Annotated in this window: 50 protein-coding genes and 2 pseudogenes (2 of these 52 cut by a window edge); 22 read left to right on the top strand and 30 right to left on the bottom strand. The window is 62.2% G+C overall.

Annotation, left to right across the window (positions count from 1 at the left end; all coding sequences use genetic code 11):
- Positions 1 to 1,949 carry the 3' portion of a TonB-dependent siderophore receptor gene (locus GOB90_RS08075; protein WP_146891819.1) on the top strand. The gene continues 328 nt to the left of window position 1, outside the view, so only the last 1,949 of its 2,277 coding nucleotides appear in the window; its start codon lies beyond the left edge, outside the window; its stop codon occupies positions 1,947 to 1,949.
- Positions 1,950 to 2,171: 222 nt separating this feature from the next.
- Here GOB90_RS08075 and GOB90_RS08070 read toward each other — a convergent pair whose 3' ends face one another.
- The 8 genes from GOB90_RS08070 to GOB90_RS08035 form a co-directional block, all read right to left on the bottom strand.
- Positions 2,172 to 3,392, bottom strand: a complete 1,221-nt coding sequence (locus GOB90_RS08070; protein WP_373322071.1) for a tol-pal system YbgF family protein — start codon at positions 3,390 to 3,392, stop codon at positions 2,172 to 2,174.
- A gap of 25 nt (positions 3,393 to 3,417) precedes the next feature.
- Positions 3,418 to 3,855 carry an ExbD/TolR family protein gene (locus GOB90_RS08065; protein WP_146891825.1) on the bottom strand — a complete coding sequence of 146 codons (438 nt, stop codon included), beginning with the start codon at positions 3,853 to 3,855 and terminating at the stop codon, positions 3,418 to 3,420.
- A gap of 126 nt (positions 3,856 to 3,981) precedes the next feature.
- On the bottom strand, positions 3,982 to 4,404 hold the full coding sequence (locus GOB90_RS08060; RefSeq protein WP_146891828.1) for an ExbD/TolR family protein: 423 nt from the start codon (positions 4,402 to 4,404) through the stop codon (positions 3,982 to 3,984).
- A gap of 2 nt (positions 4,405 to 4,406) precedes the next feature.
- The gene (locus GOB90_RS08055) at positions 4,407 to 5,435 is read right to left on the bottom strand and encodes a MotA/TolQ/ExbB proton channel family protein (RefSeq protein ID WP_173571995.1); all 1,029 of its coding nucleotides are present in this window, start codon (positions 5,433 to 5,435) and stop codon (positions 4,407 to 4,409) included.
- A gap of 86 nt (positions 5,436 to 5,521) precedes the next feature.
- Complete coding sequence (locus tag GOB90_RS08050) at positions 5,522 to 6,184, bottom strand: energy transducer TonB (protein WP_173571994.1); 663 nt, start codon at positions 6,182 to 6,184, stop codon at positions 5,522 to 5,524.
- An 871-nt stretch (positions 6,185 to 7,055) separates the two neighbouring features.
- A protein-coding gene (gene prfB, locus GOB90_RS08045; protein WP_146893086.1) for a peptide chain release factor 2 occupies positions 7,056 to 8,187 on the bottom strand; the annotation gives its coding sequence in 2 pieces (ribosomal slippage) (positions 7,056 to 8,117 and positions 8,119 to 8,187; 1,131 coding nt in all).
- Positions 8,188 to 8,291: 104 nt separating this feature from the next.
- Positions 8,292 to 11,219: a penicillin-binding protein 1A gene (locus GOB90_RS08040; RefSeq protein WP_375790358.1), complete on the bottom strand. Its 2,928-nt coding sequence runs from the start codon at positions 11,217 to 11,219 to the stop codon at positions 8,292 to 8,294.
- Between the two features lie 240 nt (positions 11,220 to 11,459).
- Complete coding sequence (locus GOB90_RS08035; RefSeq protein WP_146887119.1) at positions 11,460 to 11,942, bottom strand: glutathione peroxidase; 483 nt, start codon at positions 11,940 to 11,942, stop codon at positions 11,460 to 11,462.
- Between GOB90_RS08035 and GOB90_RS18965 the strand changes: the two genes are divergently transcribed.
- The 3 genes from GOB90_RS18965 to GOB90_RS08025 all read left to right on the top strand — a co-directional run bounded on the left by GOB90_RS18965 (position 11,941) and on the right by GOB90_RS08025 (position 14,266).
- The gene (locus tag GOB90_RS18965; RefSeq protein WP_206752471.1) at positions 11,941 to 12,084 is read left to right on the top strand and encodes a hypothetical protein; all 144 of its coding nucleotides are present in this window, start codon (positions 11,941 to 11,943) and stop codon (positions 12,082 to 12,084) included. The genes GOB90_RS08035 and GOB90_RS18965 overlap by 2 nt on opposite strands.
- Positions 12,085 to 12,118: 34 nt before the next feature.
- Positions 12,119 to 13,399 (top strand): NupC/NupG family nucleoside CNT transporter, encoded by a 1,281-nt coding sequence (locus GOB90_RS08030; RefSeq protein WP_146887121.1) that lies wholly within the window; start codon positions 12,119 to 12,121, stop codon positions 13,397 to 13,399.
- Between the two features lie 339 nt (positions 13,400 to 13,738).
- Positions 13,739 to 14,266 (top strand): hypothetical protein, encoded by a 528-nt coding sequence (locus tag GOB90_RS08025; RefSeq protein WP_146887123.1) that lies wholly within the window; start codon positions 13,739 to 13,741, stop codon positions 14,264 to 14,266.
- 70 nt (positions 14,267 to 14,336) lie between these two features.
- Here GOB90_RS08025 and GOB90_RS08020 read toward each other — a convergent pair whose 3' ends face one another.
- From GOB90_RS08020 to GOB90_RS08005, 4 genes are all read right to left on the bottom strand, one after another.
- Entirely contained in the window at positions 14,337 to 15,137 is an 801-nt protein-coding gene (locus tag GOB90_RS08020; protein WP_146887125.1) for an SDR family NAD(P)-dependent oxidoreductase, read from the bottom strand.
- Between the two features lie 62 nt (positions 15,138 to 15,199).
- Positions 15,200 to 15,880, bottom strand: a complete 681-nt coding sequence (locus GOB90_RS08015) for an EAL domain-containing protein (protein ID WP_173571993.1) — start codon at positions 15,878 to 15,880, stop codon at positions 15,200 to 15,202.
- Positions 15,772 to 16,887, bottom strand: a complete 1,116-nt coding sequence (locus tag GOB90_RS08010; protein ID WP_146887130.1) for a GAF domain-containing protein — start codon at positions 16,885 to 16,887, stop codon at positions 15,772 to 15,774. The genes GOB90_RS08015 and GOB90_RS08010 overlap by 109 nt, the downstream gene beginning before the upstream one ends.
- 50 nt (positions 16,888 to 16,937) lie before the next feature.
- Positions 16,938 to 17,732, bottom strand: coding sequence for an SPFH domain-containing protein (locus GOB90_RS08005; RefSeq protein ID WP_146887132.1), 795 nt, complete (start codon positions 17,730 to 17,732; stop codon positions 16,938 to 16,940).
- 157 nt (positions 17,733 to 17,889) lie between these two features.
- Between GOB90_RS08005 and GOB90_RS08000 the strand changes: the two genes are divergently transcribed.
- On the top strand, positions 17,890 to 18,171 hold the full coding sequence (locus tag GOB90_RS08000; RefSeq protein WP_146887134.1) for a hypothetical protein: 282 nt from the start codon (positions 17,890 to 17,892) through the stop codon (positions 18,169 to 18,171).
- 83 nt (positions 18,172 to 18,254) lie between these two features.
- On the opposite strand, the gene GOB90_RS07995 is transcribed toward GOB90_RS08000, so the two are convergent.
- From GOB90_RS07995 to tcuC, 3 genes are read right to left on the bottom strand one after another with little or no spacing between them, the layout of a single operon-like run.
- Entirely contained in the window at positions 18,255 to 19,511 is a 1,257-nt protein-coding gene (locus GOB90_RS07995; protein ID WP_146887136.1) for an exo-beta-N-acetylmuramidase NamZ family protein, read from the bottom strand.
- A gap of 17 nt (positions 19,512 to 19,528) precedes the next feature.
- Complete coding sequence (locus GOB90_RS07990) at positions 19,529 to 21,289, bottom strand: OprO/OprP family phosphate-selective porin (protein WP_146887138.1); 1,761 nt, start codon at positions 21,287 to 21,289, stop codon at positions 19,529 to 19,531.
- Complete coding sequence (gene tcuC, locus GOB90_RS07985; RefSeq protein WP_146887140.1) at positions 21,286 to 22,557, bottom strand: MFS transporter; 1,272 nt, start codon at positions 22,555 to 22,557, stop codon at positions 21,286 to 21,288. Before tcuC ends, GOB90_RS07990 begins: the two co-directional genes overlap by 4 nt.
- A 249-nt stretch (positions 22,558 to 22,806) precedes the next feature.
- On the opposite strand from tcuC, the gene lpxB reads away from it, so the two are divergent.
- Positions 22,807 to 23,976: a lipid-A-disaccharide synthase gene (gene lpxB, locus GOB90_RS07980; RefSeq protein WP_146887142.1), complete on the top strand. Its 1,170-nt coding sequence runs from the start codon at positions 22,807 to 22,809 to the stop codon at positions 23,974 to 23,976.
- Positions 23,977 to 24,067: 91 nt separating this feature from the next.
- Here lpxB and GOB90_RS07975 read toward each other — a convergent pair whose 3' ends face one another.
- Together GOB90_RS07975 and GOB90_RS07970 are read right to left on the bottom strand one after the other, a co-directional pair.
- Complete coding sequence (locus GOB90_RS07975) at positions 24,068 to 24,736, bottom strand: HAD family hydrolase (RefSeq protein ID WP_146887144.1); 669 nt, start codon at positions 24,734 to 24,736, stop codon at positions 24,068 to 24,070.
- A gap of 19 nt (positions 24,737 to 24,755) precedes the next feature.
- Positions 24,756 to 25,751, bottom strand: a complete 996-nt coding sequence (locus tag GOB90_RS07970; RefSeq protein WP_198912624.1) for a UbiA family prenyltransferase — start codon at positions 25,749 to 25,751, stop codon at positions 24,756 to 24,758.
- A 506-nt stretch (positions 25,752 to 26,257) separates the two neighbouring features.
- Here GOB90_RS07970 and GOB90_RS07965 point away from each other — a divergent pair.
- Positions 26,258 to 27,796, top strand: coding sequence for a hypothetical protein (locus tag GOB90_RS07965; protein WP_146887146.1), 1,539 nt, complete (start codon positions 26,258 to 26,260; stop codon positions 27,794 to 27,796).
- 250 nt (positions 27,797 to 28,046) lie between these two features.
- On the opposite strand, the pseudogene GOB90_RS19775 reads toward GOB90_RS07965, so the two are convergent.
- The 3 genes and pseudogenes from GOB90_RS19775 to GOB90_RS07955 form a co-directional block, all read right to left on the bottom strand.
- A pseudogene (locus tag GOB90_RS19775) lies at positions 28,047 to 28,139 on the bottom strand (IS5/IS1182 family transposase); the annotation flags it as partial.
- Positions 28,140 to 28,264: 125 nt separating this feature from the next.
- A pseudogene (locus GOB90_RS19650) lies at positions 28,265 to 28,414 on the bottom strand (IS5/IS1182 family transposase); the annotation flags it as partial.
- An 81-nt stretch (positions 28,415 to 28,495) separates the two neighbouring features.
- The gene (locus GOB90_RS07955) at positions 28,496 to 29,128 is read right to left on the bottom strand and encodes a copper chaperone PCu(A)C (protein WP_146887152.1); all 633 of its coding nucleotides are present in this window, start codon (positions 29,126 to 29,128) and stop codon (positions 28,496 to 28,498) included.
- Between the two features lie 243 nt (positions 29,129 to 29,371).
- Between GOB90_RS07955 and nrdR the strand changes: the two genes are divergently transcribed.
- The 6 genes from nrdR to GOB90_RS07925 all read left to right on the top strand — a co-directional run bounded on the left by nrdR (position 29,372) and on the right by GOB90_RS07925 (position 34,226).
- Positions 29,372 to 29,839 carry a transcriptional regulator NrdR gene (nrdR, locus tag GOB90_RS07950; protein WP_146887154.1) on the top strand — a complete coding sequence of 156 codons (468 nt, stop codon included), beginning with the start codon at positions 29,372 to 29,374 and terminating at the stop codon, positions 29,837 to 29,839.
- A gap of 106 nt (positions 29,840 to 29,945) precedes the next feature.
- Positions 29,946 to 30,521: a transcription antitermination factor NusB gene (nusB, locus tag GOB90_RS07945; RefSeq protein WP_146887156.1), complete on the top strand. Its 576-nt coding sequence runs from the start codon at positions 29,946 to 29,948 to the stop codon at positions 30,519 to 30,521.
- The gene (gene thiL, locus GOB90_RS07940) at positions 30,505 to 31,530 is read left to right on the top strand and encodes a thiamine-phosphate kinase (RefSeq protein WP_146887158.1); all 1,026 of its coding nucleotides are present in this window, start codon (positions 30,505 to 30,507) and stop codon (positions 31,528 to 31,530) included. The genes nusB and thiL overlap by 17 nt, the downstream gene beginning before the upstream one ends.
- Before the next feature lie 328 nt (positions 31,531 to 31,858).
- Positions 31,859 to 33,118 (top strand): polysaccharide polymerase, encoded by a 1,260-nt coding sequence (locus GOB90_RS07935; protein WP_173571992.1) that lies wholly within the window; start codon positions 31,859 to 31,861, stop codon positions 33,116 to 33,118.
- Positions 33,119 to 33,223: 105 nt separating this feature from the next.
- The gene (locus GOB90_RS07930) at positions 33,224 to 33,922 is read left to right on the top strand and encodes a dienelactone hydrolase family protein (protein ID WP_173571991.1); all 699 of its coding nucleotides are present in this window, start codon (positions 33,224 to 33,226) and stop codon (positions 33,920 to 33,922) included.
- Positions 33,923 to 34,031: 109 nt separating this feature from the next.
- Positions 34,032 to 34,226, top strand: coding sequence for a hypothetical protein (locus GOB90_RS07925; RefSeq protein WP_146887162.1), 195 nt, complete (start codon positions 34,032 to 34,034; stop codon positions 34,224 to 34,226).
- 183 nt (positions 34,227 to 34,409) lie between these two features.
- Here GOB90_RS07925 and trpE read toward each other — a convergent pair whose 3' ends face one another.
- Complete coding sequence (gene trpE / locus GOB90_RS07920; protein WP_146887199.1) at positions 34,410 to 35,945, bottom strand: anthranilate synthase component I; 1,536 nt, start codon at positions 35,943 to 35,945, stop codon at positions 34,410 to 34,412.
- Entirely contained in the window at positions 35,945 to 37,891 is a 1,947-nt protein-coding gene (locus GOB90_RS07915) for a peptidylprolyl isomerase (RefSeq protein WP_146887164.1), read from the bottom strand. Before GOB90_RS07915 ends, trpE begins: the two co-directional genes overlap by 1 nt.
- A gap of 377 nt (positions 37,892 to 38,268) precedes the next feature.
- Here GOB90_RS07915 and tpiA point away from each other — a divergent pair, with 377 nt between their 5' ends.
- The 4 genes from tpiA to kdsA all read left to right on the top strand — a co-directional run bounded on the left by tpiA (position 38,269) and on the right by kdsA (position 42,075).
- Entirely contained in the window at positions 38,269 to 39,018 is a 750-nt protein-coding gene (tpiA, locus tag GOB90_RS07910; protein WP_146887166.1) for a triose-phosphate isomerase, read from the top strand.
- Positions 39,019 to 39,059: 41 nt separating this feature from the next.
- Positions 39,060 to 39,401 (top strand): preprotein translocase subunit SecG, encoded by a 342-nt coding sequence (secG, locus tag GOB90_RS07905; RefSeq protein WP_146887168.1) that lies wholly within the window; start codon positions 39,060 to 39,062, stop codon positions 39,399 to 39,401.
- Between the two features lie 203 nt (positions 39,402 to 39,604).
- Positions 39,605 to 41,251 (top strand): CTP synthase, encoded by a 1,647-nt coding sequence (locus GOB90_RS07900; protein WP_146887170.1) that lies wholly within the window; start codon positions 39,605 to 39,607, stop codon positions 41,249 to 41,251.
- On the top strand, positions 41,248 to 42,075 hold the full coding sequence (kdsA, locus tag GOB90_RS07895; protein ID WP_146887173.1) for a 3-deoxy-8-phosphooctulonate synthase: 828 nt from the start codon (positions 41,248 to 41,250) through the stop codon (positions 42,073 to 42,075). The genes GOB90_RS07900 and kdsA overlap by 4 nt, the downstream gene beginning before the upstream one ends.
- A 177-nt stretch (positions 42,076 to 42,252) precedes the next feature.
- On the opposite strand, the gene GOB90_RS07890 is transcribed toward kdsA, so the two are convergent.
- Complete coding sequence (locus GOB90_RS07890; RefSeq protein WP_146887175.1) at positions 42,253 to 42,726, bottom strand: nuclear transport factor 2 family protein; 474 nt, start codon at positions 42,724 to 42,726, stop codon at positions 42,253 to 42,255.
- A gap of 295 nt (positions 42,727 to 43,021) precedes the next feature.
- Here GOB90_RS07890 and GOB90_RS07885 point away from each other — a divergent pair, with 295 nt between their 5' ends.
- The gene (locus tag GOB90_RS07885) at positions 43,022 to 44,095 is read left to right on the top strand and encodes a nucleoside hydrolase (RefSeq protein WP_242011878.1); all 1,074 of its coding nucleotides are present in this window, start codon (positions 43,022 to 43,024) and stop codon (positions 44,093 to 44,095) included.
- 20 nt (positions 44,096 to 44,115) lie between these two features.
- Here the strand turns inward: GOB90_RS07885 and GOB90_RS07880 are convergent, their stop codons facing one another.
- Positions 44,116 to 44,283, bottom strand: coding sequence for a hypothetical protein (locus GOB90_RS07880; protein ID WP_173571990.1), 168 nt, complete (start codon positions 44,281 to 44,283; stop codon positions 44,116 to 44,118).
- A gap of 272 nt (positions 44,284 to 44,555) precedes the next feature.
- On the opposite strand from GOB90_RS07880, the gene GOB90_RS07875 reads away from it, so the two are divergent.
- The 3 genes from GOB90_RS07875 (at position 44,556) to GOB90_RS07865 (ending at position 46,623) form a co-directional block, all read left to right on the top strand.
- Positions 44,556 to 45,314, top strand: coding sequence for an SDR family NAD(P)-dependent oxidoreductase (locus tag GOB90_RS07875; RefSeq protein ID WP_146887177.1), 759 nt, complete (start codon positions 44,556 to 44,558; stop codon positions 45,312 to 45,314).
- A 476-nt stretch (positions 45,315 to 45,790) separates the two neighbouring features.
- Entirely contained in the window at positions 45,791 to 46,072 is a 282-nt protein-coding gene (locus GOB90_RS07870; protein ID WP_146887179.1) for a hypothetical protein, read from the top strand.
- Positions 46,069 to 46,623, top strand: coding sequence for an EF-hand domain-containing protein (locus tag GOB90_RS07865; RefSeq protein WP_242011877.1), 555 nt, complete (start codon positions 46,069 to 46,071; stop codon positions 46,621 to 46,623). The genes GOB90_RS07870 and GOB90_RS07865 overlap by 4 nt, the downstream gene beginning before the upstream one ends.
- Before the next feature lie 350 nt (positions 46,624 to 46,973).
- Here the strand turns inward: GOB90_RS07865 and hmpA are convergent, their stop codons facing one another.
- Entirely contained in the window at positions 46,974 to 48,185 is a 1,212-nt protein-coding gene (gene hmpA, locus GOB90_RS07860; protein ID WP_146887181.1) for an NO-inducible flavohemoprotein, read from the bottom strand.
- A gap of 79 nt (positions 48,186 to 48,264) precedes the next feature.
- Between hmpA and GOB90_RS07855 the strand changes: the two genes are divergently transcribed.
- A complete protein-coding gene (locus GOB90_RS07855; RefSeq protein WP_146887184.1) occupies positions 48,265 to 48,756 on the top strand; it encodes an Rrf2 family transcriptional regulator in 492 nt (163 codons plus the stop codon).
- 144 nt (positions 48,757 to 48,900) lie between these two features.
- Here GOB90_RS07855 and GOB90_RS07850 read toward each other — a convergent pair whose 3' ends face one another.
- From GOB90_RS07850 to GOB90_RS07830, 5 genes are all read right to left on the bottom strand, one after another.
- On the bottom strand, positions 48,901 to 50,229 hold the full coding sequence (locus GOB90_RS07850; protein ID WP_146887205.1) for a purine-cytosine permease family protein: 1,329 nt from the start codon (positions 50,227 to 50,229) through the stop codon (positions 48,901 to 48,903).
- Positions 50,230 to 50,672: 443 nt separating this feature from the next.
- The gene (locus GOB90_RS07845) at positions 50,673 to 51,101 is read right to left on the bottom strand and encodes a hypothetical protein (protein WP_146887186.1); all 429 of its coding nucleotides are present in this window, start codon (positions 51,099 to 51,101) and stop codon (positions 50,673 to 50,675) included.
- Between the two features lie 251 nt (positions 51,102 to 51,352).
- Positions 51,353 to 52,474 carry a P1 family peptidase gene (locus GOB90_RS07840; RefSeq protein ID WP_146887188.1) on the bottom strand — a complete coding sequence of 374 codons (1,122 nt, stop codon included), beginning with the start codon at positions 52,472 to 52,474 and terminating at the stop codon, positions 51,353 to 51,355.
- 42 nt (positions 52,475 to 52,516) lie between these two features.
- The gene (locus GOB90_RS07835; RefSeq protein WP_146887190.1) at positions 52,517 to 55,108 is read right to left on the bottom strand and encodes a TonB-dependent receptor; all 2,592 of its coding nucleotides are present in this window, start codon (positions 55,106 to 55,108) and stop codon (positions 52,517 to 52,519) included.
- A 234-nt stretch (positions 55,109 to 55,342) separates the two neighbouring features.
- A protein-coding gene (locus GOB90_RS07830) for a sodium:solute symporter family protein (protein WP_146887192.1) crosses the window boundary here: on the bottom strand, positions 55,343 to 56,460 show its 3' portion. Its footprint extends 259 nt past the window's final position; the window shows 1,118 of its 1,377 coding nt (coding positions 260–1,377); its start codon lies off the right edge, out of view; the stop codon is at positions 55,343 to 55,345.

Here is a 56,460-nt window from a genome sequence, read left to right as displayed (position 1 = left end):
TTACCCGCGATGAAATGGATGTGCGTGGTGTACTGACACTCAACCAGGCTGTGCGTTATGCGGCGGGCATTACCGCTGATACGCGTGGCGGGGAAGGCACGCGTTATGATCTGTATGATCTGCGTGGTTTTACTGTGCCGACCTTTCTTGACGGGCTGAAGTTTCAGGACAGTCCCACAGGTTTCGCGGTGGCCCAGACCGATACGTCCCGTCTTGATCGCATTGAGGTTCTCAAGGGTCCGGCTTCGGCGCTTTACGGGCAGTCCAGCCCGGGTGGTCTGACGGCGCTGTTCAGTAAGCTGCCGACCGATCAGCGGTCTTACGGTGGTGTGACGACGACGGGCGGGATGTTCGATCTTTACCGTGTGGATGCCGATGTTGGTGGTTTTGCCACGGATGATGGTCTTGTCCGCTACCGGATTTACGGGACGGTGAACGGGCAGCACACCCAGCTCAGCAAGACGGGCAGCCGGCGCTTCAGCATAAGCCCTTCCTTTACGTTCGGGGGGGATGGTCCGACCACGCTCACGCTGCTGGGCAATTACCAGTACGATCCGGAGAGTGGTTCCTATGGTGGTGTGCCGCTGGTCGGCTCGCTCAGGCGGGCGTCATATGGCTATCTGCCCCGGGATTTCTATGATGGCGACGCGTCTTTTGAGAAATTTAATCGCAGGCAGGGGGCGATCACCTATATCTTCAATCATCGGTTTAACGATGACTGGAGCTTCAGCACGCGCGGTCGGTATGACGATATCAGAACCATTTATCGCAGTGTCTATGACAACGGTTATTATGACAGCACTGATGGCACCAGCGGCAATCTGCTGTCCCGTTCTGCTTATGGCACGCAGGAGCACACCTACAATCTGGCTTTTGACAGCCAGTTTAAGGGTCATGTCCGCACCGGGCCGCTGAGCCATGCGCTGATGTTCGGGTTCGATTACATGCAGCAGAAAGCGGATGACATGGAGGCTTATGGCGATGCGCCCGATCTGGATGTGTTACATCCTGACTATCACATGGCTATTCCGGCTCTGACGCCCTATCTGAACTATGTGACGGATTCTCATCAGATCGGTGCGTATGGCCAGGATGAGATTCGCTGGAAGCGTCTGATTCTGACGGGGAGTATTCGGAACGACTGGTACCGGTCCCGTCAGATCGAGCATTTTTCCCAGACTGACACCCGCCAGAATGCGAGCCAGATCACATGGCGTGCTTCGGGTCTTTATCATTTTGATTTCGGGCTGGCGCCTTATATCAGCTACTCGACTTCTTTCCAGCCGCAATCAGGCACTGTTTCAAATGATGGTGGCTCCACGCTGCATCAGGCGAGTCCTTCCCTTGGCAAACAGCTTGAGGGCGGGCTGAAATATCAGCTTCCGGGGACATCTCTTCTGCTCACCGCGGCGGGCTTCCATATCGAGCAGAGCAATGTTCTCGTTTCCGTTGCCAACACCGGTTACAGTGTTCAGAGCGGGCTGGTTCATTCGGACGGATTTGAGTTTGAGGCCCATGCCGAGCCGTTTCACAATCTTATGTTGACGGCGGCGATCAGTGTTCAGAACGTGAAGGATGACTCGACCGGCAAGCCGCTGATTCAGTCGGGCAAGGGCAATGCGTCTCTGTTCGCTTTTTACACGATGCCTTCGGGGCTGTTTAAGGGGTTCGGCTTTGGCGGTGGTATGCGCTACTCGGCGAAGGCTTATGGCGGGGAAGCGACTTACGGCAGCGCATGGGTTCCGCAATATGCTCTGTTCGACGGTTCCGTGAGTTACGATCTCTCGAATCTGTCCCGCTCGCTCCACGGGTGGAATGCGGCGGCCAGTGTTCGTAATCTTTTCGACAAGCACTATATCGCCAACTGCTTTGCTTACGGCTCCGACGGGGAATACTGCTATTACGGAGAGCGGCGTAATGCCCAGGCCAGCATCGGATACAGATGGTAAGGGTCTGACGGGAGACGGTCATCTTTCTTCAGGCAGTTTGACCGGGGCTCTGCTGACCCTGGCAGGGGTTGCGGGGTCCTTCGTCCCTCTGGGGCTCGGGGCAATGTTCCGGGAAAATGTCATTCCGGTTTCGTAGATGATTGCAGATGATCCGGTCATCAAAAGAAAAGGCCGGGATCTTTCGATCCCGACCTTCACGGCGCACCGGTATGAACGTCGTGTTTACTTTTTCGCAGCGGATTTGAGCTTGAGAGCCCAGAGCTGTGCGATGTCTTTCGCGCCGTTATCGCCGTCTACGGTGTCGAAGGTGGCGATGGCGTCGGCGGAGCGGCCGGCATCCATCTGAGCTTCGCCGAGGCGGAGTTTCGCGACATTGATATCGAACGGGCCTTTGGCGATGCCCTGTCTGATCAGGTCGAGGCCTTTATCGACCTGGCCGAAGGTGACGACGTTATAGCCTGCGGTGATCAGGGCGTTGCCAGTCGGGGCGTTGACGGCGGCGGCGGCGTCTGCATCGGCGGAGGCTTTTTTGTCTTCGACGGTTTTGACGACGAGGGCTTTCAGCTTCGCTTCGCGGGCGGCGCCTGCGTCTTTACCGAGCGCGCCGGCGGTATAGCCCTGGTTCATGATGTTGAGGGCGACCTGCGGCAGGCCCATCTGCATGGCGATTTCGGTGGCATCCATGAAATCGCCTGTGGATGTCAGGTTTCCGGCGGCGAGGCGGATGCGGTAAACATCAAGTTGCAGCGCCGGGGGAAGTTTCGGGTTCGTGACGAGGCCGTGCAGAAGCAGCGCCCAGTATTCCGGCTTCGGGTAATAGGTTGCGAGAAGGACATAGGTGTGGGTCATCCCGCCTGTGTCTTTCATCTGCGACTGGCAGGTGGCGAGAAGCTGAAGCTGGTTTTCGGACGGGACCTTCTTTGCTTTCAGGGTCTCGTCGATCATCGTCTGCTGGACGCGGGCGGCGTTTTTGAAATCGTTCTGCAGGTAGTAGGACTGGACGAGCAGGGTTTCCATCTGCGCGTTCGGGCCGACCTGCTTCAGGTAACGCTCGATGGCGGGGACGGCGTGCGCGTAGTCCTTGGCGGTATAGGCCATGGTTGCTTCGGCCATCAGCATCTGGGCTTTGGCGTCTTTTGGCGTGCGCGACGAGGCGATGAGTTTGTCGTAGGCGGCGGTGGCGCCGGCGACGTCTCCGGACTGGGCGGCGACGGCGGCGCGCATCTGGTCGATGGTGTAGGACTCGTAGTCGTTTTTACCTTTGACTGCGTCGGCTTCGTTCACCGCCGCCATGGCTTTGCTGTAATTATGTCCGGCGAGAGCGGTCTGAGCGGCCTGCAGGGGTTTGCCTACCGCGGGGCTCAGAGTGTCTGCCGCCTGAGCGGAAGACAGGCCGGAAACTGACAGAGGCAAACAAAACATAGCGCTGGCGAGAAGCGCCATGCGCGACAAACGAAACGACATCAGGTCATTGTCCTTCCATGAACTGATCCTGACCTACGATACCCAGCTTTGTGATGCCAAGTCTCTGGGCATCGGCAAGAACGTGGGCGACGGTCCTGTAATCAGCCAGGCGATTTGGGTGGATGTGCATCTCCGGCTGCACAGGCTCGGCGGCGGCCTGCTGAAAGCGCGACTGGAGTTCACCTTCACTGGTGACGGGGGTTCCGTTCCAGGAGACCGTGTTATCGAAATCGATTGCCACGGTGACCACTTTCGGGTCCGGAGCGGACGACGGTGGCGGGTTACCCTGGGGCAGATCCATCGAAACGGAGTGGGTCTGGAGCGGAATGGTGATGATGAGCATGATCAGCAACACCAGCATCACGTCGATCAGCGGCGTGGTGTTGATATCGACAATGCCTTCGTCTTCCGTCGTGCTATCGGATCCGACATTCATGCCCATAGTGGCATCACTCTCTCACATTGATCCTGCGGCGTCACGTCACGGTATGAAGATTCGGTGACGCCCGGGACCGGGTTCGGGCTGTCGTGCCTGCCACGCGGGGTGACAGGCACGGCTCTGGTTTCTTTACGAGTGTGGCTGCTCGGTAATGAAGTCGACGTGATAGATGCCCGCTTCCTGACAGATCGCGACCAGCTTTCCCACCGCCTCATACTTGGCGCTCGCATCGCCGCGGATCATGATCTGCGGCTGAGGTTTCAGAACGGCCACCTTCTCGAGCCGCGCCAGAAGATCGGCGCTGCCCTTGATGGGTGTTTCGTTCCAGTACGCCGTCCCGTCCGCCGTGACGGCCAGGGTAATGTTCCCTGGCCTGATCTTGCTTGGGGTATCGGCGTCTTTCGGGAGCTGCACCTTCACTGAATGGGTCGCCACCGGAATGGTGATCAGGAAGATGATGAGCAGCACCAGCATGACGTCGACGAGGGGCGTCGTGTTGATCGCGGATACGACCTCGTCTTCGTCACCACCGCCTCCGACGGACATTCCCATGATCAGGCCACCCGGTCGGAGACAGTTGATGTGGTCGGGGAGTTGTCAGCGCGGACCACGATGGTTTCGTGAGCGGCGCCGTGACGGAAGCCACCGATCAGGATGGACTGGAGATCGGATGCGAAGTTACGGACCTTATCCATGGCGCCCTTGTTACGACGAACGAGGAGGTTGTAACCGAGCACGGCCGGGACGGCGGTTCCGAGACCGATGGCGGTCATGATCAGGGATTCACCGACCGGGCCGGCGACTTTGTCGATCGAGGCCTGGCCTGCGATGCCGATGGCGGTCAGGGCGTGGTAGATACCCCAGACGGTTCCGAACAGACCGACGAACGGTGAGGTCGAGCCGACGGTTCCGAGGAAGGCGAGGCCGCCCTGGAGGTTGCTCTGCACGGAGTCAACGGCGCGCTGGATCTGCGACGAGGTCCAGTCGGACAGGTCGATGGATTCCTGCATCGTGCCTTCGTGGTGTTCGGCGGAAACGATACCGGTATCGGCGATGTAGCGGAACGGCGAGTTTGCCTTCAGGGAAGACGCGCCTTCCTGCATGGAGGGCTTGGACCAGAAGTTTTTGGCGGCTTCTTTTGCGGCGCCGAACAGTTTGGCCTGCTCGAAGAACTTCGTGATCATGATGTACCATGTGCCGACGGACATGATGACCATGATGACCAGAACGCCGCGGGAGATGATGTCGCCGTTTGCCCAGAGCGCGCCGAGGCCGTACGGGTTGCCCTGAGGCGCGGCCGGGGGCGGCGGTGTTGCATCGGCTGCTGCCGGAGCGGGCGCATCGGCTGCGGGAGCCGGAGCGGCGGCATCCGGGGCCGGCGCCGGAGCGGAGGCATCGGGAGCAGGTGCCGGAGCGGAAGCGTCGGGGGCCGGAGCGGGAGCGGCGGCGTCCGGGGCCGGGGCTGCTGCCGGAGCCTGAGCGTCCTGAGCGAACGCGACAACCGGAGCGGCTGTGCTCAGCAGCACCGCGAGAGCGGGAACAGCCATGCCGGGAAGCGAGAAGCGGCGAAGCAGTCTTGTCATTATATTCCTGGTCCTCGTCATGAGCAGCTGTCGTGATCTTTTGTGACAGCTGCTGGTGAGATCGATACTACACTGTGTGGCGAAGATTACTCGTCGCTCAGGCTGAAGGTAATCGTATAGGCGTGGTGGAACTCCTTGATCGGCACACCGTTGGCTGTTGCCGGCTGGTATCTGGCCTTGCGGACGTAATCGAGTGCTGCCCGGGCAAAGTCCTGACCGCCGGAGACGCTTGTGACCTTACAGTTGCTTGTCTCGCCGCTTGGCTCCACGTCGCAGACCACTGTTGCCTTGCCTTCGCGTCCTTCGTCCTGCGCTTCCGACGGGTAGTCGAGCTGGACGTGGTTGACCGGACGTGATCCGGCGAGGTGATCCGGAACGGGCGGGCCGACCGGGGCTGCCGGGGACGGCGGGGCTGAGACTGTTGCCGGCGGCATGGCTTTCGGCGGCGGTGTGTGAGTCACATGCTGGATGACCTGCTGCGGCGGCGGCTGCACCTGAATTTTAGGTGGCGGGATATACGGCGGCGGCGGCGTGGTCATCTGCGGTGGTGGTGGAGGTGGCGGTGGTGGCGGCGGTGGCTTCACCTCCTTGATCACCTCGGTCTTGATGGGTGCGTGCGACTCACTTTTCGGCGGCTTATCGACCCACGTATAGTAGATCACGCCCATGACCAGGGCGAGAAAGGCAACACCTCCGATACCGATGGCTTTCTGCATCGGATTTCGTTGCTGTTGCGCGTAGTCCATCATACTGGAAACCTCCTCGACTTCGTCACCTGACTGCGCCGGCGAACTGGCTGATTCGCTGACGCACAGCCGGATTCTCTGAACCGCTGACCATGCAGCCCTGTGACACTCCCCCGCCCCTCCTGTCGTCTGGACAAGGGCGACAGGCAGGACGGATCGAGCCTCTGGCCTCTCGATTGGGCTATCGACGGCGGATGATGTCAAGAAAGATATTAACCGAAACGAAAACGTTTGCGTCCGGAGCAGGAAGCCTAAAAATTACGCAGTTTTCATTTCTCTGTTAGAACGGCGGCTGACCGCCACATGGCTGCATCGACGCTCCTGCATGGTCAAAAAACTGCCTGATAAACAGGCGTCATTTTTTATAGTCATTTTTATGACAAACGCTGTCACAGGCACTGAAACCGCCTGGAGAGACGATTTTACGAGCCGAAACAGACATAAAGTTACGTTCGCGGTCATGTTTCGCGACCCCGGGGCTGATTCCAGGGCGTTCATGCCCTGTTTTAAGGGGTCCGGGGGCATTTCCGACTGCTTCCGTAACGTCTTCCGGCGAGGTTCGTTTCGGTCGGGCGAAGAAAATTGTGGCGGATCGGGGTCGGAGCACTCCACGCGTCGCAGAAATGGAAATTATCTTATTCGTTTTTTAGATATAAATATTGTCAGCGGCGGACTGCATGTTTACGCGCAACATCATGGCGTTCAGGTGAATTGTTTAGCGGCAGGCGGTGGAAAAAACGGGCGGATATGCCTGTTTTGCGTGCAGAAAGCAGGCCGGCGGCAGTTTCTTCGGGCCGGCCGGCTTTCTGTTCCCGATTCGTAACAGCGCTTTACAGACTGTGCTTTGACTGACTGCGCTTTGCCGGACGGCGCCTTACTGGGCGGACGCGCTGGCTTCCGAGCGGGTTGCGCCCACGCGGGCGGCGAGGGAGGCGGCCATGAAATCGTCCAGGTCGCCGTCGAGCACGGCGTCGGGGTTGCCTTTCTCGACGTTGGTGCGGAGATCCTTGACCATCTGGTAAGGCGCGAGGACGTAGGAGCGGATCTGGTGGCCCCAGCCGATATCCGTTTTGGCGGCTTCGGTCTGGGCGGCGGCGGCTTCCCGCTTTTGCAGTTCGGCTTCGTACATCCGGGCACGGAGCATATCCATGGCGGTGGCGCGGTTGCGGTGCTGCGACCGGTCGGTCTGGCAGGCGACGACGATGCCGCTCGGGATATGGGTGATGCGGATGGCGGATTCGGTTTTGTTAACGTGCTGCCCGCCGGCGCCTGAGGCGCGGAAGGTATCGATCCTGAGATCGGCTTCGTTGATGTCGATCTCGATCGTGTCATCGACGACGGGGAAGACCCAGACGGACGCGAAGGAGGTCTGACGCCGGGCGGCGGAATCGAAGGGCGAGATGCGCACGAGGCGATGCACGCCGGCTTCGGTTTTCAGCCAGCCGTAGGCGTTCGGGCCGGAGACTTGGATCGTGACGGATTTGATCCCGGCCTGCTCGCCTTCCGAACATTCTATCAGGGTGGTTTTATAGCCGTGGGCTTCGGCCCAGCGGGTGTACATCCGCAGCAGCATTTCGGCCCAGTCCTGGGCTTCCGTGCCGCCCGCGCCGGCGTTGACTTCCAGATAGCAGTCGTTGGAATCGGCCTCGCCGGAAAGCAGGCTTTCCGTTTCGCGGCGACGGGCTTCCCCGGCCAGTTTGCGAAGCGTTTTTGTCGCTTCGGCGGCCATGTCGGTGTCGCCTTCTTCCTCGGCCATGGCGACGAGTTCGAGACTGTCCGCCACTTCGGTTTCGAGGCTCCGCACGCCTTCGATCTGGTTGGCGAGGAGCGTGCGCTCGCGCATCAGCTTCTGCGCGGCTTCAGCATCGTTCCAGAGATCCGGGTCTTCGACGCGGTTATTCAGTTCGGCGAGTCTGCCCTGTGCGACATCCCAGTCAAAGATGCCTCCTCAGCAGTGCGACCGACTGCCTGATCTGTTCGTTGAGCGCTTCCGTCTCGGCGGACATGCGACCACACTCCATAGAGGGTTGCGAAGGACGGTTTCAGGCGGATTCCGTCGGTCGGGCGCGTGCCTGTCCGAAAGTCTCTCTGACCGTCTCTGAGACCGGCCTCAATACAGGCCGCCCATGCCGATGTCACCCCCCGAGGGCTGCTTCGGCGCGGGTGTTCCCGGCGCTCCGGGAGCCGGGCCGCCGGCGGGCTGCGGGCCTTCGGCGGAGACCATATCGCTTTCCGAATCCGGCATGTTTTCGGCGCCGGTATCGGCGGCGGTCAGGGCGCCGGTTCCGGCTGTGCCGGCGAAGTTGGAGCTTTCGCCGGGGATCTGGTCCTGTTTGAACGCATCGACGGTGACGCCGCGTCCGGTATCGTACCGGACGAGGGTATCGCCGTCGGGGACGCGGAACTCCAGACTCGGGCGGCTGGCGAGCGCGGCTTTCATGATCCGGTTCCAGATCGGGCCGGCGATGGCGCCGCCGGTTTCGTTTTTACCGATGGACTGGGGGGCGTCGAAGCCGATCCAGACGACGGTGACGAGATCGGCGGAATATCCGGCGAACCAGGCATCGTTGAAGTCCTGGCTGGTGCCTGTCTTGCCGGCGATGGGGTGATCGATCCCCTTCCCTGCCTGGATGCCGGTGCCGCGACGGATCACGTCCTGGAGCATGGTGGTGATCTGGAAGGCGCTGTCGGGGCTGGCGATTGCGACGCGGCTGTCGGCGACGGCGGGAGTATCGTTCTGGCCGGGGGCGACGATCCGGGTGACGGGCGGCGCGGAGGCCGGGGTGCCGGGTGACGGGGCTCCGGGGGTCGTCTGTGGCTGCGCCGGGGTGGTGGTTGTGGCCGGGCCTTCCGCGCCGCCCTGGTCGGCGGCGGGGAAGACGGCGTCTGGGGCCGCGCCCGGGGCGGGCTGTGCGCCCGGCGGCGTGACGTCGGCCCCGGCCGTGGTGAGCGCCAGACCCTCGGGACGCCAGATGACGTGGCCGTTGCGGTCCTGGACGTCGTCGATCAGGGTCGGGGTGACCTTCTGGCCGTTATTGGCGATGGTCGCATAAGCCCCGGCTTCGCGCAGGACGGTGGTTTCCACGGCGCCCAGGGCGGCGGGGAGGACGTGTGGCATGCTCTGCACGAGGCCGATATCGGTGGCGATGGCGGCGACGTTTTTCATACCGATATGGGCGGCGAGGCGGATGGTGACGAGGTTGCGGGATTCGCGCAGGGCGTCGTGGAGGGTGGTTGGCCCCCAGAAATCCATCTCATAGTTATTCGGGTGCCAGCTTCCGTAAGACACGGCGGAATCGTCGAATTTCTGAGAGGGCGAGATCCCCTGCTCCATCGCGGCGAGATAGACGAAGGGTTTGAAGGAGGAGCCGGGCTGGCGCATGGCCTGGGTAGCGCGGTTGAACTGCGACGCGCCGAAGGACCAGCCACCGACCATGGCGAGGACGCGGCCCGTATGAACGTCCATGGTGACGGCGGCGCCTTCGATGCGCGGGATCTGCCGGATGGCGACGCGGCCTTCTTCCGCCTGCGGCTCGACCATGAGGACATCGCCGGCGCGGAGGGCGCGGAAGAGGCGCATCCAGCCGAGATCGCGGGCGAGCAGAATGCCGTGGCGGACGGTGCCGTCTTCGGGCCAGCCCACGGTGCCGCGTCCGGGGTCGAGCACGACGGCGAGACGCCAGCGGTCGAGCATGCCGGCGGGGCGGGCGGAGGCGGCGAGCGGGGCGCTCCAGTCCTCGCCGCTCTGGCCGGAAGAGATGCCGTCCAGGTGTGTGACCGGGCCGCGCCAGCCGCCATGCGAGCGATCATAGGCGGCAAGACCTTCCCGCAGGGCATCGGTTTCGACGGACTGGAGGGCGGGGTCGAGGCTGGTATGGACGTTGAGGCCGCCCTGCATGGTCTGCTGGCTGCCGTAGCGTTCCATCAGTTCGCGGCGTACTTCCTCGCCGAACCATTCCGAGCCGGGGACCGGGCCGGGGCGGTGGAAGTTTTTCGCGATCAGGGGCTCGGCCTTCGCGGCGGCGGCGGCGTCCGGCGTGAGGGCGCCGATGGTGACCATTTCGCCGAGCACGAGGTTACGGCGCGTCCGGGCGGCATCCGGGTAACGGAACGGGTTATAGTTGGTGGGCGATTTGGGCAGGGCGGCGAGGACGGCGGCTTCGGCGTCATCGAGCTGGTCGAGGGGTTTGGCGAAATAGGTCTGGGCGGCGGCGGCGATGCCGTAGGCGCCGTCGCCGAGATAGATCTCGTTAAGGTAGATTTCGAGGATCTTCTCTTTCGGCAGGACCTGTTCGATACGCATGGCGAGCAGGGCCTCGCGGGCCTTGCGCTGGAAGGACACGGCGTTGGAGCCGATGAGCATGACGCGGGCGACCTGCTGGGTGATGGTCGAGGCGCCCATGGGTCTGTGCCCTTTGCCCCGGGTCAGATCGGTGAGGCCGGCGCGGATGATGGCGAGGGGATCGACGCCGCCGTGGCTCCAGAATTTATGGTCTTCCGCCGCGAGGAAGGCGTTTTTCACGCGGTCCGGGATGGCGGTGTAGGGCACGAAGATGCGGCGTTCGGCGGCGAGCTCCGCGATCAGGCGGTCGTCGCCGGAATAGAGGCGGCTCATGACCAGCGGTTCGTAGGTGCGCAGGCCGTCCACGGTGGGGAGGCCGGCGACGATGCCGGCATACTGGTGCCAGGCGGCGATGCCGGCGGCGGCGGTGCCGAGAAAGAGGAGAGCGGCGGTCGAGCCCAGAAATTTACGCCACATGCGGAAACGGGGGCGCCGGGGCGGAAGGCCGCCGAAGGGGCCGCCGCTGCGGCCGCCGCCGTTTCCGCCATCACCGCCGGGGGGTGTGCCCTGTGTTCCGCGGCTGCCGGTGAGGCGATCTTCGTCCGTGACGCGCAACCCGTCGTCATGGCTTTCGTTCGCGAAGCGGCCGGGGTGGCGCGTGGGCAGCAGCCAGCCGGGACGGAGGCGGACGGTGCCGTCGCGGCCTGCACTCAGCGCGGCGTCGGGCTGGAAAACGGAAAACAGGCGGGACATCATGTGCGGCTCTCTAGCACCCTCATAACTGGCCGTCGCCCCCCGGAGCCGCGGGAATTCGACGATGGTCGGTTCTTCATTTCGCCGGCGCCGCGTTCGCCCGGGCGGGGCCGGTCCTGCCCGTTATGCCGGGTCGGCCGGCGAGCCGGGTTCAGGCGGAATTCGGGAATCCTGAATCGCGGCTGTGGCAGCTTTATGGCCGGGGAGAACAAAGGCCGGGAGGCGATCCGGTTTCGTCCGTGTTCAGCGGGTCAGGATCACGCGGCTGACGGCATCCCTGACGCGTCCGCTTTCAGGAGAGGCGAGGCTGGAGAACCAGGTTGAGAGCTGACCCTGGCGGTCGATGACGTATTTGAAGAAGTTCCAGCGCGGGCGGGAGAAGAAGCCGCCCTGGCTGGCGAGCCATCCGAAGAGCGGGGCTGTCTGCGGGCCTTTCACGTGACATTTCTCGGTCATCGGGAAGCTGACGCCGTAGTTGCGGGAGCAGAAGGTGCTGATTTCGGCGGCGTCGCCGGGTTCCTGTTTGCCGAAATCGTTGCTGGGGACGCCGATGACGATCAGTTCGTGTTCGGTGTGCGACCACAGCGACTGGAGGCCTTCATATTGCGGGGTGAAGCCGCATTTTGAGGCGGTATTGACGATCAGCATCGGTTTGCCGCGCCAGGCGCTCAGGTCCACGGTGCCGCCAGCGAGGCCGGGCAGGCTGAAATCATAGGCGCATGGCATGGCGGCTTCCTTTTTGCTGGCACTTCTGCCGGGGTATTTTCCGGTTCTGTTCTTCCTGAGGTGCCAGCATGGCCGGTTTTTGTCGAGGCTTCGGGGGCGGATCGTTACGGTGCGGGGTGGACAGGGGGGTGTTCGCCGGTGAAAGTCGGGCTGAAATTTGATTCGGACCCGGATTGATGACTGTTCTGCGCGGCCTTGCTGCAATTCTGTTTCTGGTGGCCGTCGGGGTTGCCTTTTCGACAAACCGGCGGGCGATCCGGCCCCGGGTCGTTCTGGCGGCGCTGGCGGCGCAGATAGGGATCGGGGCGGTGGTTCTGTTCGTTCCGCCGGGGCGTGTGGCGCTGCATGCCGTGTCGGCGGTGGTGGGCGAGGTTCTGGCCTGCGGGGCCGAGGGGACGGCATTTCTGTTCGGGCCTCTGGTCGGGCCGGACATGGCGCGTGTGTTTCCGGGTGGCTCCTTTGTCTTTGCGTTTCAGGTGCTGTCGGAGATCATTTATGTCAGCGCGCTGATTGCGGTGCTGTATCATTTCGGGGTGATGCAGCGTCTGGCGGAGGGGATCGGCTCGCTGGTTCAGCGTTGTCTGGGCACGTCGATTGTCGAATCGTTTTCGGCTGTCATCACGATTTTTGTCGGGCAGAGCGAGATGCCGGTGGCGATTGCGCCTTATCTGCCGCGCATGACGGAGGCGGAGCTGTTCGCGGTGATGTGCAGTGGCACGGCATCCGTGACGGGCTCGGTTCTGGCCGGGTATGCGGCGCTTGGCGTTCCGATGGATTATCTGATCGCGGCGTCTTTCATGGCCATTCCGGGCGGGCTGCTGTTCGCGCGGCTGCTGATGCCGGCGACGGAGCCTTCGCTGATCACCGACATGCGGGATCTTCGCGAGCCGGCGGACACGGAGATTCCGGACGGGCGGGACGGGAAGCCGCACGGGTCCGCCAATGTGTTCGAGGCGATTGCCACGGGCGCGGCGGCGGGGACGCAGGTTGCTGTGGCGGTGGCGGCGATTCTGATTGCGTTTATCGGGCTGATTGCGCTGCTGGACCGGGTGCTGGGCGTGCTGGGGCATGCAACCGGATTCGGGGGGCTGTCGCTGGCGGGGCTGCTCGGGCATGCGTTTGCGCCGCTGGCTTGGTTTATCGGGGTGCCGTGGAACGAGGCGGGCACGATCGGGAGCATTATCGGGCAGAAGCTGGCGTTTAACGAGTTTGTTGCCTACGTGAATCTGGCGCCGCATATCCGGGCGGCGACGCTTGATCCGCACAGCATTGCCATTGCGTCTTTTGCACTGTGCGGGTTTTCGAATCTGTCTTCGATCGGGATTCTGATCGGGGCGTTCGGGAGTGTGATTCCGGAGCGGCGGGGTTTTATTGCGCGCATGGGTGCCCGGGCGGTGCTGGCGGGTTCGCTGTCCAATCTGACGAGTGCTGCGATCGCGGGGCTTTTCATGGCCTGAAAATGGCTGGTGATGACGTGAGATCCGGTTACCATCGGGGCCGTAGCGGGGGGGGCAAAAATATGCCACGCTGGCTGTGCGGCGTCCTGCTGAGTATGGCGGGCGTTGCTGATGTATTTTACAATTCCGCTGACGCTGTTACCACTGTTGCTACGGGTCCGGATTGAGACCGGATGGGGAACTATCGGTGCGATAAGGGTTTATTGTCGCTGTCAGCGGTGCATCGGATCAGGCGTCCGGGCCGGGAGATTTTGCCTTATCATGTCGTTGTCATCCATCCAGCCCGTTCAGGCCGTTACCGGCGGATTCTGCCGGATCATCTCGTACAGGAGCGCGCGCGTGTCCCGACAGACTCTGACTGTAACTGCCGCGCTGGCCGTTTCGGGACTTATGACTGTTGCGCCCGCGTTTGCAGCGGTGGCGGTTCAGCAGCCGGCGTCTTCGCGGGGCGGGGACGCGGCTGAGGCCACCACGATCGATCGTCTGGTGTTCCGTTTGCAGGAGGCCAGTCTCGGGCCTGGTTATGGCTGGGGCAACGGGGTGCTTCACTATAAGGGTAAGGATTACGATGTGCGGGTCACCGGTGGTGGCGGACCGGCGATCGGGTATTCCCATTCCTGCGCCGAGGGGTCGGTTTCCAACCTGGGCTCTGTTGATGATTTTGACAGCACGTTCTGGTCGGTTGGTGCCGAGGCGACGGCGGGCAGCGGTATCGGGACGATGGCGTTGCAGAACGGGCGCGGGGTTGAGCTGCATCTGTCCACCCGGACGAGCGGGGCGCGGCTGTCGGCGGAGACGGCGCGTTACCGGTTCCGGATTCTGGGGCCGGCGAAGCAGAGTTATGAGAGCATGCGCTGTCCGGGCTGAGGTCTGGCGGGCGCTTTTCGGGTCTGTCTGACGGCGCGGCGGGTTTTCCGGTCGCGCCGTCATTGTGAGGTCAGACCATTGTGCCGACAGAGCCGCCGTCGACGCGCAGTACGGCGCCGGTTGTGAAGCTGGCACTGGCCGAGACGAGGCAGGCGATGGCGTCCGCCACTTCTTCGGCGCGGCCGCGACGTCTGATGGTCATCATCGGGCGTTCTTTTTCGATGAATGTTTTGACAGCCGTGTCGACATCGACGCCGTCGCGTTTCGCGCGCTTCTCCATCATGGCGTCGGTCATCGGGGTTTCGATGAAGGCCGGCGAGACGCAGTTTACGGTGATGCCGTCCGGGCCGTAGGTGTTTGACAGGCCTTTTGAGAGACTGAGGAGCGCGGCTTTCGAGGCGCAGTAGGGCAGTTCATCGATATAGGGCTGCACGGCGTCTTCCGAGGCGATGAAGACCACCCTGCCCCAGCCTTTCCGGCGCATGGCGGGGATGAAGGCTCTGGCGACGCGGAGGGCGGTGAGGAAATTAACGTCGAGGACCTTGCGCCAGTCCTCTTCGGTCAGGTCGTGGAAGAACCCTGTCGGCCCGGTGATTCCGGCGGCGGACACGATGATTTCCGGGTCTCCCATGCCTGCCCGGACGGCTTCGTGCAGGGTGTGGACCCTGGCCGGATCGGTCAGGTCGGCGGCGAATCCTTTGACATCGCCATAATGTCCGAGTTTTTCGACGGCGGCGTCGAGGGATTTCTGATTCATATCCGTCAGCGCGACGCGGGCGCCCTCACGGAGGAGGCGCTGTGCGGTGTGGAAGCCGATGCCTGAATCGCCGCCTGTGACGAGGGCGAGGCGACCGGTGAGTCCGAGATCCATGAAAATTCTCCTGCTGAGTGGTGCTTCTCTTCACACTTCAACAGGTGAGCCCCGGTGAAGGTTCAGGCTGCGATGCAGTCCTGCTCCAGGCGGGTGACGATCTGCTCCGGGGGCACGGGGCGTGACATCAGGTAGCCCTGCCCTTCATCGCAGCCCCATTCGCGCAGGCAGTCATAGGTTTTCCGGGTTTCGATGCCTTCGGCGACGACTCTGTAGCCGAGGCCGTGCGCCATGGTGATCAGGGTGCGGACGAGAAGCTGATCCTTTTCCGACCGGTCGAGCCCCGTCACGAAGCTGCGGTCGATCTTGAGGACGGTGGCGGGCAGGCGCTGGAGGTAGGAGAAGTTGCTGTAGCCGGTGCCGAAATCGTCGATGGCGACGTTGACGTCGCTCTCGCGCAGGACGGAAAGCTGGTGGATGACGCGGGCGGCATCGTCGGCGAAGGCGCTTTCGGTGAACTCCAGTTCGACGCGGGCGGGCGGGACGCCGGCGGCTGTGATCCAGCTCAGAAGGCGGTCGGCGAAATCTTCTTCCTCCAGGTTGAGGGCCGAGGCATTGATGGACGTGTTCAGGGTGTGTCCGTCCCGGTGCCAGGCGCTGAGCTGGCTGATCGCCTCATGGGCGACCCATTCCGTCATGCTTCGGGAGAGGGCGGTTTTCTCGACCAGCGGCACGAATTCGCCGGACGAGATGGCGCCGAGCGTGGGGTGTTTCCAGCGCAGGAGGGCTTCGACACCGGCCATTTTGCCGGTCGCGAGGTCGATGCGGGGCTGACTGCGCAACGGGCGTCCTCCAGGGCGTTGGAGGCGCGGCGCAGGGCGTCGCGGGGACCGGTTTCGGAGACGGAAAAATCGTAGATGCCGGTGACCGGGTGCGGGGTGACGGGGATGGCATCGATGAGGATGGGGCGGCTCAGCATGCTGGTGATGGCTTCCGCCTGGGCTTCGGCCTGCGCGAGGCTGCCTTCGAGCAGGATGGCGCAGCGGAGCTGGCCGACCTGGTAGAGTCTGGCGTTGTTTCCGAGCAGCGGGCGGAGGGCCGAGACGGCGGCCTGGACGATGGAATCCATATGGGACGCGCCGAGCGCCCGGAGGACGTGGCTGGCTTGGGTGGGGGTGAGGAGTTCGATTTTCAGCAGGGTGAAAGTCTGTCCGGGGGACTGTCTGGCCAGGCTCCCGATATCCTCGAAGAACTGGTACTGATTGGGGAGGCCGCTGCCGGCATCGACACGTCCGATCATGTTTTGCAGTTCGATCTGGCACATGACCATCTCCGCGAGATCCTGCAGGACGCGTTTTTCCTCCGGCGTCAGCGTGCGGGGGTGGGTATCGAGGACGCAGAGGGTGCCGAGCCCGTAGCCGGAGCGTGTGAACAGCGGGGCGCCGGCGTAGAAGCGAAGTCCGGCTTTTGCGAGCGGAGACGTGGCGAAGCGGGGGTCTTTGAGGAGATCGGGGACGACGAAGACGCCGTCTTCCTGGATAGCGTAATGACAGGGGGCATCGGCGCGGGGGATCCGGGCGAGATCGACGCCGACTTTCGATTTGAACCACTGCCGGTCGCCGTCGGTCAGCGAAATGGCTGAGACGGGCGCCCTGAGCAGCTGGCTGGCGAGACGGGTGAGGCGGGTGAGGCGGGTGAGGCGGGTGAGGCGGTCGAAGTTCTCTCCGGGCGGTGTGTCCAGCAGGCTGAGATCACGCAATGCATTGAGCCGGGCCTGCTCGTTCTCTCTCAAGGTCATTAACGCTGACATATCTGTCTCCCCCACGGAGGGAAGACAAACACAAAATATTTAAAACTCGTTTACCGTGGGTCGGTGCGGGGTGCCGGAGGCTGTCCTGCTTCTTTCAGCGCGATGGCTGAGCCGAGGATGCCGGCGAGGCTGGCGGAGACATCGCTTGGCACGATGATGGTGCTGTTGTTGCGGGCGATATCGCCGAGCAGGTTCATCTGCCGGATCTGGAGGGCGATGGGGGTGTTGGCGTAGAGGGCGGCGGCTTTGACGGTCTGTTCGGCGATCTGCACTTCGGCGCCGGCGAGGGTGACGCGGGCCTGGCGTTCGCGCACGGCCTGTTCCTGGGCGCTCATGGCATTCTGGAGCGTGGCGGGGATGAGGATGTCCTTGATTTCGACGCGCTCGATTTCAACGCCCCATTTGCCGGTCTTTTCGGTGAGACTTTCTTTCAGAGCCCGGTCGCAGGCTTCGCGGTCATTGAGCAGTTCCGTCATATCGCGGGAGCCGGCGAGTTCGCGCAGGGTGGTCTGGGAGATTCCGTAGACGGCTTCCTGATAGTTTCCGACTGCCAGGATGGCGTTGCGGGCATTGGTGACGCGGAGGAAGACGATGGCGTCGATATCGAGCGGGACCATGTTGCGGGACAGGATTTTTTCGGCGGTGATGGTCTGGGTTTGCAGGCGGGTATCGACCTTTGCGTAAGCGGACCGGAGGAACGGGAAAGTGAAATAGAAACCGCTTCCGGCGGTACGGTGATATTTACCGAGGCTGAGGAGAACGGTCTGTTCAAACTCGTTGTTGAATCCGGTGAATTTGATGAGCAGCGCGACGAGGACGGCGGCCAGCGGGAGAAGAATGGTCATCAGCGGGACCCCGGTTGTGAAAGCGTGAAAGAGGACATGCGGGAAATGGCGGCCGTGCAGGGCGGACGCGACGTAACCGGGCCATGTATGCGCATTGTAAAATCCGCCGTGCGGGACATGGAATTTAACGGGTGTCACGGTGGGGGACGGTCAGGGGATGGCGGATCGTCAGGGTGCGCTTTTCGGGCGACCGCCGGGGAGGACGCGCCATCCGGGAACGGAGCGGGGCGCCTGTGCCGGCATGGGTGATGGCGGGGCGATCCATCGGGCGGAAACCTGCCTCTGTTCCGGTGTTCTCCGGCAGCAGAACAGAACCGGGAGAGCGGCGTCAATGGAAAAACGGGCGGGTGGCGCGGGCGGGCCGGTGAGGTTTCCCGAAGAGTCGGGTCTGAGACTGATTCTGTTGCCGGCGCATGGGTTCTCTCCGCACGACAAATGAAAGATGATACGGGAGAAGCGCGACCGGCACGGAAGATGTCACCGGACATGGCTTACGGTGCTGGTTCCGGGACCGGACGGGAGTCACGCGTAGAGCAGGACTTTTTCGCGGCGTTGCAGGAAGAGGTTCAGCTCTTTTTTCCAGGAGGCGACGATGTTCGCGGGGCTGGTGCCGGTGTCGATATGCCGGCGTACGGTGTCCGTGCCGCACAGCCGGTCGAATGGTGTGCCGTTATCGCGCCAGAAGGGGGCTGTCGCCAGGGGGCGTGCGGTGGTCAGCATGGTGAGGCCTGTGAGGACCGGGTCGAAAGCCGGCCGGTCTGTAAGAACCATGTTGAGGCCGTGCAGTTTCATGTTCCGATCGACGGAGGCGGAGGGTGAGAACCATGTTTCGCGGAACAGCACGCCGGGCAGGCTGGCGGCGCGCAGAGCCTGTATCCAGCGTGTGGCATCGACTTCCGGGCCGCCGAGTGTGAGAAAGGGCTGCGCTGTTCCGCGTCCGACTGACAGGACTGTGCCTTCGAACAGGCAGGTTCCGGGATAGACTATGGCGGTTTCCGGAGTGGGCATGTTCGGGCTGGGCGCGACCCAGGGCAGATCTGTCTGATCGAAGAAGAGGCCGCGGGTCCAGCCCTGCATGGGGAGGACGGTGAGGTCGGCTTTGTGCAGGTGGATGAAGTGATTGTTAAAATATATGGCCAGTTCTCCGATTGTCATGGCGTGCCGGAGGGCGATGGGCGCGCGTCCGACGAAGGAGGAGAAGGCCGGATCGAGCACCGGGCCGAAGGGGTGCAGGCCGCTGATCGGGTTGGGGCGGTCCGTGACCAGCACCGGGATGCTCAGGCGGGCGCAGGACTGCATGATGTCGAAAAGCGTCCAGATATACGTATAGAATCGCGCGCCGACGTCCTGGATGTCGAACAGGAGCAGGTCGATCCCCGAGGCGGACAGGACGGCGTCGAGCCGGGGGCCTGAGAGCATGTAGATATCGAAGACCGGGACGCCGGTTCGGGAATCTGTTGTGCGGGCTTCGGACGATCCGGCCTCCGCCGACCCGCGAAAGCCGTGTTCGGGGCCGAAGATGGCCGCGAGGTGGACGTCCGGCATCTCGTGCAGGAGGTCGGCGATGTGGGTGAGGTGGCTGTCCACGCTGGCGGGGTTGGCGACGAGGCCGGTTTTCTTTCCGGTCAGCCTGCCCCGGTTTTCCGAAAGCAGGCTGTCGAGGCCGGTCTTTATGCGGACCGATGAGGGGCACGTCGATGGATTTGCCCGTGCCGGGAGGTTGCGGGTGAGGAGGCCCGCGCTGGCGGACAGGCATGTCGCGCGGCGGGATATTTTCATGGTCGGGCCTCCGCTGGTCAGAATGTGATTCCCGCGCGTGCGCCTATGATATTTCCACCCGTGGCGCCGGGGTAAGCGCCGGCTTTGTTGTTCACGTGGGCATGGGTGTAGTTCAGCATGAGGCGCATGTAGTTTACGATATACCAGTTGACGCCGGCGGTGGCGGACCAGGCGCCGGTGCCGCCGGGGATGTCGCGGGCATCCAGCCAGTCGCCGCGCACGGCGACTTCCCAGGCGCCGATGCCGCCATCGGAGACGGGGTTCAGCACGCGGGGTGTGGACCACTGGCCGGTATGGGCGAAGTAGTTTGGCGTTTCTCCGGTGAGGAACATACCGGCCTGGAGGCTGGCGGCCTGGATGGTTCCGGCGCGGAAATTATAGGTCTGGCTGCCATAGGTGTTGCGAAACTCCATGTGCCGGGCGCCGTATTCGGCGAGGGCCCAGGCTGATTTCCAGATTCCGAACAGTTCGAGGCCGCCGGCGAGAGAGTTTGCGATCGGGTTTGAGTTGATGCGGGCGGCGAAGGCATCGTCCGTGCGGGCGAGGAGGCGGATGCTCTGGGCGAAGGTCGCGGCGGGTTTGACGTCTTCGTAGAATCCCCAGGCGCCGAGGTGGATCAGGCCGGTTTTCGAGCGCCACGGTATCCAGTGGGTGCGCAGCTCGTAGGTAAGGTCGTCGCGCAGATTGCCGGTGACGTTTGTTGAGTTGATATCGTCGCCGCTGATCTGCGCCGCGACGTGCCAGCTTTTTCCGAAGATTTTGAAGGCGCCGCCGAGGCCGTACCAGCCTTTGACCGGGAGGAGCGCGTTGGCGACGAGGTCGCGGTCGAGGAACACTGTGGCGTCGGAGCCGGTGGAGCCATCGAAGCTGCGTTCGTTGAATTTGTTGCCGATCGTATATTCCGCGAGGTGGCCTGCCATTTTGTCGCTCCAGGTGGCGTAGGCGCTGACGACGGTGAGCTGATTGTTTGAGTAATCGCCCTCGAAGACCCAGGAGAGCTGTTTCGCGCGGCCTTCGACGCCGAGGCGCACGGCGCGGAGGGTTGTGCGGGAGACGTTCTGGACCGGGAAGCGGGAGCCGAAGGCGGCGCCGTAATCGGCGAGGATGCGACCGCGTACGCGGAAGGAGTAATCGCCGTCGGGGGTAGTGATTTCCGGCAGGCCTTTGCCCCAGTTCAGCACCAGGCCGCCCACGGTTGTTGTGCGGGCGGAGGCGGGGATTTTTGACGCGACGCCCATGACGGGCGCGGAGCCGGACGGGATGGCCGAGACGGCGCCGGCGGTTCCGGGGGCGGCCGCGGTGAGCGGGTAGATCATGTGTTGTGTGGAGAACAGGCTGTTATCGGCGGCGGGGGTCGTGCCGAACTGCGGAGTGATGTCTTCTCCGGGGCGGGCGGCTCTGAGGACGGTCACCGAAGCGGGCGGCCGAGCCGGTTGCGGGCCGGATGGCGGCTGCGACGGGCGGGTGCCGCGCGCGGTCTGTGTGGCCGTACGGATGTGGGTGGTTGCGGGTTTTGTCTGTTTTTCGACATTTGCCAGCCGGGCCTGAAGGTCGTGGATCTGCTGCGCCTGGGCTTTGACCAGTTCCGCGAGGGCCCTGACGTCCACGCCGCCCGCTGAAGCGGGGGCTGAGGAGGGCACGCGCGAGGCGGCGAGGGCCTCCCCGGACCAGAGGAGGACGGTGGTGCCCGCGAAAAAGGCATGACGGAACGTGATTTTTCCTGACTGTGGCGTCAGGGGGCGGACGCTGCGCATGGCGTCAGGGCTGTGTCTGTTCATAGGTGGGCGGTCTTGTCCTGGACTTTGTACGGGCGTGCGATGAGGGCTGCTGTGAGGCCGCAGAGGGCGGCGACGGAGAGCCAGGCGCCGGGCATGGCGCGATCGCCGGTGATGTGAATGAGCCAGGTGCAGAGTGTGGGGGTAAAGCCGCCGATGCAGGTGGCGACGCTGTAGGCCAGGGAGAAGCCGGTTGTGCGGATGCGTGGCGGGACGATTTCGGTGAGATACGCCACGGCGGCGGCGTTGTAGGCGCTGTAGATGAAGGCGAGCCAGAGTTCGACGCTGAGCAGGCGGATGAAGGAGGGGGCGGCGACGAGCCAGGACATGGCGGGCCAGGCGGTGAGGATGGCGGTGAGCGTGGCGGCGATCAGGAGCGGTTTGCGGCCGATGCGGTCCGAGACGGCGCCGAACGCGGGGAGCAGCACGAAATTGGAGAGGCCGACGCAGAGGGTGACGAAGAGGCTGTCGCGCGAGGCGAGGTGCAGGACGCTGCTGCCGAAGGCCGGGGTGTAGGCGGTGATGACGTAGAAGGAGGTTGTGGTCATCAGAACCATGAGCACGCCGGTGAGGATGATTTTCCATTCCGCGACGATGGTTTGCATGACTTCGCCGATTTTCGGGGGCGCGTGTGTGGCGGCGAAGGCTTCGGTTTCCTGGAGGTTGCGGCGCAGGAAGAACAGGACCGGCACGATCAGGCAGCCGATGAGCAGGGGGATGCGCCAGCCCCAGGCGGACATGGCTGGCGGGGGCAGGATGGTGGTCAGGGCGACGCCGATGGCGGCGGCGGCGACCACGGCGATCTGCTGCGAGGCGGACTGGAACGAGATGACGAAGCCGCGGATTTTCGGGGTAGCGATTTCGGCGAGGTAGATGGAGGTTGAGCCGAGTTCGACGCCGGCGGAGAAGCCCTGGAGGAGGCGGCCGCAGAGGACGAGCAGGGGTGCGAGCAGGCCGATCTGCTCGTAGCCCGGGGTCAGGGTGAGCGAGAGGGTGCCGATGGACATCAGGGTCAGGGTGAGGATGAGGCCTTTGCGGCGGCCGATACGATCGACATAGGCTCCGAGGATGATGGCGCCGAGGGGGCGCATGAGGAATCCGGCGCCGAAGGTGGCGAAGGACATCATCAGTTCGGCGTAGGGGTCGTCCGACGGGAAGAAGGCGCGACCGATGGCGGCGGCGTAGTAGCCGAACACCATGAAGTCGTACATTTCGAGCATGTTGCCGCTGGCCACCTGCATGGCGGCGCGGACCCGTTCTCCGGTTGTCATGGGGGGAGAGTGGTCGTGAGCGGAACTGGTCCCGGCAACAGTGTTGCGGGCTCCGGCGGTTGTGGTCATAGGCCTCGGTCTTGATTATTGTTTTTTACCGTCCGGTCGTGTCTGCACTGTCGTTATGCTGTCGTCCAACGGCAAAATCGTGAGCGGTGACGATTTTATATCCGGCGTTACTGTGCGGCATCACCAGGCGCCTTGCATCGACGGGGATGCGGTCTTATCGGGGCATCATGACTGTTGCGCATGATTCCGACTGTGGCTGACGGCCCTGTGATCTGGCTTCTGGCGGGCGAGGCCAGTGGCGATGTGCTGGGGGCGCGGCTGATGGCGGCGCTCGGGCGGCGGCGGGCGGATCTGCGGTTTATCGGGATTGGCGGGCAGCGGATGCAGGAGAGCGGGCTGGAGAGTCTGTTTCCGATGCAGGAGCTGGCGGTGATGGGTCTGGTGGAGATTCTGCCGCGCATTCGCAGTCTGTCGCGGCGTCTGGACGATGCGGTGCGTCACATTGAGTCCGAGCGGCCGGATCTGGTGGTGACGATTGACAGTCCGGGGTTTGCGTTGCGGCTGTTGCGGCGGATTGCGCCTCTGGGGATTGCGCGGGTGCATTATGTGGCACCGCAGGTCTGGGCATGGCGGGAGCATCGGGTCAGGAAATTTCCCGGTTTGTGGGAGCGGCTGCTGGTTCTGCTGCCGTTCGAGGAGGATTTTTTCCGGCGGCACGGGCTGGATGCGCGGTTTGTCGGACATCCGGTTTTGCAGTCGGGCGCGGAGACGGGGGATGCGGCGCGGTTCCGGGCGCGGCACGGGCTTTCGGATGACGCGCGGGTTTTGATTCTGATGCCAGGGAGCCGGCGGTCGGAGGCGCCGCGTCTGTTGCCGGTTTTTGGGAAAATGCTGACGATTTTGCGCCGGGAGCTGCCGGATGTTGTGCCTGTGATTCCGGTTTCGCCGGTTGTGGCCGGGACGGTTCTGAAGGCGACGGCGGGGTGGGCGGTGCGGCCTGTGATTGTCACGGATGTCGCGGACAAGCACGACGCCTTTGCTGCTGCGGGGGCGGCGCTGACGAAATCCGGCACTTCGACGCTGGAGCTGGCTCTGGCGGGTGTGCCGATGGCGGTGACGTATCGGGTCAATCCGGTGACAGCGGCGATTGCGCGGCGGCTGATCCGGGTTCCGTATGTGGCGATGGTCAATCTGCTGGCCGGGCGGCGACTGGTGCCGGAGCTGTTGCAGGAGCAGTGTCGTCCGGATCTGCTGGCGGCGACGGTGGTCCGGCTGATAACGGACCCGGCGGTGGCGGCGGCTCAGCGGGCGGGGTTTGCCGATGTGCTGGCGGGGTTGCGGGCGGCGGGGGCGATGGAGCCGGCGGACGCGGCGGCGGATGAAATTCTGGCGATGCTGCCCGGGGGCTGAGCGGCGACGTTTTCCGGGGGCGGCCTGTTTTTGTGGCGACGGGTTTTTGTGCGGATGCGCCTCAGAGCGTCGGGCCTTGCTCTTCCCGGGCTTATACAGCCAGGACCGGCGCGAAGACCGGTGCATCGAAGCGGGCAAACGTGGTATCTCCCGCCGTCTGTGCGGTCCGGATCAGAAAGCGTGTTCCCGCACGCTGCGCGGCGATCCCGTCGCGTTCGGGCCGGTCGCCGATGAGCAGTGTACGCGCCGGCGACGCGCCGGCCTGCGCCATGACTGTCAGCAGGCCCTGCGGATGGGGTTTGAGGCGACCGGCATCGCCCGCCGTGACGACGAACGTCGCTTCCAGCCCGAGCGCGAGCAGCTTATCGCGCGCGGGATAGTCCGACAGAATGCCCACGGTCTTGCCCGCGCGCACGAGGCCGGCGAACAGGTCATCGACCGCCGGATAGCGGCAGGCCCGCAGGTGACGCAGCGGGCGGCGGAGTATCCATTCGGCGACGATCGCCTCCACTGCCGCCGGGGTCACGCCGGTTGCCGTGGCGGTCTCACGCAGCAGGCGCGCTTCGAAATCCTCTGCCCCGGCCTCGGCAAGCGCCTCACGACGGTTACGGAAGGTTCTGAGCACGCGCATGGCTGTTAAGTCACACCTTAACAGCGTGTGCGTAACAAGTTCCCGGGCCATCCGTATTCGCAGCCGCCGCTGATCGTATAACGTGCCGTCGACGTCGAAAACGACCAGATCGACCGTATCCCAGTCCATTTCCGCGCGTCTCCGGCTGTCAGTTGAGCGTGATGAAGTGCTGGCTGGTCAGCACTTCGAGCCAGGGAAGATTGATGAAGGTCGTCAGCCCGAAGACGATCACCAGCAGCACCACGATCGCGATCAGTTTTTTTTCGCGATAGAGCCGTTCCGGGCTCTGCGCGGAAGATCCTGCCTCCATCGACAACGCGAGGTAACAGGAAAACAGCACAGCGATCAGCGGCAGGGTCAGAATGTATTCGATGCGGTATTTGATGAGGAAAACCGCAAGAAAAAAACTTGCCAGTTGTGCATAGAGAAACGTCGATACTGTCAGCGAGACATCGGTATAGCCGGCGAAGCTGGCCCGGTAGCGCATGAGCAGATTTTTGCCGTGCAATGCGGTGATCTCGCGGTATTCGGACAAACGCTTGGCGGCCATCAGGAATGCGCCGCCGAGCCAGCAGGCGAGGATGATCGAGATCGGCGGCAGTGTTGTCGGATCGACCATAGCCCAGCCGATAATCAGCCGCAGAGGATTGTTGATCGATTCGGAGATGACATCGAGGAACGGCTTGTCCTTACTGCGGAGCGGCGGGACGTTGTAGACAAGGCCCTGCATCGCAAATATCGCCGCCGTGACGGCCATCAGCCAGCTCGACAGCAATGCCGCAGATAACCCGATCGTCACGAACAGCACCCATTCGAGCCGGATGTATCGGGGATCGAGATCGCGCCGGACTGCGGAGCGGCGCGATTTTGTCGGATGATGACGATCAGACTCGCGGTCAAGAAACTCGTTGATGACGTAATTCGCCGAGGCGATGCAGACTGCCGCGACAAGGCCGCACACGATGTTCAGGATCAGCGAGGGGACGTGTCCTCCCCCCCGCAGCAGCCATGCAAGCACTGCGCCGGGCACAATGAATATGTGCTTCGTGCTGTGATCGAACCTCGCGATGGCGATATAGTCGCGCAGCGTCCCTGGTTCGCGGGACGGGGCGGTGATTGAGGTTTTGATAAACATATCTGCCATGAAACGTTCCGCGTCACCCGGCGAATAAGATCAGGTTGAATACGGCCTGATCCAAATAGCTGAACGCGATCTGTCTAATAATTGATCCATGACGACACAGGTGTCAAATTCAGAGTCACCTGTGTACGATGGAAAATACCAGGCAATACAGGTATCGCAGCTCCGGAAAATCGATAACCTGGTGTTACTGCGTCAAAATAAAGTCTTCGCGTGACAGAATAAAATGATTTCCCCGCATGAAGTTGGCGCAGATGACGGGTCCGATTCTTCCGGAGCAGGCCCGGACGGCAGATATCATGACGAATAACCACAGAGATGTTTGTGGCAAACGTCCCGGATCGAACTGTATTTGCACGTTCAGGCACAAATCTGCGTGCCACCGGCGAACAGAGCGACAATCGAAGCACAGCATGCCGTTGCAAGGCGTGTTGTCTGGCAGAATTTACCTTTCGACTGCCATGTGACACATGACCGGAGCGGAATGGTCGTTCACGGGAGGAAATACGGTGCAGGACAGCTCTGTCGAACGTACGCTGGCTGTTCCTCCCTCCCCTGCAGCGAAAGTCTGGCGGAACTCATTCCTGATAACTCTGGTCGGGGCCATCATTCTTTTTGTCCCGACCCTGCTCAACAGGGATGTCTTTTTCTACTGGGACACACCAACATATATCAACGGTGCCGGAGCGGGCGTGATGAGGCTGCTCGGGGATCATGCCTGGCTGATGCCCGCTGTTTCGCAGGAAAATCCTTATCCGACAGCGCCGGGCGGCATCATTTCGACCAGGGGCGGCGTTTATCTCGCCGGGCGCTCGGTTTATTACGGAGCCCTGCTGTTCGCATCGATCCTGGCGGGCTCACTCATGATCGCGGCGGCGGTCCAGGCTCTGGTGGTATCCTTCACGATCCTGCTTTTTTTTCGGGCATTTTTGCCTGGAAGAGTCGGATACGCCCTGGTTTGCATGGCGGTGCTGACGATTGTCACACCACTGGGTTATTTCACCGGGCTGATGATGCCGGATATTTTCGCCAGCGTAACCATTCTGCTGATTGTGACGCTGCTCTGCGGCTGGGATCGGTTAAGTCGGGGCGATCGGATGGCGGCGTTCGTCATCCTGAGCTTTGCGATGCTGGCGCATAACAGCCATCCGCCGCTGGCTGTCCTCCTGGTCATGACGGGTTACGCCTTTGCTCGCCTCGGCCGGCTTCCCCGGGCACCTCTGATCCGGCCGGCAATGCTGGTGCTGGCCGCTGTTTGCGTCGGACTGACTGGTGAGGTTGTGTTCACCCGTGTCGCCACGCACGCGGTCGGATCGCCGCCGGTCCGGCTTCCGTTCCTGTCCGCGCACCTTCAGGAGATGGGACCGGGAACGACCTACCTCAAAAACCACTGTCCACAGGCGCATTTCGAGATCTGCAACGACCGGGTAAAGCTGCCGGTCGACTGGCGCGACTTTATGTTCAGCACCAGTCCCGCCACCGGCGTTTTTGCACTGGCCGGGGCTCCCGCCAAACGGCGTATCAGCGATGAGCAGGTCACTTTCGCGCTCGCTGTTCTGAAGGATCAGCCTGTCGCGACGGTTATGGGACTCAGCGCGGCTTTTGCAGAGCAGCTCGCGATGTTTCGCGTACAGGAGATTTATATCCTGGATGCGGTGGCGCCCCGATTGCCGCCGAAGGAGTCCCGGCGGGCGATGCAGTCCGTGGTCGCAAGTCCGGGAGATCTGGAGCAGGTGCTGACGGCTGTCACATATACGGCACTGATCCTCAGTGTGCTGGTACTGGCGGTGATCATAGTCCGCACGCGGACATCACGGTCCGCCGCCGGTCCGGGCACGCAGTTATGGCCGGCAACAGCGCTCGTGATCGCCGGTCTCGCCATCAATGCGGCGGTTTGCGGGATCGTGGCCTCACCCTATGATCGTTTCCAGGCACGGGTCATCTGGCTTCTCCCGTTGCTGGCGCTGGTCCATCTCGCTGCGAGAGGTCAGGCGTCGGGTCGCGCTTCACGTCCGGTCAGCACAGCTTCAGGGCGTGTCGTGCGTTAACTCCGATCATGGCTGTGATGAACTGAACAGCAACGGGGAAAGTTGATTTCATCAGCCTCTGAACTGCTTCAGTGTTGCGAAGAGGCGTTCATCTTTTTTTGTGAAGAGAGAAGCGGATTTATCCTGGATTACGGTGATTTCTCTTTGACGGAATGATCGGTGTGCTCTTTGAGTTTTTGATGAACGCTGCGGGATTGATTTCATCCGGAAAAGAGGCGGCCTTCGGTGTATCTGGTCTTTACAGGGTGTTCAGAAACAGAGCGACGGCCTTTCCAGCAGCATCGCGGATGGCATGGATCTTTGTGGACAGTCCGCCTTGTAATCGTCCGATGGCCTGATCTGCGTACTCCCTTTTCCAGGCGTCCGGGCTCGCTGTGCCGGTACGCCCGGAAATCGTGCTGTCGATCATCAGGTCTTCATTGTCGTGATCAGCAGCCAGATGCCGGTTCACGTTTTTTCAGTCGTCGGAGAAGGCTGGCAGATCACGCCAGGGGGGGTGCCGGCGCGATGACGATACAGCACGGCATTCGCAAACAGAGGGCTGGCTGCCAATGTTCCGCCGACATGACCGGCGCGACCCGGAAGCAGATCCTTTGCCCGGGCTGCAACTCTGATTATGTGAAACCAGCCCGTCGTGACATCATGAAACAGGCCGATGAAATCCCTGAATATGCCAAAGACATCTCAGAACCTGACCGCTTACTCTTTCCGGAACTGCTTTGCCTCGCGGACCTGAAAGGCGACGGTTTTCCGGGTGCCGCCCAGGAAGTGGAATTCAATGTCGACGGTTGAGCCCTGAGCGATGGTCGTGCCGGGGGCGACGTGGCAGACGAGATGGTAGCCGCCTGGCGGAAAGACCAGTGTCTGTTTGGCGGGCAGTGTCAGATGCGTGAAGAGTTCGTGTGTCAGCGTGGAGATTTCCAGGTCTGAATGATAGCCGAACATTTCCGAGCAGGACGGCGAGGTGATACGGTCGATCAGGTGGGAGCGGTCGGATGTGTTTTCCACGGAGAAGTAGACGGCGACCAGGTCTGCTCTGGGGCTGACATGCTGCATCCATCCGTCGTGAATGGTGATTTCCGCGGCGGCAGTATCCTGACCGGGCACGTTGGCGCCGCTGACGTTCGGGTGTATGTCGGCTTCCTGGCCCGTAGACGCTGGCGACGGTCTGGTCTGGCTGTCTGCTGCCGCGAGGGCCTGTGGCACAAGGGCTGTCAGGCTGATGGCCGCGAGACAGGCGAGCAGGCGGCGGCCAGGGGTTTTGAGTCCGGGGGTTCCGGTTCCGGAGGCTTTCGAACCACGGGTGTTTCGAAGCGCGCAAAGATCTTTCAAGCCGGTCTCCCCTCGTCCGTGCGGCCTTTATCGCCACGCCCCTGTGGTCTGGCTTATACGGCGGCCGTGAACGTCAGCATTTACATTGGTGCTCACGAAGCAGCGTTCCGTCGGAAGAGGCAGTGTGAGACTTTTGTGACGATCCGGTCTATAATAGCCACGATTACCAAACATTTTATGGCGCGGGATGCATGGCAGGGTTCCGGTGCCGTGCCGTGCGACGAAAGGCTGGACTGACCGACGATGCGATGCCCGTTTTGCAGTGATGCCGAGACGCAGGTGAAGGACAGTCGTCCGACGGAGGACGGGACGTCGATCCGTCGGCGGCGGGCCTGTCCGACCTGCGGGCAGCGTTTCACGACGGTGGAGCGTGTGCAGCTTCGGGATCTGATTGTTGTCAAGGCGGACGGGCGGCGGGCGCCGTTCGACCGGGAGAAGCTGGCGCGTTCGGTTCGGATTGCGTTGCGCAAGCGTCCGGTTTCGGAGGAGCAGATCGAGCAGATGATCAGCGGGATTGCGCGGCGTCTGGAGGCATCGGGCGAGGGAGAGATTCCGACGGCGCTGATTGGCGAGCTGGCGATGGAGGCGCTGCACACGGTGGATGCGGTCGGGTATGTGCGGTTTGCCAGTGTTTATCGTGATTTCCGTGAGACGAAGGATTTTTCCGAGATCCTGACGCGGATTGATGACAGCCGGCGCGAGGATGAATAATCGTGTCATGTGACGGGCCGGGGGTGGACCCGGGCGGACAAAGGGGCCATGAAGCGCCGCCCCGGACACCGATCCGGACAACACTGATCCTGCGGGAGGGACGCCGATGACCCAATCAGACGAACGGCTCGGCCCGGCCCTGCGGCCACGTACCGCGGCGCGTGTTGCGGCGGTGCAGGCCCTGTTTCAGATCGAGCAGGGCGATGACAGGCCTGAGCCGGTTATTGTTCAGTTTGTCAGACATCGGTTTGGCATCACGCTTTCGGGCGAGTCTTTTGAGGATGGCCATATTCCGGAGGCGGATGCGACGCTGTTCACCGGCCTGGTGCGGGGTGCGGCGGCGTCCAGGAAGCGGGCTGAGACGCTGCTGACGGAGACGTTGCCGCCGACCTGGCCGGTTGGCCGGCTTGATCCGGTTTTGCGGGCGCTGTTCACGGTGGCGATTGCCGAGATGGAATCGCCGGATGCGCCGCCGGTGAAGATTATCATCAACGAGTATCTCGATGTCGCGCATGGCTTTTTTTCGGGTGATGAGCCGAAGCTGGTCAACGGGGTGCTGGACACGATTGCGAAACGTCTGAAAAACCCGGTGCCGGCGGGTGAAGCGTCGGCTCATGAGAACGGGCGGGCCATTGCTGAAAAGCTGCCGGAAGCGGATGCCGCTGATGACGGGCAGGTCTGATCTTCCTGTCGTGGTGGATGTGGAGGAGGGCGTAACGGCTCTTCCCGATGAGTTTGCGTTTATCCGTCGGCATTTTCTGGCTCTGGCCGGGCCGGGTGCGCTGGGGCTGACGGATGACGCGGCCGTTTTTACGCCGCCGGCCGGCCGGGAGCTTGTCATTGCGGTGGATGCGATGGTGGAGGGGGTTCACTTTCTGCCGGACGATCCGCCGGAGACGATCGGGCGCAAGTTGTTGCGGGCCAATCTTTCCGACATGGCGGCGATGGGCGCACGGCCGTCCGGCTGGCTGCTGACGCTGGCCTGTCCTGACCGGGCGGCGGAGCCTCGTTTTAACGAGGCGTGGTTTGCGGCGTTTGCCGGGGGGCTGGCGGAAGATCAGCGTCTGTTCGGTTTGTCGCTGCTTGGGGGCGATACGACATCGACGCGGGGGCCTCTGGTGCTGTCGCTGACGATTGTCGGGGATGTGGTGCCGGGTCGGGCCTTGCGGCGCAACGGGGCGCGGGACGGGGATGGGCTCTGGGTGACCGGCACGATCGGGGACGGGGCGCTTGGTCTGAAGGTTCTGCTGGGTGAACTGGCGGATCGGGACGGGTGGCTGGCGGGACGGTATCGCCTTCCCTCCCCCCGGCTTGGTCCGGATCTTGCCGGAATCGCGCATGCGGCGATGGATGTGTCGGACGGGCTGGTGCAGGATGCGGGGCATCTGGCGCGGGAGAGCGGTCTGGGGGTTGTGATCGAGGCGGATGCGGTTCCGCTTTCGGCTGCGGCGCGGGCTCTGGTGACCGGGCGGGATGATCTGCTGGCGGTTTGTCTGACGGGCGGGGACGATTACGAACTGCTGCTGGCGGTTCCCGATGACGAGGCGGCGGCGCTTCAGGCCTGTTGCGCTGCGGCGGGTGTGCTGGTGACGCGGATCGGGCGGTTTGGCGCGGAGCGGGCCGGGGTGCGGGTCTGTCGGGCGGACGGGGCGGTTTTTCCGCTGGCGCGCACGGGGTGGAGTCATTTCTGAAGGGACGGCGCCGGTTATTCTGTATAAAAAAAAGAATACAGGAGAGGCGGTGGCGTATTTGTGTAATGTGTCAGCTGCGAAATCAGCCTGCGGGGTGAATGGTTTCCTGACAGACCGGATGTGGTTATCTGTCCGGGGCGATGAAACCCTCCCCTGTAGCCTGAGACGGGTGTTTGTTATCTGAGGTTCCGGCTGTGCCGGAACCAGCATGCGGCGTATCCGGTGACGGGTATCGGGAACGATTTATTTTCAGGAAGTCGGGCAGAAATCTGTGAAAGCGTTCGCTGCAACACCTTCTTCGTATTCTGTTCCGCGTCCGGCGATCAGGGTGAAGACGTTTCCGGTCGGAACCTCCCTGGTTGTGCTGTGCGCTGTTTTTAACGTCTTTCTCTGTTTTGTCAGCACGCGGGGCTGGGTGTTTACCAGCAGCTCCGTTGTTGCTGCCGCGGAGATGCTGATTCTTATCGCCGGATTTCTCGTCATCCGGAAAACCATTTCGCGTCGCATCATGATCTTTTCAACGCTGTCCGTGATGTACATGATCGGCGCGAAGATGATTAATCCGGAACTCAGCTTCAAGCTGATTCATGACGCCGCGATTGCTTATATTTTCTACCAGATCGGCGTGATCTCGGGCATGAGACAGGCGCGTCAGGCTATCTGGATCATCATGATTCTGACGCTGACACTGGCTGTTTTTGAAATCTTCAATCCCGCTGTGTTCGGACAAATCCTGAACATCTGGCAGTATTATGTGCAGAAAGGCGGGATTTCCACCACGGCGATTAATTACAGCCAGACCACGTTTTTTGCATCCGGGGATCGCGGCGGTGTAGGCCGCACTTTTTTTCCGTCCCTGCTGGGGCCGCATCGCGTTTCATCGATTTTTCTGGAGCCGGTTTCTCTTGGCAATTACGCGACGTTTGTTTTCGGCTGGTGTCTGGCTACCTGTCGCAACCGCCCGGGGCAGCGACAGATTTTGCTGTTCATCCTGTGTTTTGTCTGCATCGTTCTGACGGATTCCCGCTTTGCTTCGGCCTGCTGCGCGCTGATGGCGCTTATCCGGATTTCACCACTTCGCAGTTCTTCGTTCACGGTGTTGCTGATGCCTGTCATCGCAACTGTGCTGCTGACCGTTGCCGGATCACTGCATGAAATACCGGGCTGGCTGCCTGCTATCAAAAGCGACGATTTCTCGGGTCGGCTTTTATTCTCGGGGCAACTGCTGAACTACTGGAATCTGTCGCAGTGGATGGCTTTCGCGCCTTCGCCTGTTTACACGGCGGATACGGGCTATGCTTACATTCTCAGCAATCTTGGCCTGCCTTTCTCCCTTGTGTGTCTCGTAATGTTCGCTTTTTCAAAAAACAATAATCAAACAGCGGCTATGATGAAGACCTGTATTGCCGTGTATTTTGCGACATCGCTGTGTATCGGCGCCTCGATTTTCAGCATCAAGACGGCGGCGCTTCTCTGGATGCTTTATGGGGCCACCCAGACCATCGGTTCTCCTGGTGCAGGCGGAAAAGCTGCTGCACGAAAAGCCGGAGAAGACCGGACGCTCCAGGGTGGTTTCAGTTCGCGCTGAACGGCGGCGCAGCACCGGGAAACTGTCTGTTGCGGGGCGGGATTGCCGTTCGACGGGCCGGGCGGCACAATGAGGCCACCATCTCAGCCTGAAGGGCCAGTTCCTATGCAGATACGTCTTACAGCCGATGACGGCCACGCTTTTTCCGCCTGGGAGGCGGGTAATCCGGATGCGCCTCATGCGCTGGTCGTGGTGCAGGAGATTTTCGGTGTGAACCCAAATATCCGCCATGTTGCCGATACGTTCGCGGCGCAGGGATTTTCGGTGCTGGCGCCCGCTCTGTTCGACAGGGCTGAGCAGGATGTGGAGTTGGGCTACACGCAGGAGGAGGTCAAAAAGGGGCAGGCGCTGCGGGCGGCGATTCCTCTGAAGGACACACTGGCTGATCTGCGGGCCTGCGCGGCGCATTTTCGTCGTCATGCGCCGCATCGGAAGGTGGGGATCATCGGTTTCTGCTGGGGTGGCACGCTGGCCTGGGATGCGGCGACGGAGACGCGGGATTTCTCCGTCGCGGTCGGCTGGTATGGTGGCGGGATCGCTGCGCGGAAGGATGCTGTTCCGCATTGTCCGGTTCAGCTTCATTTTGGCGGGCAGGACAGTTCGATTTCGCATATGGACGTGGCGGCCATACGGGCGGCGCATCCGGAGATCGACGTTTATGTCTACGATGATGCCGGACATGGCTTTGGCAATGGAGATCGGCCGGGCTTTAACGAGGACGCGAACCGTCTGGCGTGGGAGCGGAGTATGGCGTTCCTGGAGGCGGGGTTGCACACGAAAGGCAATATTCCCGACCGGGGGTAATGATTTTCGGTGCCAGGGCGCATCCGGAGACCGTCGCGGACGTTTCTGACAGGACCGGAATGGTTTTCGGTAATGGCGGCCGGGGACGGATGCGGGACAGGAGGTATTCATGGCCAGAATGACACCGGAGTTTCAGGCGCGGCAGCGGCCGGCGGCGGCGCTGATCGTGGCGACCAGTCTTGCGGCGGCGGGCGGACTTGTGACGCTCGTCCGGAAGGTGATGGGGGCACGCAAGGCGAAGAAGCTGATTCAGGAGGAGGTCCGGGGGACTGTGCCTCCGGTGGCGGGAACCGTGGCGCGCTGAACGGCGCCGCGGTCCCGGGTCGGGCATGAGAAACTGAGTGGGTCCGGGGGTTTTACGGGGGCGCTGTCCCCGTGCCCCGGCGGAAGGCCCCGCCTCCTGCACCTCAATTTATTTATAATGGTGGTTTGCAAAGGTCTGTGACCTTTGCCGGGTTTCAGGGCAGAGCCCTGAGACAGTAAAGCGTTATGTTGCTGACGTATTCCGTGACGCAAGGCGGATGGCGTCTTCGGCGGCACGGAACAGGGCGCGGGCTTTGTGTTCCGTTTCCGCGCATTCCATCGCGGGGACGCTGTCGGCGACGACGCCGCAGCCGGCCTGGACGTGCATTGTGCTGTCTTTGATGACGGCCATGCGGAGGCCGATGCAGGTATCCATATCGCCACCGGCGCCGAAATAGCCGATGCAGCCTGCGTAGGTCGCGCGGCGGGTGCGCTCGACTTCATCGATGATTTCCATGGCCCGGATTTTCGGGGCGCCTGTGAGGGTGCCTGCCGGGAAGGCGGCGACGAGAGCGTCAAGGGCTTCCAGGTCGGGTTTCAGTATGCCTTCGACGTTCGAGGAGATGTGCATGACGTGGCTGAAGCGTTCGATGACGAATTTTTCGGTTACTTTAACGGAGCCGTTGACGCACACCCGACCGACATCGTTGCGACCGAGATCGATGAGCATCAGATGCTCGGCGAGTTCTTTTTCGTCGGCGAGGAGTTCCTCTTCCAGGCGTTTGTCTTCCGCGGCGTCGGCGCCACGGGGGCGGGTTCCGGCGAGGGGGCGGACGGTCATTTTGCCGTCGCGCAGACGCACCAGGATTTCGGGGGAGGAGCCGACGAGGCAGAACTCGCCGAAGTCGAGATGGAACAGGAACGGGGCCGGATTGATCCGGCGCAGGGAGCGGTAGAGCGAGAGCGTGGACAGGCCGAACGAGGTGGAGAAGCGCTGGCTCGGGACGACCTGGAAGGCGTCGCCGGCGGCGATGTACTCCTGGATGCGGGTCACGACGGCCTCGAACTCCGCCTCAGAATAAGTCGAGCGCGGTGCGTCCAGGGCCGGGACCTGGGGTTCGGCGGGCACGGAGAGCGGGGCTGCGAGGCAGGCGCGGACTTCGCGGATGAGGGTTTCCGCCCGGGTGAAGGCGGCTTCGGCCGTGTCGCCCTGGCGGGGACGGAGGGGGGCGGCGAGGATCAGTTCGTCGGTCACGGTGTCGAAGACGGCGAAGAGACCGGGGCGCATCATGACGCCTTCGGGGAGACCGAGATCGTCGGCGGGCGCGTCCGGCAGGTGTTCCATCTGGCGCACCATGTCGTAGCCGAGATAGCCGAACAGGCCGGCGATCATCGGGGGCAGGCCCTCGGCGAGATCGAGACGGTTCTGACGGATCAGGGCGCGCAGGCTGTCGAGCGGGGCTTCCGTGACCGGGATAAAGGCGTCCGGCGTGGTGTCGGGGGTGTGATTGACGGTGGCTTTGCCATCATGGCAGCGCCAGATGAGATCCGGGCGCAGAGCGATAATGGAATAGCGGCCACGGGAGACGCCGCCTTCGACGGATTCGAGCAGGAGCGTGTTGCGCCCGTCGCTGCCGCCCATTTTCGCGAGGCGCATATAGGCGGCGACGGGGGTGAGCAGGTCGGCGGCGTCCACGGCGAAGATGACGGTGCTTTCGCCACGCTCCCAGGCCCGGGCGCAGTCGGTCCGGGTCGGGGAATCGAGGGTGGCGAGCCGCATCATGAACCGTCCCCGAAGCCGGCCTCGTTGAGGGCGGCCTGCACGCCGGCGGGGATGATTTTCGTTTTGAACCGGCCTTCGAGGCTGCGGATGTAGGCGGAGGTGATGTCGGAGGACAGGGACTCCGTCATGCCGTCACGCACGCGGCCGTATCCGAGGGAGTCGGCTTTCGGATCGGGATGCACGATGCCGGTCACGGTGGCGACGATGAAGCTGTCGGCATCTTCGCCCATGACGCTCCTGCCGGCGGGCATATGCGCGATCGTTTCCATCAGATCCTGCGGCAGGCCTTCGGGCGGACGGGCGCGGGACAGCATGATGCCTTTCTGCACGGGGCTTCCGGCGGGCGCGTTGGTGGCGAGGCCGCCGTGATCGCGCGAGGCGACATAGAGGGCGGTGGCCTGTTCGTCGGCGGCGTGTTTCCGGGCCTCTGTCTGCCAGGCGGCGATGACCCTGTCGCGCACGGCGTCGAAGGGCTCCTGCTGGCCGGGAGTGACGTCGTCCACCGAGACGGCGTACCAGCCGAGGGACGGACCGGGTGCGTCGCCGGGTTTGACCGGGGTGGTGGCCTCGGTGAGCTGGGGCGGGGCGCCTTTGGCCTGCGCGAAGATTTTTGCCACGATGGCGTCGCGGAGCGGGCCGGAAGCGGGGAGCGGTGCGGGGACACCGTCTTTTGTCATGCCGTGGGCGTCGAGCGAGCCGGAGGCCGGAGCGGCGCCCAGGTCGGCAGGAATGGAGTCGAGACCGCCGCCGGCGATGGCATCCTGGAGTTTGGGCACGCGGGAGCTGAGGGCGTCCGGCGCGCGGGCTTTGACGATCTCGTCGCGGAGGGTGTTTTTTGCGTCGTCGAAGCTGGTGTCATGAGGCGGGGTGACTTTTGTCACCCGGAAGACGACCCAGCCGGTTTCCATTTTCTGCGGTCCCTGGACGATTCCGACCGGGGTTGCGAACACGGCTTTCTGAAGGATGTCGGACGGCAGGGCGCTGGCGCGGGCATCGTTGAACTCGACGGCGGCGCTGCCTTTGGCGGCGGCCTGCACCTGGGTCCAGTCGGCGCCACCTTTCCAGATGGTTGCGACGGCCTGGGCGGCGGTTTCGTCCTGGGTGGTGACGAGCTGCACGCTGCGGAGCTGCGGAGCGTGGAATCGCTGCGCCTGGGCGTCGTAGAGCCGGTGCATTTCCTCGTCGGTGGCCGGAATCTGCGAGGCGATGGTGTCGGGCGAGAGGACTACGATCCGGGCGTGACGGTATTCCGGGCTGCGGAACATCCAGGGATGATTGGTGTAATAGCGGCGCAGGACGCTGTCGTCGGGCGCGGGCGGTGCGGGCTGGCTGGCGAACGGAATGTGGATCAGGTCCAGATTGCGGGTTTCGGTTTCGAATCCGTAGATGCGCGTGGCGACCAGATCGGAGATGTGCGCGCCGGCGGCGACGGGGTCCATGATGGCGCGACCTGCGAGATCGTCATGCACGAGACTGATCAGGCGTTTTTCCGTCATCCCGGCCTGGGCGAGCTTGCTGTTGAACAGGTTGCGGTCGAACGCGCCGTTCGCGCCCTTGAAATAGGGCATGGCGAAAATTTCGTCGCGGACGGCCTGATCCGGCACGACGAGGCCGTAATGGCTTCCGGCTTCCAGCACTTCGGCCTGTCCGATCAGGCGTTGCAGGACTTCCTGGGCCATCTGCCGGCGGAACTGAAGCGGGAGATGTGCGGCGTCGGGGGCGCCCATGCGCTGTGCCATGCGGGGGATTTCGGCCTGGAGGGCGGAGGCGAGGTCGCGCGTCGCGATTTTACGGGAGCCGACGATGGCGGCTGTGGCGGGGTCATCGGCCATACCGCTGATGACATCGCCGATGCCCCAGCCGACGAAGGCGACGAAAATGACCAGGGCAAGCACGCGGCCGATCCAGGAATCGACGACGAAGTGACGCAGGAACGAAATCATGCAGGCGCAGTCCGCGAATAAAAAAGCAGGGAGGATTGCGGCTTCAGGCCGCGATCCGGCGGGGCACCATATTCATACGGACCCGGATTGACCAGAAGGCGGCGGCTGTTTCCCGGGGTGCGGCTCCGGTCTGGCGGGAGGCACGGGCTGCCGCGCCCCATTTTATTTTAACAAACGGGGTCGACGGGGTCGCGTTCCGTCGCGGGTTTTCAGGGGTATGCACCGGGCGAGAGAAACGTGGCGTTCTTGCCTGGCTTTGCCCGAATGGGGTAGCGGTGTGCCGGCAGAAGGGGAATATGTCCCTTATTCACGAGAGGTCTCCGGGCCGGTCCTTTACGGGGCGGTGTCGGGGGCTGGCTTCGCAGGAGAGATGTCCGATGACCACACCCATCATCGTCGGCAACTGGAAAATGAACGGGCTGAGTGCCGACTCTGCCGACCGCGTAAAGGCTCTGCTGGCCGGGCTGGCTTCGCAGCGCGCGACGGGGACGGAGGTTGTCATCTGCCCGCCCTTCACGCAGCTGGCTTTGCTGGCACCGCAGCTGAAGGGTTCGCCGGTCGCGCTGGGCGCTCAGAACTGCCACATGGATGAGAAGGGCGCGCATACCGGCGACATCGCGCCCGGGATGCTGACCGACCTTGGTGTGACGCATGTGATTCTCGGTCATTCCGAGCGGCGCCGCGATCATGGCGAGGTGGATGAGACGGTTCGCGAGAAGGCTGTTTCCGCCGCGAAGGCCGGTCTGACGCCGGTTGTGTGCATTGGCGAGACGGAAGATCAGCGGCAGAGCGGCGAGGCTCAGGATGCGATCGGCTGGCAGATCAAGGGTTCGCTGCCGGACGGGTTTGCCGGGGTTGTGGCCTATGAGCCGATCTGGGCGATTGGCACGGGTCTGGCGGCGACGCCGGACGACATCAGGACGACGGTTGCGTTCATCCGGGCGGAGCTGGTGCGTCAGTTCGGCGAGAGTGGCAAAACGCTGCGGATTCTGTATGGTGGTTCTGTTGATGCGGGGAATGCCGCCTCGATCCTGGCCATTCCGGATGTGGCGGGTGCTCTGGTCGGGGGCGCCAGCCTGAAGCCGGATGTGTTTCTGTCGATTGTTCATGCCGTTCCGGCGCGCTGATTGCCGCGCCGGTTTTTTCTGTCCCTGCAACTGAGTAGTCCATGATTTCCCTCCTGCTGGTTCTTCATCTCCTTGTCACCATTGCCCTGATCGGGACCGTGCTGATCCAGCGCAGCGAGGGCGGTGGCCTTGGCATTGGCAGCTCGCAGGGCATGGGCGCTTTCATGTCCGGTCGTGGCACGGCGAATCTGCTGACGCGTTCGACGGCGGTGCTGGCGACGGCGTTCATGGTGTTGTCGCTGACGCTGGCGGTTCTGAACCGTGGTGCGGTGACGGGTGGCGGGCATGACATTCTGGCCAACCCGCCTCCGCCGGCGGCATCGGCTCCGGCAGCCGCTGCGCCGGTGACCACGACTCCTGCGGCGCCCGCGCCGCAGAACTGAGGCCGGTTTACGGAGGTCTGCCCTGGTCTCCGGGCGGGGATCCGGTCCTTTGACCCTGTTGTCTGAAACCGCCGGGGCGCCGGGGTTCGGGCGTCTTCCGGTTACGGGACCGAGCCCTGCGGAAGGCAGTTCGATGATTAAATGGGGAGGCCGGTGATTCGGCCCTTCCCTCCCCCTCCCTGGGCAGTGTAGGGAGACCTTCCATGACGCGGTTCGTATTCATCACCGGTGGCGTGGTATCTTCACTCGGCAAGGGGATCGCTTCAGCGGCTCTTGCTGCTCTCCTTCAATCTCGCGGATACAAGGTCCGGCTTCGCAAGCTCGATCCGTATCTGAACGTCGATCCGGGCACGATGAGTCCGTATCAGCATGGCGAGGTTTTCGTCACCGATGACGGTGCGGAGACCGATCTCGATCTCGGACATTACGAGCGGTTTACCGGTGTCAACGCGACGCGGTCGGACAACACGACGACGGGGCGGATTTATTCCGACGTGATCGCCCGTGAGCGCCGGGGAGATTATCTGGGCGGGACCGTTCAGGTCATTCCGCACATCACCGACGCCATCAAGGAACGGGTTGTGGCCGACACCGAGGGGCTGGACTTTGTCCTGGTGGAGATTGGCGGCACGGTGGGCGACATCGAGAGTCTGCCGTTTCTTGAATCCATTCGTCAGCTACGGAACGATCTTGGGGTTGAGAACACGATTGTCGTGCATCTCACGTTGCTGCCCTGGATTGCGTCGGCGGGTGAGCTGAAGACGAAGCCGACGCAGCATTCCGTGAAGGAATTGCAGAATGTCGGCTTGCAGCCGCAGATTCTGCTGTGTCGCTGCGACCGGCCGATTCCGGACAACGAGCGCCGGAAGATTGCGAATTTCTGCAATGTGCGGCCTGAGGCGGTGATTGCGGCACGGGATGTGGACACGATTTACGAGTGTCCTCTGTCCTATCATGCGGAGGGGCTGGATACCGAGGTTCTGCGGTATTTCCATCTGCCGTTCGACAAGGAGCCGGATCTGTCGGCGTGGAAGTCCATCGTTGATACGATTCGCGAGCCTGAGGGCGAGGTGCGGATCGGGGTGGTCGGCAAATACACGGCGATGCTGGACAGCTATAAATCGCTCATCGAAGCGCTGCTGCATGGCGGGATCGCCAACAGGGTGCGGGTGAAGCTGGAGTGGTTCGAGTCCGAAGCATTCGAGAAATCGCCGGAGACACTGAAGCATCTTGCGGACATGGATGCGATTCTGGTGCCGGGCGGGTTTGGCGAGCGCGGGTCCGGCGGCAAGATTGAGGCTGTCCGGTTTGCGCGTGAGAACCGGATTCCGTTTTTCGGCATCTGTTTCGGGATGCAGATGGCTGTGATCGAGTGTGCCCGCAATCTGGCCGGGATGCCGAACGCGTCCTCCACGGAGTTCGGTCCGGCGGATGAGCCGCTGGTGGGGCTGATGACGGAGTGGGCGCGCGGCAACGAGATGCTGCGCCGGCGCGAGGGTGGCGAACTGGGCGGCACGATGCGGCTGGGTGGCTATCCGGCGAAGCTGGCGGAGGGTTCGCGGGCGGCGGAGGCTTATGGCACGACGACGATCCGGGAGCGGCATCGTCACCGGTATGAGGTGAACGTGCATTATCGCGAGAAGATCGAGGCGGCGGGGCTGAAATTCTCAGGCATGTCTCCGGACGGGATTTTGCCGGAGGTTGTCGAGTATCCGGATCATCCGTGGTTTGTGGCGGTTCAGTATCATCCGGAGCTGATCTCGCGTCCGTTTGCGCCGCATCCGCTGTTTTCCGGGTTTATCGGGGCGGCGAATGAAAAGGCGAAAGCCGGGAAAAAGGTGTCCGCATGAACCGCGCGGTTACGGTCGGCGAGCTTGCGATTGGCAACGATCTGCCGCTCGTTCTGATTGCGGGGCCGTGTCAGATTGAGTCGGCGTCTCATGCGATCGACATGGCGGCGGCGCTGGCGGAGATCTGTGGCGAGGCCGGGATCGGTCTGATTTATAAAAGTTCTTACGACAAGGCGAACCGGAGCAGTATCGGGTCGGCGCGTGGTGTCGGGATGAGCAAGGGCTTGCAGATCCTCGTTGATATTCGCGAGCGTTTTCAGATTCCGGTTCTGACGGATGTGCACAGCGCGGATCAGTGCGCGCCGGTGGCGGAAGCGGTGGATGTGTTGCAGATTCCGGCTTTCCTGTGTCGGCAGACGGACCTTTTGCTGGCGGCCGGCGAGACGGGTGCTGCGATCAATGTGAAGAAGGGGCAGTTTCTGGCGCCGTGGGACATGGCCCATGTGGCGGCGAAGATTGCCTCGACGGGCAATGACCGGATCATGTTGTGTGAGCGTGGCACGAGTTTTGGCTACAACACGCTGGTGAACGACATGCGCGGGCTGCCGATCATGGCGCAGACGGGTTATCCGGTGGTGTATGACGCCACGCATTCGGTGCAGCAGCCGGGCGGCCTTGGCGCGTCGTCTGGCGGTCAGCGTGAGTTTGCGCCGGTGCTGGCGCGGGCGGCGGTGGCGATCGGTGTTGCGGCGGTGTTTATCGAGGCGCATGACGATCCGGACCGGGCGCCGAGTGACGGGCCGAACATGCTGCCGCTGCGGGACATGCCGCGGGTGATCCGGACGTTGCAGGGGTTTGACGCGCTGGCGAAGGCTGGCGGCTGAGGAAGTTTTTCCGGATAGTGGCCGGACCCGGCGAAGGGTTGTGGACTTTTCAAAGGTCCTGTCTGCGTTAAGTGCCGGTGCTTTCTCAGGGTGTTGCCCTGAAACCCGCCAAAGGCCGGGGGCCTTTGGAAACCTGCTGATTTATTAGCAGGTCGGGGGGGGGGTGGTCTGTGGTTTTCAGAGGCCGAGTTCGGTCAGGGATGGGTGGTCATCGGGGCGGCGTCCGGATGGCCAGTGGAATTTTCTCTCCTTTTCGGAAATCCGTGTGTCGTTGATACTGGCGATGCGACGACGCATCAGGCCCTGAGCGTCGAACTCCCATAATTCATTACCGTAGGAGCGGAACCACTCGCCGCTTTCATCGTGCCATTCGTAGATGAAGCGGACGGCGATGCGGTTGTCATGGAAAGCCCATAGCTCCTTGATCAGGCGGTAGTCGCGTTCGCGGTTCCATTTTCGTTTCAGAAAATCGATGATGGCATCATGGCCCTGCAGAAATTCATCGCGATTGCGCCAGTGGCTGTCGGAGGTATAGGCGCCGGCGACGCGCTGCGGATCGCAGGTGTTCCAGGCATCTTCGGCGAGGCGGACTTTTTGTACGGCGGCTTCGGCGGTGGTGAAGGGCGGAAGCGGCGGACGCTTGGTGGTCATGGTCTGAGACTCCCCGGTTTCTGACTGATGCGGGACTGCACTATGCCTGTATATGACGGCTCTGGCTTTATTCGCATCCGGTGTTGCTGTTTTTCTCAGGGGACTTTGCCCTGAAATCCACTCAAAACCAGGGTCTCTGGAAACCGGTTTATTTATAAACAGACCGGGGTGCAGAGGCCGTCGTGCAGGCACGCCTTCATGTGATGCACCCTGTCGGCTGCGGGCAGAGCCGGGGCTGCTGTCGATCACGGGTCCGGAGACATTTCGTTCGGGAACCGAACTTGTCAGATGGCGTATGGCGGTTAATACTTTCGGCATGTTCCTGCTTCGTCGCTCCTTTCTTCGTCATACGCTGTCTGCCGCGGTTCTGGCCGGCGCATCGGCTCGTCTGTCCTCCGCTGTGGCGGCCCCGGTACGGCAGAAGGTCATTTTCGACACCGATCCGGGTGTGGACGATACGATGGCGCTGCTGTTGCTCCGCTATACGCCGGGGATTGATCTGATCGGGATCACGACAGCGGCGGGAAACGGTCGGATTGAAACGACGACGCGGAATGCGCTGTACCTGGCGGAAAGATTCCGGATTGAGGCTCCGGTGGCCATGGGACAGGGGACGTCTCTGGACGGGATTACGTCCGAACCGCCGGTGTCCATTCATGGCAAAAACGCGCTCGGGGATATTGCGATTCCGGCGATCCGTCACAAGGTGGACGGGAGGCCGGCGCATGAGCTGATGATCGATCTGATCCGGGCGCATCCGCATGAGATCACACTGATTGCGACCGGGCATATGACTAACCTCGGACTGGCGTTGCGGAAAGCGCCGGAGATTGCATCTCTGGTGAAAAATGTCGTGCTGATGGGCGGGGCTTTTGGATATAACGGAGCGCGTGGAAACATCACGCCGGTAGCGGAAGCGAATTTCCATGGCGATCCCCGGGCGGCGGATGAGGTTTGCGGGGCCTCGTGGCCACTGACCATTGTGGGTCTGGATGTCACGACGCGGACAATCATGACGGATGCGTATTTCGCCGATCTGCGTGACCGTGGCGGTGCGGCGGGACGTTTCCTGTGGGATGTGACGCGGGTTTATATGGATTTTCACAAAAGCCTTGGTCTGCCCGGCATCTATGTGAATGATGCGTCCGCGGCGGCTTTTGTGATCGATCCGGCGCTGTTTCGCACAGTGTCGGGCGCGGTTCGGGTCGTGCGGGGCGGGATTTCAGACGGGGAATCCGCGATGAAGCCTGACGGGCGCAAGTTTCCTCCGGGAGACTGGGATCATCGCCCCTCCCCTGCTGTGTGTGTCGATGTGGACGCGGATGGGGTTCGGGCGCTTTTCAGCCGGACTATTCTTCGGGCCGGCTGAACTCCGGGGCTGGTCCGGTCTTATGTTTCCGCGTTGCGGGCCACGACGGCATTGGCTTCGCGGATGGCGCGGCCTTCATCGCCGGTGCGGTCGAGACATTCGTTGGCGACTTTAGCCCAGAGATCTTTCAGGGTTTTCGTATCGGCCTTGTGGGTGTGTTTTTCGGCGTCTTCCGGTTTCCAGGGCATGGCGCTTTCCTTTTCTGCGGGCTGATTCCGGAACACTGATGCTGGCCGAAGGATTTTTCCGGTCTGATGCCGGTTTTCCGGGGTGGGGGCTGCTTTTTGCAGCGTACAACACTCCATGGTCCGGACCGGAATTACGTTTATGTGAGCCGCCCGCATTGGTCGGAACAGCCGTTTATTCGGGTTTCACGACTGGTATTGTCCGTATTTTCCGAATTATCCCGGATACTCTTTGGTGTAGGCTGTGTGCAGGACACAGGAAGCGGAGAAAGAAGATGACGGCTGCACCAGTTGCACTTGTAACAGGCGGGGATCGCGGACTGGGGCTGAGCATGGTTCAGCACCTGGCGAAACACGGCGTGGATATTATTCTGACCTATCGCAGCAATATCAGTGGCGCGAAGGAAGCGGAGCGGGCGCTGATGGCGGCCGGGCGACGGGTGAAGGCATTGCAGCTCGACGTTGCGGATACGGCGGGTTTCCCCGGGTTTGCCAGGGCTGTCGGGGAGACGCTTTCGGGCTGGCGCGCGGAACGGTTTGATTTTCTGGTGAACAATGCCGGGATTGGCATTCATGCGCCGTTTGCCGAGACGACGGAGGAGCAGTTCGACTCTCTCGTCAACATTCATCTGAAGGGCGTGTTTTTTCTGACGCAGAAGCTGTTGCCACTGATTGCCGATGGCGGTCGGATTCTGAATATCTCTTCCGGTCTGACCCGGTTTTCGCTGCCGGGTTATTCGGCTTATGCGACGATGAAGGGGGCCGTGGAGGTTCTGACGCGGTATCTGGCGGCGGAGCTGGCGGAGCGGAAGATCATTGTGAACACACTGGCGCCGGGGGCCATCGCGACGGATTTCGGGGGTGGCGTGGTGCGGGACAACAAGGATGTGAATGGCTACATCGCGTCCGTGACAGCGCTTGGGCGTGTTGGGCTGCCGGATGATATCGGGCGGGCCGTGGCGGCTTTGCTGGGGCCGGATACGGGCTGGATAAACGCGCAGAGGATCGAGGCTTCGGGTGGAATGAAGCTCTGAGCTGAGCGCTTTCTGCTGACGGGTTTTATGATGGCCGCGCGGCGTTTGTCGTGCGGCCATTCTGATTTCCGGTGCGGGTTCCGGGAGAACGAACCGGTTTCCGGCGGCCTCCGGCCTTTGATGGGTTTCAGGGCAAGGCCCTGAGGAAAGCAGCAACACTGAATGCGAACCGAGCCGGTCGGGATTTGCCGACATAAGCCATTTTCCGTTCCATTCTTTCAGGAGAAGCTGTGTTTCGGTTCGGATCGATCTGGCGAGGGTCAGACCGAAGCGGGCCATGACGCGGGAAAGCTGGTTCTGCGGGGCAGACCGCTGATCGGCTTCGATGATTTTCATTGATTGTGACGGGGGGTATCGGCCCGGGTGAGCGGGGGTATTCTGAACGCGGAAAGCGGGGCAGGATAAGCCTTTGGTCCGGCTGCGGTTACGGAACGTGATCCGGTTGTCAGGAAAACGGACTGGGAAACAGCATTCTGATGCGGAAGAGTTTTTTTATCACTGACGGCCTTCTTCTGGCGGCGACATCCGTTATGGAAGAGAGTGCTCCGGTTCAGGCGGGGCTGGTATCGGCGTATTCGGGAGAGGGTATGGCTGTCAGTCAGACGCGCGCGGTCGCTGCGGCGGCAAAGACTTTTCCTGCGACATTTGGCGCATCGGGCCGGGAAGCGATACAGTTTTCGTTCGCGGCGGAGAAGCATGGGACGCTGGCACGGTTTCGCAGGAGCGGACCGGGGATCAGCCGGTTTACACTGCAATGACTATCGCGAAATATGCGCTTTGCGCGGCTGTCGCACTGATGTCTGTAGTCTCTTCTGCTTCGGCACATCGGCTGGATGACTATTTGCAGGCTACGACGATCGATCTGGCGCGGAACCGGATTGCACTGACGTTACGGCTGACGCCTGGGGTGGCTGTGACGGAGGCTGTGCTCCGGCAGATGGACCGGGATGGTGACGGCGTGCTTTCTCCTGAGGAGAAGCATGCCTATGCGGAGCGGATTGCGGAGGATCTGTCTTTTTCGCTGAACGGGAAATCGGTTTCTCTGGAGCCGGGGACGGTCGTGTTTCCGTCCGTTGCGGCGATGCGGGCCGGAACGGGGACGATGACGATCCGGTTTGACGCATCGGGCGAGCTGGCGGCCGGCGACTATCAGGTAGCGTATCGGAACCGGGGGAGCGGCGCGGGCACGGTTTATCTGGTGAACTGTCTGGTGCCCCGGACGGCTTCCATTCACGTTACAAATCAGAAACGTTCTCCGGATCAGTCGTTTTATGCGCTTGATTTTTCTGTTGATGGCAAAAAAGGCTGAATGAAGCTCTTCTGATAAGGCGAAGCAGAGAGGGGGGAGGAGGCTCTGCCTGCCTTTGGCATGAATGTTTCGGAACTGCTGAATGTGTGGTTTTCCGCAGGTTGTGTCCGTCCGGGCTCTGCCCGCACCCGGCTGGGGTCACAGGCCCCTGCACCCGGATTTGTTGATAAATAAACAGACAGGTTTCCAAAGACCGCCGGCCTTTGGTGGGTTTCAGGGCAAAACCCTGAGAAAAGCAACAACACTTAACGGGACCAAAGACCAGTCAGACCATTCATGAAACTTTTGCACGGCACAGGGTTTTTTATACGATAGAAATATGTGCCACACATGAATCGTGAACTTCTGTGTTATGCGACCAGAGTTTCGTCATCGGCCGGGCCGAAAAATTCGTAACGGATCTGCGTGGCCGGCAGGCCGGCGGTGCGCAGGGTGGTCACCATATCGCGCATGAAGCTGTCGGGACCGCAGATGTAATACGCAGCGTTTTTGTCGATCTGGCCTTTCAGCCATTCGGGGGTGATTCGGCCGGAGTGACGGGTCAGCCCTGCTGTCGGCGTGTTTTCTGGCGGGGTCTGGCGACTGTAGAAGATGTCGCCGTGAATTGTTCCTTTTGCGGCGAGGGAGCTGATGGCCTCGCCGAAAGCCTCTGTTTCCGCTGAGCGTGTGCCGTGAATGTATCTTACGGCTGTCTGCGTTTTTCCGCTGATCAGAGTGCTCAGCAGGGAGATCATGGGGGTGAGGCCTATGCCCGCGCTCAGCAGGACCACGGAGGGCGGCACAGGTTCGGTGAGGGTGAAATCACCGGCCGGAGCGGAAACCTGCAGAACCGTGCCGGGTTTTACGCTGTCGTGCAGCCAGTCCGACACCGTGCCGCCAGGAATACGCCGGACGCTGATGCGGTAGGCCTCGTTTCCCGGTGCCGAAGAGATGCTGTAATTGCGACGCTGCGTGCCGTGACCGGGAACGTCCAGGCGGAAGCTGAGATACTGACCGGGCTGATGGCGCATGACCGGCTGGCCGTTTGCCGGGATCAGTTCGAAGGAGGTGACGGTTTCGCTTTCCTTCACCCGTCTGTGCACGGAGAACGCGCGCCATCCGGTCCAGCCGCCGGGGGCGTCGGTATGGGCCTTGTAAATCTGCGCTTCGCGGCCGATCAGGATATCGGCGAGAAACCAGTAGGCTTTCCCCCAGGCGTCCATGATTTCCGGGGTGGCGGCATCACCGAGGACGTGTGCGATCGCGCCCAGCAGGGCGTCCGCGACGTAGGGGTAATGTTCCGGCAGGATGTTCAGGCCGACATGTTTTTCGGCGATGCGCTCGACCGTTCCGGCCAGGTTGCCGGGAGTGCTGATATTGCGGGCATAGGCGAGGACGGCGAGTGCCAGAGCCTTTGGCTGCTCTCCGTCTTTCTGGTGCGACATATTGAACAGGTCACGGATTTCGGGACGGGTCAGGAGGCGCTGGTACATTTCTGTTGTAATCGCCAGGCCGTGAGCTTCCAGTGCCGGAATACAGGCTGTGATAACCGAGCGGGTTTTGTCGTCCAGAGGGACCGTCATAACTGCCTCGTAAGATGTATAATTTCTACACCTTTTATCGTAGTAGAAAAAAAAGTCAATTCTATATTAACTGTTTATTATGAAGCTGACCTTACATACTGATTATGCACTGAGAACACTGATTTATCTCGGTATTCATACGGATCGCCTGGTATCGATCCGTGAAGTCGCTCAGGTTTACGGAATTTCTGAAAATCATCTGGTCAAAATTATTCACCGGCTCGGTCTTGGCGGTTTCATTGAAACAGCCCGGGGACGAAACGGGGGGCTGAAACTTGCGCGACCGGCTTCTGAGATCGGTATTGGCGATGTGGTTCGTTATACGGAAGAGGATCTCGGTCTTGTGACCTGCATGCAGCCGGAACAGGCCGCAGCGGGTCACTGTTGTATTCTGTCCGATGTCTGTCGCCTGCGGGGTGTTCTCGGGGAGGCTCTGGCGTCTTTTATGACTGTGCTGGACCATTATACGCTTGAAGGGATGATTACCCCGGATGAACGGCGGCGGCTTGGCGGCAGGGAGGCCGGTCAGGCGGGGAATCTGTCTGCTTCAGACCTGAAGCCGGCGGGCTGATCCCGGGCGAGGCTGAGGCGTGTGGGCGCAGGGTAAAGACGAATGGCGAAGCGGGTACTGATCGCGTCCAGGCGGGGACCTTCCCCTTTTCGGGCCGGTTCGTTGCGAATAATGCGTTTGTTCTGAGGTGCTTTTGCCGGGGACTTACTGTCGTCGCCCGGCTGCGTACCAGATCGCGGCGGCGAAGAAGCCGATATAATAGCCGACATCGGCGCCGCCGAGCCAGCGGGCGACGGGGCCTGTGTAGAGGGAGCTTGTGGAGAAGAGGGCGATGGTGAGGACGGAGGTCACGACGAAGATGGTGGCGCCCCGTGTCCAGCCCTGTGGCGGGATGAGGGGCTGTCCGTAAGGGCCGGATTTTGCCGCGGAGTGGCCTCCGGTAAGGTACCAGTCGGCGAGGACGATGCCGCACCAGGGGGCGATCCAGTACATCGTGACGAGCAGGTAGTCTGTGTAGAGGCTGGCGTATTGTCCGGCGCCCGCGACGGCCAGGATGTAGCCGAGTGAGGCGGTGATGATCGCGGCGGCGACGCGGGGAATATGGATCCCGGCGGAGATGAGGCTGTAGCTGGCGGTGTTGTCGTTGAAGGAATTACCTGTGATCGACGAAAGCGCTATGGCGGCGAGGGCCAGGGGTCCGAGCGGCCCCATGGCGTGTTGCAGGCTGGCGATGACGGCGGTTGGCGAGGGTTCGGCGATGCTGGTGGCGGTGAGCAGGCCGAGGATCTGGAAGGGAACGGCGGAGGAGAGCAGTCCGGCCAGGGCCAGGGAGACGACTTTTTTCGGAGACGTGATGGCGGGCAGATAGCGGGTGTAGTCCGATGAGTAGGTGGCCCAGGAAAGATTGAAGCTGACGAGGATTCCAACGGCGAGCAGGAAGGTGGCGAGGCTGACGGAATGGCTGGCGTGGATGACGGCGCCCCCACGGACCGCGAAGGTGACGCCGATCAGGGCAAAGACGACGAGCAGGAGAGCGCCGAGGTATTTTTGCAGGGCCTGGACAACGTGGTGGCCGTAGATGGAGGCGATCATCTGGGTGCCGGCGAGGAGGCCGAGGGCGAGCCAGAAGGGCAGCGGGGCGTTGCCCAGGGCCAGCAGGGCCATGAGGGCGGCGGCGGCGGGGACGTTGTTCACGGCGTCCCATCCGACGCAGTAGAGCCAGTTGAGGAAGGAGGGCGGACGCACGCCGATGCGTCCGAGGGCCATGCGGGAGGCTTCCATCTGGGTGAGGCCGGTGGCCGGGCCGATGGCGGCGGCGAGCGCGACGGGGAGCGCGCCGATAATGTTACCGGCGAGGATGGCGAGGATGCCGGTTTTCAGATCGAGGCCGAGACTGACGAGGAGCGCGCCGGTGACCCATCCGCCGGGGCCGAGATTGGGGGAGAAGTGGCTCCAGAAGACGCGGTCGATGGACATGGTCTTGCGGGACGCGGGGACCGGATCGCAGACGGAGGCGGCGGAGAGGTCTTCCATGAGACCGTGTGCGTCATGCGGCAAGGGCGGGCGTCCGTGTGCGGGGAGAGGTTTCCCGAAACTAATGGTCGCTGCGGGTTTTGCAAATGCGGGTTCTGTCAGGACCCGGCCAGCCGTCCGGCTCCTGACATGCCGCATATCACAACGATCTGAATCTTCCTGACCGTCTCCGGGTCGGGATGAAGGCAGGGCATGGATCGTGATGCCCTGTGACGTGTGTGTCAGTCGGAGTTCACCGGTAACGGACAGGGCCTGGAAGGTGTTGCGAACAGCGCTGATATGGTACCGGGGCGCTCCGACGGCGGGCCGGAGAGTTATGATTCAGACTGGCGGGGAGAGGCTCTTCAGGTTCGCGCTCCGGTATCGAGGACCGGGCCTGATGATTTCACGGGTTCGGCGACTGGTGAACGGAAAATCCGCGTCAGACGATGAGAGTCGATGTGCTAATTTTCTCTGGTTCTGCGTTCAATTGTTTTATCGAATAACAGCGGACCGCCCCGACTGGACGAAGAGAGTGTTCCGGTCACTTTTACGCGGTAACCCACATACGGTCCGAATTCTTTCTGGTCTTTTCCGGCCTCGCGTGGTGTCAGCGCAATGTTGTAGGTGGGGGTGGCGCTCCGTTCGTCGACGTCCTGTCCTGCGACACAGTAAAACTGCTCTGCGTCTATAGTGAAATACGAATATAACCGACCGGAGTGTTTGTCCCGACCGGAAACTTCGTGAACGATCCCGAACATTTCGACCGAAGCATTATCCGGTAAGCACACAGTTTTAGCCTCGGCCCGGATTGCCAGAGACACTCCGGGGATTAAAAGCCCGGCGCAGACAATAATCCGCCCCACGGGGCCGGATATGGGTCCGGAAATCATAATATTCCCTTGCAGGAGTAAACCTCGGGCTAAATATCTACAGTTTTTTACTCTCATTGAATATCCTAAAAATCGGGGGAGAGGACTTCTGTGCGGCCGCTGTTCCCCGGCGTGACCAGGCGATTATGGCTGTGGGCACGCCATTCTGCCTGATGAACCGGGCTGCGGAGATTTTCGTGCACAGCATATGCCTTTGCGTGATGTGCTCTGACGGGGGTCAGGCAGAGTCCTGAGACGCCCCGGAAAAATCTTTATCCGGGCAGCATTTTCCAGGTCTGGCCTGTCATCCCCGGTGGCAGGGTGGCTTCGAACACGCCCCGCGCGACGGCGCGGGAGAGGACATCGGCGGCGAGGGCGCCGATGCGGGCGACGGCGAGCGGGCGCGGACCGGGAGGGAGCGGTTTGCGGGCGGTGGAGAGGGCGAAGATGACGTCGCCGTCGAAGGGGGAGTGGACGGGGCGGATGGCGCGGGCGAGGCCGTCCTGGGCCATCATGGCGATGCGTCTGAGGTCGTCGGCGTCGAGATCGGCGTCCACGGCGATGCAGGCGATGGTGGTGTTGGCGCGGGCGGCGGGATTGAGTTTGGCGAGGCCCCAGTCTTCTTCGTCGACGTGTTTCGCGGTGGCGCCGAGGCCGCCGGCTTCGTTTCCGGCTTCGAGCGCGCCGGCCCAGAAATTGCGGGTGCCGGGCACGATGACGGAGCCGAGGCTGTTGACGGCGACGAGGGCGCCGACGGTGATGCCGTCCCCGGTGACGAAGGAGGCTGAGCCGAGGCCGCCTTTGAGCGCGCCCGCCCCGGCGCCGTAGCCCGCGCCGTGCGTGCCGAGGCTGAATGTCCGCGTGGTGTGTTCGACGGCGGCCAGCCCGAGGGAACGGTAGGGGGGATTGAGGCCCCAGTTCTTGTCGCCGCCATTGGCGAGATCGAACAGGATGGCTGTGGGGACGATGGGCGATGGCGGGACGCCGGGCTGTGTCATCATGCTGAAGCCGCGTCCTTTCGCGCCGAGCCAGGCGGCGACGCCGTCGGCGGCGGCGAGGCCGTAGACGGAGCCGCCGGAGAGGACGATGGCATCGACGCTGCGGACGAGGTTGCCGGCGGTGAGGGTGTCTGTCTCGCGGGTGCCGGGGCCGCCTCCCCTCACGTCCACGGCGGCGGTGCAGCGCTGGTCGGGCAGGATGACGGTGACGCCGGTGCGGGTTTTCCCGTCGTGGGCTTCGCCGATGGCCAGGCCCGCGACATCGGTGATGAGATTGAGCGGACCGACATGGCCGGGGCCGGGATGGGCGAGGTCGGGACGAGCGGCGGCGTGGCTTTTGCGGGCCGCGAGAAGCGGAAGGGCGGCGGTGGCGGCAAGGAGGGTGCGTCTGTTCATGGAAGGTAGTTCTGCCTCCTGTTTTTCGGACTTCGTTCTGTGTCAGTAGTTGACGCCGAAGCGGATTCCGTAGGTGCCTGGCATTCCGGCGAGTGCGATGTTGTCCCCCGAGAGGAAGAAATTCCGGGTGACGTCGTATTTCTTGTCGAAGATGTTATTCCCGAATGCGCTCAGGCTCCAGCGGCCATTATGGGGGGCGAAGGACGCGGTCGCGCCCCAGAGGGTATATCCCGCGACGTTATACATTGTGCCGAACAGGGAGCGATAGGTGGAGCGCAGGCTGTAGTTCATGCCGAGGCTCACATCGTAGCGGCCGATCTGCCAGCGATAGGTTGCCGAGCCGTTGAATGTCAGTTTCGGGGCTGGCAGGGACACGCCCTTCTTATTCTCGTAGATGGCATAAAACGTATCTCCGACGCGGTAATCGCTGTACACTGATCTGAAGCGATCGAACTGTCCGACGGCCCATCCGCCTGACTGGGTGAGGGTCAGGCCCGGGAGGGGGGACCAGTCGAGTTCGAACTCGCCGCCGGCCATGTGGGAACGCGGGGCGTTGACGAGGGCGCCGATGAGCCCGGCCTGGCTGTTGACCTCGGCGGAGAGAACCTGCTGGTCATGATAATCGTAGTAAAACGCGGACACGTTCAGGCGCAGGTTGGCCTGGGGAATATCCAGTTTGTTGCCGATTTCGTAGGCCAGCAGCTTTTCGGGCTGGTACGGGTTCGAGGACGCATAGGCGTTCGATGTGTTGTAGGTTGTGAAGCCGCCGGAATTGATTCCGCGCGAGACGGACGCGTAGACCATGTCATTTCGCGTTGGTGTATATTGCAGCTCTGCTTTCCACGACGGCAGGGTATAATCGAGGGAGCGTTTGCGGACGGAGTTGTCCGGGTCCGTGATGTCGCCTGCCGCATCGTATGAATAGGCGCGGTAGTTGTGGAGTTCGCGGGATTCGTGTTCGACGCGCAGGCCTCCGGTCAGGGTCAGGTTCGGGAGGATTTTGTAAGTTGCCTGTCCGAAACCGCTGATTGTATTGACGGTCTGGCTGTAGAATACGCCCTGATTCACGCCGAATGCGTCCATGAAGCCGGAAAGATACTGGTCGGCGAGGTATTCGTTTCCGTAATAGACTCCGGCGATCCAGCTCAGGCGGTGATTGCCCTTTGAGACGAGACGAAGTTCGTCCTGGAAGACGTTTGCACGGCTGTTGAAGGCGACATCGGCAATGGCCATCGAAGACGCGTCGAAATTATCGTATTCGCGACGGTCCGAGACATCGTAGCTGGCGAGATTGCTCAGTGTGGCAAAGGAAAATTCCTGATCGAGCCGGAAATTTCCTCCGCCTGTCTTAACGTGGTGATACGGTTTGGCATTCGGACTGACACCGATGAGGCGCGCGAACGAGGCGGATGTGCCCCAGTGGGTGACGTCCCGCGCGTAATCCTGCGGCTCGACGGGGCCGGTGCCATAGGTTGCGGCTGTGGTGAGGGGGCCGAACAGATGCAGACCGGTGCTGTCGGACTCGTCGAGGCTGCCGTGGAGATTGATCTGCGCCTTGAGGGTGTCGGTCAGGCTGATATCCGTCAGCAGCCGGAGCGCAGTCCGGTTGACGTTGCCAAGATGGGCGCCGGCGTCGCTGTACTGCCAGGCGCCACCCTGCTGGCTTTCGCCGGAGAGACGCATTTTGATGCCGCGTGCGACGGGGCCTGAGACGTAGCCGTCATATTTCTGGGCGCTGAAGGAACCGGCCTGGACATTGACGGCGGCTTTGAGGGTGTCGGTTGGCTGGTTCAGGATGTAATTGATCGCGCCTCCGGTTGTGTTGCGGCCGTAAAGAGTGCCCTGCGGGCCGCGCAGGACTTCGACACGGGCGATGTCGAACATCAGGCCGTTGGTGGCGTAGGGGACGGGATTGGCGACTTCATCGATATAGACGCCGACGGGAGACACGTTCGACGATCCGTAATCCTGGTGTCCGATACCGCGGATTTCAAAATCGGGCTGCCCGCTGCCGAACTGGGGTGTGACCTGGAGCGAGGGGGTCAGATATTGCAGGTCGAACACATCGTTGACGTTGCGCGCGGCCAGTTCGCGCGCCGAAATGATGCTGAGCGATATGCCGATTTTCTGCGGGTTCTGACGCCGGTGTTCCGACGTGACCATGATCTCTTCCACGGGACCGGTGGACGTGACGCTTCTGACCGGGCTTTTTGTCGGCTGTGCCGGTACGGTTTTATGCGGGGCACCTGGCGTTCCGGCTGTCTTTGCCGGGGCGTGTTTTGCGGCGGGTCTGTCCGGGCTGGCTGGTTGCGCGGCCAGTGCGGGATATGTGAACAATGTCGAACAGCACAGGAGTGCCCCTGCCGTGGTGTAATACTCACCGGGACGCTGGATTTTTGCACGGAGACAACCGATCATTCCGGTTTTCGGTTTCACCGCTCCGCTGGCTGTTGCCGTGTCGGGGCCGGCCCGGAACAGACGGTGTGGTGGACGGAATTTTACCGGAAGCATGGGCGTCTCCGTACAGTTCGCATCGGCGGGCGGGGAATGGGCGTCTGACCAGGACTGTTGCATACCCAGAACAAAAAGAGCGAGACCGAAAAGCGGAGCAGGGTGGTGCGCTTTCTGCGGCACGCGGCCCGCTTTTTCCGTTCTGAAAAATACATTCCGGAACAACCATTATATATGAAAGGCTTATCTGTTTCAAAGCGGGTCCGGCCAGAGGCCGTGAAACCGGAAACCTGCCTGCTGACCGCATGGATATTTTCTTTTCTTCCGTTGCGTCGCGGGAGATGAGGCCGGCGATCAGAAAAAGGAAATTTCCCGGTCAGGCCCGGATCCGGACAGGGTGTTTCCGGCATATGAAACTTACAGTCCGGGCCGGGATAATTTTGTGCTGCGCACATATCCTGTGGCGGCAATGGCGGCATTGAGCAGGAGGCCGATGAAACCGACATTCACGCCGCCTGTAGAAATATCGAAAAAGGCCAGAAGCAGAGACAGGGTCTCGCCGGCGAGGAACCCGGCGGCGACGAAATCGGCTGGCACGGGAAAGCGCAGGACCATGCAGAGAACAGCGGGGAAGAGCTGGGTGATGCCGAAGTAATAGACAGTTGTGAGTTCGGGCATGAGAATGGAAAAGTGCATGGCCGCGTAAACGGAAAAGATCAGATACAGGGTGATGACGATTTTGGCGCAGCTTTTCTGGCGGGCGTCCGGGAGACCCTGGACGAGGTTATGCGAGACCAGCGAGCCGATCGAGAGGCAGATTCCGGCGAGGATGACGAGCCCGGACAGGGCGCAGGCTGCGGCGACGAGACCGAAGCCCCAGGAGGGCAGAAGGGCGGAGGCGACGGCGATGAAGACGGAGTTTTTCCCGGTCACAGGCAGTCCGGTGGCGCTGGCGTAGAGCGCGCTGAGCAGAAGCAGCGGAAACATCAGCATATAGAGGGGCATGACGATCTGGTTTCGCCGGACCGTTCGGGCGGATTTTGCCGTGAAGATGAAGGCGATGGTCTGCGGGGCGACGCAGAAGCCGAGGGCCTGGGTAAGGATGGTGGTGAGGGCATAGACGTTGCCCTTTGGTGTGGAGAGCGGCATGGCGCGGCTGGCGGCGGCGAGGTCGTGCCAGGAGCTGTGGCGGAGGACTGCGAAGGCGATGAGCGCGATGGCGATGACGACGATGCTATCCTTGATGGCGGACACGAAAGCGGGGGCGCGGACGCCGGAGAGGGCGAGCCAGGAGAAGGTCAGGAGCGCGGCGCCGGTGGCGATTGTCAGAGGTGAGGCGGACCAGTGAAATTCTTCGATTGTTGTGAGCAGTCCGGCCATCTGGAGTTCGCCGAGCGGCAGCAGGAAGAAGATGGTGCTGAGGGTGACGGCGATTTCGAGAAAGCGGCTCTGGTAATGTGCTCTGAACAGGTCGGCGAAGGTGAGCGCGCCGTAGTGTTTTCCGGCTTTCCACAGAAGGGGATTGAGGAAATAGC

This window comes from Acetobacter oeni (genome assembly GCF_011516825.1).
Taxonomy (GTDB): domain Bacteria; phylum Pseudomonadota; class Alphaproteobacteria; order Acetobacterales; family Acetobacteraceae; genus Acetobacter; species Acetobacter oeni.
This window is presented reverse-complemented; position numbering and strand designations above follow the sequence as displayed.

Bases quoted from the DNA above. Each gene is read 5' to 3' on its own strand.
- GOB90_RS08070 (WP_373322071.1), bottom strand. From the start codon at position 3,392: ATGGCGCTTCTCGCCAGCGCTATGTTTTGTTTGCCTCTGTCAGTTTCC.
- GOB90_RS08065 (WP_146891825.1), bottom strand. From the start codon at position 3,855: ATGGGCATGAATGTCGGATCCGATAGCACGACGGAAGACGAAGGCATT.
- GOB90_RS08060 (WP_146891828.1), bottom strand. From the start codon at position 4,404: ATGGGAATGTCCGTCGGAGGCGGTGGTGACGAAGACGAGGTCGTATCC.
- GOB90_RS08055 (WP_173571995.1), bottom strand. From the start codon at position 5,435: ATGACAAGACTGCTTCGCCGCTTCTCGCTTCCCGGCATGGCTGTTCCC.
- GOB90_RS08050 (WP_173571994.1), bottom strand. From the start codon at position 6,184: ATGATGGACTACGCGCAACAGCAACGAAATCCGATGCAGAAAGCCATC.
- GOB90_RS08040 (WP_375790358.1), bottom strand. From the start codon at position 11,219: ATGATGTCCCGCCTGTTTTCCGTTTTCCAGCCCGACGCCGCGCTGAGT.
- GOB90_RS18965 (WP_206752471.1), top strand. From the start codon at position 11,941: ATGGCGGCTTCCTTTTTGCTGGCACTTCTGCCGGGGTATTTTCCGGTT.
- GOB90_RS08035 (WP_146887119.1), bottom strand. From the start codon at position 11,942: ATGCCATGCGCCTATGATTTCAGCCTGCCCGGCCTCGCTGGCGGCACC.
- GOB90_RS08030 (WP_146887121.1), top strand. From the start codon at position 12,119: ATGACTGTTCTGCGCGGCCTTGCTGCAATTCTGTTTCTGGTGGCCGTC.
- GOB90_RS08020 (WP_146887125.1), bottom strand. From the start codon at position 15,137: ATGGATCTCGGACTCACCGGTCGCCTCGCCCTCGTCACAGGCGGCGAT.
- GOB90_RS08015 (WP_173571993.1), bottom strand. From the start codon at position 15,880: ATGGCCGGTGTCGAAGCCCTCCTGCGCTGGAAACACCCCACGCTCGGC.
- GOB90_RS08010 (WP_146887130.1), bottom strand. From the start codon at position 16,887: ATGTCAGCGTTAATGACCTTGAGAGAGAACGAGCAGGCCCGGCTCAAT.
- GOB90_RS08005 (WP_146887132.1), bottom strand. From the start codon at position 17,732: ATGACCATTCTTCTCCCGCTGGCCGCCGTCCTCGTCGCGCTGCTCATC.
- GOB90_RS08000 (WP_146887134.1), top strand. From the start codon at position 17,890: ATGGCGGATCGTCAGGGTGCGCTTTTCGGGCGACCGCCGGGGAGGACG.
- GOB90_RS07995 (WP_146887136.1), bottom strand. From the start codon at position 19,511: ATGAAAATATCCCGCCGCGCGACATGCCTGTCCGCCAGCGCGGGCCTC.
- GOB90_RS07990 (WP_146887138.1), bottom strand. From the start codon at position 21,289: ATGAACAGACACAGCCCTGACGCCATGCGCAGCGTCCGCCCCCTGACG.
- tcuC (WP_146887140.1), bottom strand. From the start codon at position 22,557: ATGACAACCGGAGAACGGGTCCGCGCCGCCATGCAGGTGGCCAGCGGC.
- lpxB (WP_146887142.1), top strand. From the start codon at position 22,807: ATGATTCCGACTGTGGCTGACGGCCCTGTGATCTGGCTTCTGGCGGGC.
- GOB90_RS07975 (WP_146887144.1), bottom strand. From the start codon at position 24,736: ATGGACTGGGATACGGTCGATCTGGTCGTTTTCGACGTCGACGGCACG.
- GOB90_RS07970 (WP_198912624.1), bottom strand. From the start codon at position 25,751: ATGGCAGATATGTTTATCAAAACCTCAATCACCGCCCCGTCCCGCGAA.
- nrdR (WP_146887154.1), top strand. From the start codon at position 29,372: ATGCGATGCCCGTTTTGCAGTGATGCCGAGACGCAGGTGAAGGACAGT.
- nusB (WP_146887156.1), top strand. From the start codon at position 29,946: ATGACCCAATCAGACGAACGGCTCGGCCCGGCCCTGCGGCCACGTACC.
- thiL (WP_146887158.1), top strand. From the start codon at position 30,505: ATGACGGGCAGGTCTGATCTTCCTGTCGTGGTGGATGTGGAGGAGGGC.
- GOB90_RS07930 (WP_173571991.1), top strand. From the start codon at position 33,224: ATGCAGATACGTCTTACAGCCGATGACGGCCACGCTTTTTCCGCCTGG.
- GOB90_RS07925 (WP_146887162.1), top strand. From the start codon at position 34,032: ATGGCCAGAATGACACCGGAGTTTCAGGCGCGGCAGCGGCCGGCGGCG.
- trpE (WP_146887199.1), bottom strand. From the start codon at position 35,945: ATGCGGCTCGCCACCCTCGATTCCCCGACCCGGACCGACTGCGCCCGG.
- GOB90_RS07915 (WP_146887164.1), bottom strand. From the start codon at position 37,891: ATGATTTCGTTCCTGCGTCACTTCGTCGTCGATTCCTGGATCGGCCGC.
- tpiA (WP_146887166.1), top strand. From the start codon at position 38,269: ATGACCACACCCATCATCGTCGGCAACTGGAAAATGAACGGGCTGAGT.
- secG (WP_146887168.1), top strand. From the start codon at position 39,060: ATGATTTCCCTCCTGCTGGTTCTTCATCTCCTTGTCACCATTGCCCTG.
- GOB90_RS07900 (WP_146887170.1), top strand. From the start codon at position 39,605: ATGACGCGGTTCGTATTCATCACCGGTGGCGTGGTATCTTCACTCGGC.
- kdsA (WP_146887173.1), top strand. From the start codon at position 41,248: ATGAACCGCGCGGTTACGGTCGGCGAGCTTGCGATTGGCAACGATCTG.
- GOB90_RS07890 (WP_146887175.1), bottom strand. From the start codon at position 42,726: ATGACCACCAAGCGTCCGCCGCTTCCGCCCTTCACCACCGCCGAAGCC.
- GOB90_RS07885 (WP_242011878.1), top strand. From the start codon at position 43,022: ATGGCGGTTAATACTTTCGGCATGTTCCTGCTTCGTCGCTCCTTTCTT.
- GOB90_RS07880 (WP_173571990.1), bottom strand. From the start codon at position 44,283: ATGCCCTGGAAACCGGAAGACGCCGAAAAACACACCCACAAGGCCGAT.
- GOB90_RS07875 (WP_146887177.1), top strand. From the start codon at position 44,556: ATGACGGCTGCACCAGTTGCACTTGTAACAGGCGGGGATCGCGGACTG.
- GOB90_RS07870 (WP_146887179.1), top strand. From the start codon at position 45,791: ATGCGGAAGAGTTTTTTTATCACTGACGGCCTTCTTCTGGCGGCGACA.
- GOB90_RS07865 (WP_242011877.1), top strand. From the start codon at position 46,069: ATGACTATCGCGAAATATGCGCTTTGCGCGGCTGTCGCACTGATGTCT.
- hmpA (WP_146887181.1), bottom strand. From the start codon at position 48,185: ATGACGGTCCCTCTGGACGACAAAACCCGCTCGGTTATCACAGCCTGT.
- GOB90_RS07855 (WP_146887184.1), top strand. From the start codon at position 48,265: ATGAAGCTGACCTTACATACTGATTATGCACTGAGAACACTGATTTAT.
- GOB90_RS07850 (WP_146887205.1), bottom strand. From the start codon at position 50,229: ATGGAAGACCTCTCCGCCGCCTCCGTCTGCGATCCGGTCCCCGCGTCC.
- GOB90_RS07845 (WP_146887186.1), bottom strand. From the start codon at position 51,101: ATGATTTCCGGACCCATATCCGGCCCCGTGGGGCGGATTATTGTCTGC.
- GOB90_RS07840 (WP_146887188.1), bottom strand. From the start codon at position 52,474: ATGAACAGACGCACCCTCCTTGCCGCCACCGCCGCCCTTCCGCTTCTC.